This is a genomic window from Streptomyces sp. NPDC127068 (assembly GCF_042724695.1).
Taxonomy (GTDB): Bacteria; Actinomycetota; Actinomycetes; order Streptomycetales; family Streptomycetaceae; genus Streptomyces.
Window position 1 is genome coordinate 57,672 of sequence record NZ_JBHXEN010000029.1, and the last position, 40,480, is coordinate 98,151.

Annotated in this window: 32 protein-coding genes and 1 riboswitch (1 of these 33 running past the window's edge); of the genes, 21 read left to right on the top strand and 11 right to left on the bottom strand. The window is 72.7% G+C overall.

Annotated elements, in window-relative coordinates; translation table 11 throughout:
• The 6 genes from ACFWIA_RS19590 to ACFWIA_RS19615 form a co-directional block, all read left to right on the top strand.
• Positions 1-238, top strand: partial view of a DUF4192 domain-containing protein gene (locus ACFWIA_RS19590; protein WP_387006633.1) — the final stretch only. The gene continues 1,424 nt to the left of window position 1, outside the view; only the last 238 of its 1,662 coding nucleotides appear in the window; the start codon falls outside the window, past its left edge; it ends in the stop codon at positions 236-238.
• Between the two features lie 141 nt (positions 239-379).
• Complete coding sequence (locus tag ACFWIA_RS19595) at positions 380-1,141, top strand: NUDIX domain-containing protein (protein WP_387006636.1); 762 nt, start codon at positions 380-382, stop codon at positions 1,139-1,141.
• A 190-nt stretch (positions 1,142-1,331) separates the two neighbouring features.
• A complete protein-coding gene (locus ACFWIA_RS19600) occupies positions 1,332-3,260 on the top strand; it encodes an ATP-binding cassette domain-containing protein (protein ID WP_387006639.1) in 1,929 nt (642 codons plus the stop codon).
• A gap of 162 nt (positions 3,261-3,422) precedes the next feature.
• A complete protein-coding gene (locus tag ACFWIA_RS19605) occupies positions 3,423-4,307 on the top strand; it encodes a FadR/GntR family transcriptional regulator (protein WP_387006642.1) in 885 nt (294 codons plus the stop codon).
• A 755-nt stretch (positions 4,308-5,062) separates the two neighbouring features.
• A complete protein-coding gene (locus ACFWIA_RS19610; protein WP_387006645.1) occupies positions 5,063-6,607 on the top strand; it encodes an RNA polymerase sigma factor in 1,545 nt (514 codons plus the stop codon).
• Positions 6,608-6,778: 171 nt separating this feature from the next.
• Positions 6,779-7,618, top strand: coding sequence for a serine protease (locus ACFWIA_RS19615; protein WP_387006648.1), 840 nt, complete (start codon positions 6,779-6,781; stop codon positions 7,616-7,618).
• Between the two features lie 194 nt (positions 7,619-7,812).
• Here ACFWIA_RS19615 and ACFWIA_RS19620 read toward each other — a convergent pair whose 3' ends face one another.
• Entirely contained in the window at positions 7,813-8,043 is a 231-nt protein-coding gene (locus ACFWIA_RS19620; RefSeq protein ID WP_385488540.1) for a hypothetical protein, read from the bottom strand.
• A 448-nt stretch (positions 8,044-8,491) separates the two neighbouring features.
• Between ACFWIA_RS19620 and ACFWIA_RS19625 the strand changes: the two genes are divergently transcribed.
• Complete coding sequence (locus tag ACFWIA_RS19625) at positions 8,492-10,615, top strand: type IIA DNA topoisomerase subunit B (protein WP_387006651.1); 2,124 nt, start codon at positions 8,492-8,494, stop codon at positions 10,613-10,615.
• 82 nt (positions 10,616-10,697) lie between these two features.
• Here the strand turns inward: ACFWIA_RS19625 and ACFWIA_RS19630 are convergent, their stop codons facing one another.
• Positions 10,698-11,405, bottom strand: coding sequence for a response regulator (locus tag ACFWIA_RS19630; protein WP_387006653.1), 708 nt, complete (start codon positions 11,403-11,405; stop codon positions 10,698-10,700).
• 428 nt (positions 11,406-11,833) lie between these two features.
• Here ACFWIA_RS19630 and ACFWIA_RS19635 point away from each other — a divergent pair, with 428 nt between their 5' ends.
• Entirely contained in the window at positions 11,834-12,088 is a 255-nt protein-coding gene (locus tag ACFWIA_RS19635) for a hypothetical protein (RefSeq protein WP_387006656.1), read from the top strand.
• Positions 12,089-12,256: 168 nt separating this feature from the next.
• On the opposite strand, the gene ACFWIA_RS19640 is transcribed toward ACFWIA_RS19635, so the two are convergent.
• From ACFWIA_RS19640 to ACFWIA_RS19650, 3 genes are all read right to left on the bottom strand, one after another.
• Entirely contained in the window at positions 12,257-12,934 is a 678-nt protein-coding gene (locus tag ACFWIA_RS19640; RefSeq protein WP_387006658.1) for a response regulator, read from the bottom strand.
• Positions 12,931-14,571, bottom strand: coding sequence for an ATP-binding protein (locus tag ACFWIA_RS19645; RefSeq protein ID WP_387006661.1), 1,641 nt, complete (start codon positions 14,569-14,571; stop codon positions 12,931-12,933). Before ACFWIA_RS19645 ends, ACFWIA_RS19640 begins: the two co-directional genes overlap by 4 nt.
• A gap of 96 nt (positions 14,572-14,667) precedes the next feature.
• On the bottom strand, positions 14,668-15,603 hold the full coding sequence (locus ACFWIA_RS19650) for a sucrase ferredoxin (RefSeq protein ID WP_387006663.1): 936 nt from the start codon (positions 15,601-15,603) through the stop codon (positions 14,668-14,670).
• Between the two features lie 229 nt (positions 15,604-15,832).
• Between ACFWIA_RS19650 and ACFWIA_RS19655 the strand changes: the two genes are divergently transcribed.
• A complete protein-coding gene (locus ACFWIA_RS19655) occupies positions 15,833-16,945 on the top strand; it encodes a CobW family GTP-binding protein (RefSeq protein WP_387006665.1) in 1,113 nt (370 codons plus the stop codon).
• A 24-nt stretch (positions 16,946-16,969) separates the two neighbouring features.
• Here the strand turns inward: ACFWIA_RS19655 and ACFWIA_RS19660 are convergent, their stop codons facing one another.
• Complete coding sequence (locus ACFWIA_RS19660) at positions 16,970-19,423, bottom strand: DNA topoisomerase (ATP-hydrolyzing) subunit A (RefSeq protein ID WP_387006668.1); 2,454 nt, start codon at positions 19,421-19,423, stop codon at positions 16,970-16,972.
• Positions 19,424-19,671: 248 nt separating this feature from the next.
• On the opposite strand from ACFWIA_RS19660, the gene ACFWIA_RS19665 reads away from it, so the two are divergent.
• The 4 genes from ACFWIA_RS19665 (at position 19,672) to ACFWIA_RS19680 (ending at position 24,585) form a co-directional block, all read left to right on the top strand.
• Positions 19,672-21,045, top strand: coding sequence for a M16 family metallopeptidase (locus tag ACFWIA_RS19665; protein WP_387006671.1), 1,374 nt, complete (start codon positions 19,672-19,674; stop codon positions 21,043-21,045).
• A 23-nt stretch (positions 21,046-21,068) separates the two neighbouring features.
• A complete protein-coding gene (locus tag ACFWIA_RS19670; protein ID WP_387006727.1) occupies positions 21,069-22,436 on the top strand; it encodes a M16 family metallopeptidase in 1,368 nt (455 codons plus the stop codon).
• 246 nt (positions 22,437-22,682) lie between these two features.
• A riboswitch (cyclic di-AMP (ydaO/yuaA leader) is annotated at positions 22,683-22,845 on the top strand.
• 12 nt (positions 22,846-22,857) lie between these two features.
• On the top strand, positions 22,858-23,649 hold the full coding sequence (locus tag ACFWIA_RS19675; protein WP_387006674.1) for a M23 family metallopeptidase: 792 nt from the start codon (positions 22,858-22,860) through the stop codon (positions 23,647-23,649).
• 240 nt (positions 23,650-23,889) lie between these two features.
• Positions 23,890-24,585 carry a GntR family transcriptional regulator gene (locus ACFWIA_RS19680; protein WP_387006677.1) on the top strand — a complete coding sequence of 232 codons (696 nt, stop codon included), beginning with the start codon at positions 23,890-23,892 and terminating at the stop codon, positions 24,583-24,585.
• 208 nt (positions 24,586-24,793) lie between these two features.
• On the opposite strand, the gene ACFWIA_RS19685 is transcribed toward ACFWIA_RS19680, so the two are convergent.
• Complete coding sequence (locus ACFWIA_RS19685; RefSeq protein WP_385488514.1) at positions 24,794-25,075, bottom strand: HPr family phosphocarrier protein; 282 nt, start codon at positions 25,073-25,075, stop codon at positions 24,794-24,796.
• A gap of 292 nt (positions 25,076-25,367) precedes the next feature.
• Here ACFWIA_RS19685 and ACFWIA_RS19690 point away from each other — a divergent pair, with 292 nt between their 5' ends.
• The 4 genes from ACFWIA_RS19690 to ACFWIA_RS19705 all read left to right on the top strand — a co-directional run bounded on the left by ACFWIA_RS19690 (position 25,368) and on the right by ACFWIA_RS19705 (position 30,940).
• Positions 25,368-28,277, top strand: a complete 2,910-nt coding sequence (locus tag ACFWIA_RS19690; protein WP_387006680.1) for a GNAT family N-acetyltransferase — start codon at positions 25,368-25,370, stop codon at positions 28,275-28,277.
• 149 nt (positions 28,278-28,426) lie between these two features.
• A complete protein-coding gene (locus tag ACFWIA_RS19695; RefSeq protein ID WP_387006682.1) occupies positions 28,427-29,014 on the top strand; it encodes a DUF5998 family protein in 588 nt (195 codons plus the stop codon).
• Positions 29,014-30,201, top strand: a complete 1,188-nt coding sequence (locus tag ACFWIA_RS19700) for an alkaline phosphatase family protein (RefSeq protein ID WP_387006685.1) — start codon at positions 29,014-29,016, stop codon at positions 30,199-30,201. The genes ACFWIA_RS19695 and ACFWIA_RS19700 overlap by 1 nt, the downstream gene beginning before the upstream one ends.
• Positions 30,202-30,289: 88 nt before the next feature.
• Complete coding sequence (locus tag ACFWIA_RS19705; protein ID WP_387006688.1) at positions 30,290-30,940, top strand: thymidine kinase; 651 nt, start codon at positions 30,290-30,292, stop codon at positions 30,938-30,940.
• 61 nt (positions 30,941-31,001) lie between these two features.
• On the opposite strand, the gene ACFWIA_RS19710 is transcribed toward ACFWIA_RS19705, so the two are convergent.
• Entirely contained in the window at positions 31,002-31,823 is an 822-nt protein-coding gene (locus ACFWIA_RS19710) for a VOC family protein (protein WP_387006691.1), read from the bottom strand.
• A gap of 202 nt (positions 31,824-32,025) precedes the next feature.
• Here ACFWIA_RS19710 and ACFWIA_RS19715 point away from each other — a divergent pair, with 202 nt between their 5' ends.
• A complete protein-coding gene (locus tag ACFWIA_RS19715) occupies positions 32,026-32,853 on the top strand; it encodes a sulfurtransferase (RefSeq protein ID WP_387006693.1) in 828 nt (275 codons plus the stop codon).
• Between the two features lie 204 nt (positions 32,854-33,057).
• On the opposite strand, the gene sepH is transcribed toward ACFWIA_RS19715, so the two are convergent.
• Positions 33,058-34,134, bottom strand: a complete 1,077-nt coding sequence (gene sepH, locus ACFWIA_RS19720; protein WP_387006696.1) for a septation protein SepH — start codon at positions 34,132-34,134, stop codon at positions 33,058-33,060.
• A 453-nt stretch (positions 34,135-34,587) separates the two neighbouring features.
• Between sepH and ACFWIA_RS19725 the strand changes: the two genes are divergently transcribed.
• The gene (locus ACFWIA_RS19725; RefSeq protein ID WP_387006699.1) at positions 34,588-35,637 is read left to right on the top strand and encodes a hypothetical protein; all 1,050 of its coding nucleotides are present in this window, start codon (positions 34,588-34,590) and stop codon (positions 35,635-35,637) included.
• A 52-nt stretch (positions 35,638-35,689) separates the two neighbouring features.
• On the opposite strand, the gene ACFWIA_RS19730 is transcribed toward ACFWIA_RS19725, so the two are convergent.
• Together ACFWIA_RS19730 and ACFWIA_RS19735 are read right to left on the bottom strand one after the other, a co-directional pair.
• Entirely contained in the window at positions 35,690-37,000 is a 1,311-nt protein-coding gene (locus ACFWIA_RS19730) for a D-arabinono-1,4-lactone oxidase (protein WP_387006701.1), read from the bottom strand.
• A complete protein-coding gene (locus ACFWIA_RS19735; RefSeq protein WP_387006704.1) occupies positions 36,969-38,204 on the bottom strand; it encodes an MFS transporter in 1,236 nt (411 codons plus the stop codon). The genes ACFWIA_RS19730 and ACFWIA_RS19735 overlap by 32 nt, the downstream gene beginning before the upstream one ends.
• Positions 38,205-38,405: 201 nt before the next feature.
• On the opposite strand from ACFWIA_RS19735, the gene ACFWIA_RS19740 reads away from it, so the two are divergent.
• Complete coding sequence (locus tag ACFWIA_RS19740) at positions 38,406-39,602, top strand: ferrochelatase (RefSeq protein ID WP_387006707.1); 1,197 nt, start codon at positions 38,406-38,408, stop codon at positions 39,600-39,602.
• Positions 39,599-40,426 carry an inositol monophosphatase family protein gene (locus ACFWIA_RS19745; RefSeq protein WP_387006710.1) on the top strand — a complete coding sequence of 276 codons (828 nt, stop codon included), beginning with the start codon at positions 39,599-39,601 and terminating at the stop codon, positions 40,424-40,426. Before ACFWIA_RS19740 ends, ACFWIA_RS19745 begins: the two co-directional genes overlap by 4 nt.
• Positions 40,427-40,480: the final 54 nt, after the last annotated feature.

Here is a 40,480-nt window from a genome sequence, read left to right on the forward strand (position 1 = left end):
GCAGCCGGTTCGGGCCGCCCCCACCCCGAGGTCCGCGCGGACCGCCGCCACGCTCCGCCGCGGCAAGGCCCGACAGCGGGCGGCCGGAGGAGCCCGCGGCCCGCTGCCGAGCGGCCCGCTGCCGAGCGGCCCGCCGACCCGCCCGGGGTCCCGCCCGCGCCCCGCCGCCCGGACCCGTCCCGTCGCCTCCCCGCGCCCGGTGACCCGCCCCGGATCGGACCGCCCCACCGAACACTGACGAGGGCGACGAGGGCGACGAGGGCGCGGCCGGCGATCGCCGGGGCGGGAGAAGGGACGTGAGGTGACGGAGACCGAACGAGGATCTGCGAGGAGGACGGAATGGACTGTTTATCGTCAGGGAGACGACTATGATCGCGGCATGCCGCCCTACGACCCGTCAGCCTTCCCGCCCTTCGCCGTCACCGTCGACCTGGTGGTGCTGACCGTCCGGCGCCATGCGCTGTGCGCACTGGCGGTCAGGCGAGGTGAGGCGCCGTTCCAGGGGTGCTGGGCGCTTCCCGGCGGCTTCGTGCGGGAGGACGAGGACCTGTCGGTGGCGGCGGCCCGTGAACTCGTGGAGGAGACCGGGTTGTCCGTCCACGACCCGGCAGCCCCGGCCCAACCCCACGGTGCGCACCTGGAACAGCTGGCCACCTACGGCGACCCCGAGCGGGACCCCCGCATGCGCGTCGTCAGCGTCGCGCACCTGGCGCTCGCACCGGACCTCCCCGCGCCCCGGGCGGGCGGTGACGCCAGCAACGCCCGATGGGCACCGGTGGAGGAACTGCTCGAACGAGGAGGGCCCGACCGCGGGGGCGAACAGCCGGCGCCGCTCGCGTTCGACCACGGGCGCATCCTCGCCGACGGGGTGGAGCGTGCCAGATCGAAGATCGAGTACTCGTCGCTCGCCACGGCCTTCTGCCCGCCGGAGTTCACGGTCGGTGAACTGCGCAGGGTCTACGAGGCGGTGTGGGGGGTCACGCTGGATCCGCGCAACTTCCACCGCAAGGTGACCGGGACGCCCGGGTTCCTGGTCCCGACCGGTGGGACCACCACCCGCCAGGGCGGACGGCCGGCGCAGCTGTTCCGCGCGGGCGGCGCCACGCTCCTCAATCCGCCCATGCTGCGGCCGGAGGTCTGACGTACGGCGAGTCGAACAGGGGCGACGGGGGCGGGCGCCCTCTTCCCCGGGGCAACACCCCTGCCCACCAATGACCGAAAAGTCTAGTTTGTCGCGCTATCTTGCTCGGGTACCCATGGCGTCGCCCGTCCCCCGCCTCGGTGGGCGGGACTCCGGCCGCCGAGCGGTCGCACCGCCCGCGAGAGAAGCGATGATCCAGGCCATCGGACTGACCAGCACGTCCCGCAAGGAGACCTTGCCGACCGTCGCCGACGTCTCCTTCGATGCGCCCACCGGACGGATCACGGCCCTGCTCGGACCGCGGGGAGCGGGGAAGTCGACGCTCCTGCGGCTGATGCTCGAACTCCAGCCGGGCCGGGGAACCGCCCACTTCCGAGGACGTCCACTGCACCGCATCCCGCACCCCGCGCGCGAGGTGGGGGTCGTCCTCGGTGAGGTGCCGGGTCACCCCGCCCGCACGGTCCGGGGGCATCTGCGCATGCTGTGCGCCGCGGCGGGGGTGCCCGGCGGTCGGGTCGACGACGTCTTGGAGGCCACCGACCTCGACCGGGTGGGCGACACCCGGCTCGGCTGCCTCTCGCGCGGCATGGACCGTCGCCTCGCGCTCGCCTGCGCCCTGCTCGCCGATCCGCACACGCTCGTGCTCGACGCCCCCACGGACGGCCTGTCGACCCCTGAACGGAGCTGGCTGCACCACCTGTTGCGGTCCCACGCCAGGCTCGGGGGCACCGTGTTGTTGAGTACCGACGACGCGAAGGAAGCCGCCCGTACCGCCGACCGCGTCGTCACCCTCGAAGCCGGGCGGGTCATCGCCGATCAGGAGGCGGTCGACTTCGCCCGCACCCGGCTGCGGCCCCGGGTCGCCGTGCGCAGCCCGCACGCCGTCCGGCTCGCACGGTTCATCACCCAGGAGGCGCGCGCCGCCCGACAGTCGGTCGAGGTCGTGAACGAGGCCGGCAACCGGCTGTCCGTGTACGGGAGCAGCTGCGCGGAGATCGGTGAGCTCGCGTACCGGCACGGCATCCTGGTCCACCAACTCGCCGATGAGACCGGGGACACGGGGCCGCCGGCCGGTGGCGACGGAGACCGGGCGGCTGCCGAGGGCGCCCCGCCCGGCCGGAAACCCCCGCCAGCCCCCCGAAGCTCCGCGCCCCCGACCGCAGCCCCCCGGAGCCCCGCCCGCCTCGGCGCCCCCACCCCACCGACGGGCCCCGAGGAAGCGGCGCTCGGCCGTACGGGGCCGGCCACCGCACCCACCGCCGCGCTCGACGACACCGCGAACCGACCCCGCACCGCCGCGCCGCCCACGGGAACGGAGCCCCGCGCCCGACCGCCCGCCATCACGGTGCGCCCCGTGGGATCGCCGCTGCGCCCGGTCCGTTACGAACTGCGTCGCGCCACCGGCATCGCCACCGGGTACGTCACCTGTGCGGCGGCGCTCGTGGTCTCCGCGGTCCTCGCCGTGTTCCTGGCGAGGACCGGTCATGAGCCGCCGGCCCGCCTCCTCGCCGCCTGGCCCGAGCAACTTCCGCTGCCCCCAGCGGCCTTGGCGGCCGGACTGCTCGGCGCACTCGCCTTCGGTGACGAGTTCCGACACCCTGCGCTCGCCGCCGACCGGGGCACGGTGCCCCGCCGGCTGGGACTCCTGGGAGCCAAACTCACCGTCGCGGCGGCCACGGCCCTCCTGCTCGCCGTCGTGACCGTCGGGTGCGACGCCCTGCTGCTCGGCCTGGTGTACGGAGGGGAGGTCGGAGCGCTCCCGCCATCCTGGCCGGCGCTCGCCGCGAGTTGGATCGGGCTCGTGACCGGCTGCTCCTGGGCGGGGGTGCTCGCGGCCGGGACCTTCAAGTCGACGGCTGCGGGGCTCGCCGCCGTGCTGGCGGTGCCCGTCCTCGTGGTGCCGGGCGTACAGAAGGTCTTGTCCGGTCCATCCGTTCGAACGGCGGCGGGACTCCCGGCACGCCTCCAGGAGTTCACGATGTGGCCGTTCGGGGCGGAGAAGTTCCTGGTCGCCGGCCTACGGATGATCACCCAACCGGTCGGCAGTGCGCTGGCGCTCTCGCTCGCGGCACTGTTGTGCGCGTATCTGCTCACAGTGAGCCGTAGCAGGGTGCGTTGAAGACCGAGGTTGACCGATTGGTCGACCTGCGGACACAACTTCCCGAGTGGCGTTCACTTCTTTCCGATAAGGCGTCAATTGCGAAGGGGTGAGCGATCACCCTTTCGTGTGCTTTTCACCAAAGACCTCAAGGCCCCTGAGGGCAAGGCCGACAAAGGTTCCGTGAGTACCCTTGCGCACACCATGATGACCACCGCCCGCACCGCAGACTCCGGCCTCGCCGGACCGGGCGGACTCGACCGCTACACCTACCCGGAGGCCCCCGCGACGGACCGCGGCGTACCGGCCTGGGACGGGGCCGATCAGGAGCTGGGCCGCGTCGGCAGGCGGGCCGCGGGCAGCCGTGGCCGAGGTCTGCACGGCCAACTCGTCCAGCAACTCGGCCAGATGATCGTTTCCGGTGACCTGGGCGCCGACCGCCCGCTCGTGCCCGAGGAGATCGGTCAGAGGTTCGAGGTCTCCCGCACCGTCGTCCGGGAGTCCCTGCGCGTACTCGAAGCGAAGGGCCTGGTCAGCGCCCGCCCCAACGTCGGGACCCGGGTGCGCCCGGTCAGCGACTGGAACCTGCTCGACCCCGACATCATCGAGTGGCGCGCCTTCGGCCCCCAGCGCGACGACCAGCGCCGCGAACTGAACGACCTGAAGTGGACGATCGAACCGCTGGCGGCCCGGCTCGCCGCCGGGCACGGCCGGGAGGACGTGCAGCAGCGCCTCACCGACATGGTCGAGATCATGGGGCACGCGCTCGGCCAGGGCGACGCCGTCACCTTCGTCCGCGCGGACGCCGAGTTCCACGCCTTGCTGATCCAGGCCGCGGGCAACCGCATGCTGGAGCACCTGTCGGGAATCGTTTCGGCCGCACTCCAGGTCTCCGGCGGACCGGTGACCGGTTGTGACCGTCCGCACGAGGGGGCCCTCGTCCACCACGCCCGCATCGTCGACGCGCTCGCCCAGGGGGACGGGGCGGCCGCCGAGGCCGCGATGCGTCAGCTGCTGACCTCCCACCCCGAGGTGGAGCGCGTGGTTCCGGCTCCCCGGGAACACTGAAAGACCCTTCCGTCCGGCCCGGTGCGCCCCGCTGACGCGGGGCGGGCCGCCGGCGTGCGCGTCGGCGCGATCCGCGGGTGCCCCCGCGGATCGCCGACCCGGGTCGGTGCCCCCTGGGTGGGCGAGCGTTCCGCCGGGTTCCCGTCGAGCGTCGCCCGCGCCGTCGCCCCACCCCGTCGCTGTTCCGCCCGCCCGGCATCCCCGCGACGCGTGACGCACCCCGCCCCGCGGCGGACCCGGCAGGAGCGGGGACCCGGACGGCCGTCCCCGCGGTCGGTTCCGCTCTCGACACAGCCGATCCCGTCGACACGGTCACTCGGGTCGACATGTTCACTCGGGTCGACGCTGTCGACCCGGCGGAGCCGTCGAGCCCTCCCCGCCCCCGAAGCGGGCGGGTCCGCAGCACCTCGCGGAGTCCGCGGCCCCCGTTCCAGCCGGTCAAGAACACGACGCAATACGGCGACGTCGGATCGACCTGGGGCAGACAGTCGCAAATCCTGACCGCTTCTGGTCGGGTCTAGAATCTTTTGTGCGCTTACGGGGTGTGACTCGGGCCACGTAGATTGACCGTAACGCTCCCGGGCACTGCGCGATGACCTAAGAGGTGACAGGCCGAGGAGGGAATACGGCAGCCGTTGACGGCGCTGTGAATCTCCTAGGCCACGCCCGCGCCGTCGACACATCCCCAGTCGGCGGTCGTCGGCTCCCGTCCGCAGTGGACGGAGTCGGAAGCCGTTTTCCAACGTTCCGAGAGGTTGTTCGTGTCGGCCAGCACATCCCGTACGCTCCCGCCGGAGATCGCCGAGTCCGTCTCTGTCATGGCGCTCATCGAGCGGGGAAAGGCTGAGGGGCAGATCGCCGGCGATGACGTGCGTCGGGCCTTCGAAGCTGACCAGATTCCGGCCACTCAGTGGAAGAACGTACTGCGCAGCCTCAACCAGATCCTCGAGGAAGAGGGTGTGACGCTGATGGTCAGTGCCGCGGAGCCCAAGCGCACCCGAAAGAGCAGCGTCGCAGCGAAGAGTCCGGCCAAGCGGACCGCGACCAGGACCGTCGCCTCCAAGACGGTCACCACCAAGAAGGCCGCAGCAGCGCCGGCCGCCGGTTCGGCGTCCGACGAGGACGCGACGACGCCCGCCAAGAAGGCGGCGGCGAAGAAGACCACCGCCAAGAAGACCGTGGCGAAGAAGACCACGGCGAAGAAGACCACGGCCAAGAAGGCGACCAGCAAGAAGGGCGCCGACGAGGTCCTCGACGACGAGTCGGCCGAGGAGACCCCGGGTACGCCCGGGAAGCCCGGCGACGAGCCCGCCGAGGAGGGTGCGCAGGGCTTCGTCCTGTCCGACGAGGACGAGGACGACGCGCCCGCGCAGCAGGTCGCCGCGGCCGGTGCCACCGCCGACCCGGTCAAGGACTACCTGAAGCAGATCGGCAAGGTCCCCCTCCTCAACGCCGAGCAGGAGGTGGAGCTGGCCAAGCGCATCGAGGCCGGACTCTTCGCCGAGGACAAGCTGGCCAACGCGGACAAGCTCGCACCCAAGCTCAAGCGCGAGCTGGAGATCATCGCCGAGGACGGCCGCCGGGCCAAGAACCACCTGCTGGAGGCGAACCTCCGGCTCGTCGTCTCGCTGGCCAAGCGGTACACCGGCCGCGGCATGCTCTTCCTCGACCTGATCCAGGAGGGCAACCTCGGTCTGATCCGTGCGGTCGAGAAGTTCGACTACACCAAGGGCTACAAGTTCTCCACGTACGCCACCTGGTGGATCCGGCAGGCGATCACCCGCGCGATGGCCGACCAGGCCCGCACCATCCGCATCCCGGTGCACATGGTCGAGGTCATCAACAAGCTCGCCCGCGTGCAGCGGCAGATGCTCCAGGACCTGGGCCGCGAGCCCACCCCGGAGGAGCTGGCCAAGGAACTCGACATGACCCCCGAGAAGGTCATCGAGGTCCAGAAGTACGGTCGTGAGCCGATCTCGTTGCACACCCCGCTCGGCGAGGACGGCGACAGCGAGTTCGGTGACCTGATCGAGGACTCCGAGGCCGTCGTCCCGGCCGACGCGGTCAGCTTCACGCTCCTCCAGGAGCAGCTGCACTCCGTGCTCGACACGCTCTCCGAGCGCGAGGCGGGCGTCGTCTCCATGCGGTTCGGCCTCACCGACGGTCAGCCGAAGACCCTCGACGAGATCGGCAAGGTGTACGGGGTCACCCGTGAGCGCATCCGGCAGATCGAGTCGAAGACGATGTCGAAGCTGCGCCACCCGTCCCGCTCGCAGGTCCTCCGCGACTACCTGGACTGATCTGCCCGATCCCGCCCGTCGCTGATCCCGGGCGGGCACGGCAGTGGGCGTTACGCCAGTGAGGGCCCGGTTCCCGGTGGGGACCGGGCCCTCCGGCGTGTGTGCGGGTGCGGCGGGGACCCCCTTGGTCGACGCTGGGTGGGTCATCGCCACCCTGTGTGAGGAGAGCGCATGCCCCGTCCCCTCGTCCGTGCCCTGACCGGAGCGCTGCTGCTGGCGGCGGCCACCACCGTGCTGCCCGTGGCGGGCCCGCCCTCCGCGTCCGCCGACGGTCTGGTCGTGGGCGGCCGTCCGGTGGACATCGTGGACAGTCCCTGGGTGGTCGCCCTCGCCAGCCGTGACCGGTTCGGCGGTACCCGGGCGGGACAGTTCTGCGGCGGTGTCGTGGTGGACCGCACCAGGGTGCTGACCGCCGCCCACTGCCTGGGTCCCGAGGCGCTCGGGTCGGTGAGGGCGGCGGACCTCGCCGTGATCGCGGGGCGCGCCGACCTGCGGGACGGAACCGGTGTGGAGGTGCCCGTCCGGGAGACCTGGGTGAGTCCGGCCTACGACCGTACGACGAACGCGTGGGACGTGGGGGTGGTGACCCTCGCCGAGCCGTTGCCGGAGCACTACGTCATTGCGGTGGCCGGTCCCGGTGACCCGGCGTACGAGGCGGGTACGCCCGCGGCCGTCTACGGCTGGGGGGACGTCAGCGGGCGCGGTGACTACGCGGTCGCCCTGCGCTCCAGCCAGGTCGAGGTGCTCCCGGACGACGTGTGCCGCCGGGCGTACCCGGGTGGCCCCGAAGGGCGCTACCTCGCCGACTCGATGCTGTGTGCGGGGACGGGGGAAGGGGGCCGGGACGCTTGCCAGGGGGACAGCGGTGGTCCGCTGGTGGCGAACGGACGGTTGATCGGACTGGTGTCCTGGGGGAGCGGCTGCGGCCAACCGGACCGTCCGGGGGTCTACACCCGGCTGTCAGCCCTCGTCCGGCAGCCCCAGCAGCCGGACACCGATGACGACTCCTGACCCGACTCCGCCCCGGCGGGCAGCAAGGGAACGGGCAGCAGGACGGACGACGGCGGGACGCCCGCCGCCACCCACCGCTACCGTCCGCCTGCACACGGCCAGGGCGCGCAACGCAAGCGGGCGGGCCCCGTCACACGGGGACCGCCCGATTCGCCGGCCTGACGCCGGTGCTGGCTCGTCGTGGATGCGAAGTGTCAGCGTTCCTCGGCCTCGGTCGAGGCCGGAGCGGCGTTCAGGCGCTCCGTCTCGTCCTGTATCTCCGCGGCGATCTTCTTGAGTTCCGGCTCGAACTTGCGACCATGGTGGGCGCAGAAGAGCAGTTCACCGCCGCTCAACAGGACCACGCGGAGGTAAGCCTGGGCGCCGCAACGGTCGCAGCGGTCAGCGGCCGTCAGCGGGCTCGCGGGGGTCAGAACAGTAGTCACGTCGCCTCTTCTCTAGCTCGACGAGCTGTCGTACCAGGGTCAACATCCAACCAGGCCGAAAACGTTCCCGCTCGTGGCTTCTCCTCGAAAAAATCTTTCCGATCTCGCCGAGGTGGCTGTCTGCTGCCGGTTGGCGGCGAATGGGCCGTAGTGCGTGTCTTCGTGTCGTACGGGTTCGCGCGGTTTGCCGGTTCGGTCCTCCCGGCTGGATGCCGGTTGTTCATGAGGACGTGCCCGGAGCCTAAATGGTTCATGCCTGGAAGGGAACGTGATGTGTACTTCACTCCAACGAGCGATCGAACAGACATGCGATCCTCGACTAGGCTTGGTGCGGGTTGAGGGTGGCGTGACAACGGCTCTACCAGGGCTCGGTACCCTCTGAGCGGCGACCGAAGCCTGGGCCCTACCCCACGGGGCCCCATCTGAAATTCAGCGAGGAGCGAACCGCGTGACCGCCGATACGTCCGTGCCGTCCACTGCGCTGCTGACCGGAGCAGACCGGGACGGTTCCAACTACACCGCGCGGCACCTGCTCGTCCTGGAGGGGCTGGAAGCCGTTCGCAAGCGGCCCGGGATGTACATCGGGTCCACGGACAGCCGTGGCCTGATGCACTGCCTCTGGGAGATCATCGACAACTCCGTCGACGAGGCCCTGGGCGGCTACTGCGACCACATCGACGTGGTCCTCCACGACGACGGTTCGGTCGAGGTCCGCGACAACGGTCGTGGCATCCCGGTCGACGTCGAGCCCAAGACGGGGATGTCCGGTGTCGAGGTCGTCCTGACCAAGCTGCACGCGGGCGGGAAGTTCGGCGGCGGCTCGTACGCCGCCTCCGGCGGCCTGCACGGCGTCGGCGCCTCGGTGGTGAACGCCCTGTCGGCCCGCCTCGACGTCGAGGTGGACCGGGGGGGCAACACCCACGCGATCAGCTTCCGCCGGGGCGTCCCCGGAGCCTTCGCCAAGCCGGGAGCGGAGGCGGCCTTCGAGCCGGGTACCGGTCTGCGCAAGACCAAGCGGGTCCCCAAGACGCGCACCGGCACGCGGGTGCGCTACTGGGCGGACCGGCAGATCTTCCTCAAGGACGCCAAGCTCAACCTGGAGACGCTCCACCAGCGCGCCCGGCAGACCGCCTTCCTGGTGCCCGGCCTCACGATCGTCGTCCGGGACGAGCTCGGCCTCGGCGAGGGCGGCAGCAAGGGCGAGGAGTCCTTCCGCTTCGACGGGGGCATCAGCGAGTTCTGCGAGTACCTCGCCAGCGACAAGGCGGTCTGCGACGTCCTGCGCTTCTCCGGCCAGGGCACCTTCAAGGAGACCGTCCCGGTCCTCGACGACCGGGGGCAGATGACCCCGACCGAGGTCACCCGCGAGCTGGGCGTGGACGTCGCCATGCGCTGGGGCACCGGGTACGACACCACGGTCAAGTCGTTCGTCAACATCATCGCGACGCCCAAGGGCGGCACGCACGTCACCGGGTTCGAACGTTCCGTGACCAAGACGGTGAACGAGGTGCTCCGCGCCCAGAAGCTGCTGCGGGTCGCCGAGGACGACGTCGTCAAGGACGACGCCCTGGAGGGGCTGACCGCGGTCGTCACCGTCCGGCTCGCCGAGCCCCAGTTCGAGGGGCAGACCAAGGAGGTCCTGGGCACCTCCGCGGCCAACCGGATCGTCGCCGCGGTGGTCGCCAAGGAACTCAAGACCTTCCTCACGGCCACGAAGCGCGACGCGAAGGCCCAGGCCCGTGCGGTGATGGACAAGATGGTCGCCGCCGCCCGCACCCGCATCGCCGCCCGTCAGCACAAGGAGGCCCAGCGTCGCAAGACGGCCCTGGAGTCCTCCTCGCTGCCCGCCAAGCTCGCCGACTGCCGCAGCGACGACGTGGAGCGCAGCGAGTTGTTCATCGTGGAGGGGGACTCCGCGCTCGGCACGGCGAAGCTCGCCCGGAACTCCGAGTTCCAGGCGTTGCTGCCGATCCGCGGCAAGATCCTCAACGTCCAGAAGTCGTCCGTCTCGGACATGCTCAAGAACGCCGAGTGCGGGGCGATCATCCAGGTCATAGGAGCCGGCTCCGGCCGCACCTTCGACCTCGACGCGGCCCGCTACGGGAAGATCATCCTGCTGGTCGACGCCGATGTGGACGGCGCGCACATCCGCTGTCTGCTGTTGACGCTGTTCCAGCGGTACATGCGGCCCATGGTCGCGGCCGGTCGCGTCTTCGCGGCCGTCCCGCCGCTGCACCGGATCGAGCTGGTCCAGCCCAAGAAGGGCCAGGACAAGTACGTGTACACGTACTCGGACCGCGAACTGCGGGAAACCCTGCTGGAGTTCCAGCGCAAGAACGTCCGCTACAAGGACGGCATCCAGCGCTACAAGGGGCTCGGCGAGATGGACGCCGACCAGTTGGCCGAGACGACGATGGACCCGAGGTTCCGCACGTTGCGCAGGATCAACATCGCCGATCTCGACGCGGCGGAGCAGGTGTTCGACCTGCTCATGGGCAACGAGGTGGCGCCGCGCAAGGAGTTCATCACCAGCTCCGCCGCAACGCTCGACCGTTCGCGCATCGACGCCTGACCCGTCGTCGGGTCCGATGTCCGGTTCGGCGCCCGCCCGGGCGCCGAACCTCACGCGCGCCCACGCCGGGGCGCGCGGGCTGCTAGCGGTCCGAGCCGCGCGGCGACACCCAGGCGTACCGGTGCTCCGGCCGGCCCGTGTCCCCGTACCGCAGGGTGAGTTGGAGGCGGCCGGCCTGTTCCAGATGGCGCAGGTAGCGCTGTGCGGTGGAGCGGCTCAGCCCCGTCCGTTCCGCCACCTCGTGCGCGGACAGCGGCTGTCCGGCCCGGTGGAGGACTCCGCAGATCAGGTCCGTCGTGGGCACCGAGTGCCCGCTGGGCAACCCCTGGGTCGCGGTCGGCGTGGTGGTGCGCAACGCGCCGAAGATCCGGTCGACCTGTTCCTGGGCGGCCATCCCGCTGCCCCCGACGCGGTCCACCGTGCGGCGTAGGGCCGCGTACGCCTCCAGTCGGCTCCGCAGGGCGTCGAAGGTGAACGGTTTCACCAGGTAGTGCAGGGCGCCGAGGCGCATGGCGTCCTGCACGGTGGTGACGTCACTCGCCGCTGTGATCATGATCACATCGGTGCGGTGTCCCAGTTGGCGCATGTGTTGCACCAGGGACAGTCCGGTCCGGTCGGGCAGGTAGTGGTCGAGCAGCACCAGGTCTATCTCCTCGCGCTCCACGGTGGCGAGGGCCTGGGCGGCGTCGTGGGCGCGACCGGCCACGCGGAAGCCGGGGACCTTGGCCACGTAGCGGGCGTTGATCTCGGCGACGCGGAAGTCGTCGTCCACGACCAGGACGTCAATCATCGACCGGGCCTTTCTGGTTAAGCCCTCGGTGAGGCTTCGTTGTTCTAGCGCGCACAAAACGAGCACAACAGGGTTTTGCAATCAGAAGATGGGCCAGCGCGCACAAGGATCGCACTGTGACGCACCCGCCACCTACGGTGCCGGGCCATGACCACAGATACCAGCAGGGCGACCGGACGGTGCTCCGGTCGCCGGGAACGGAGGCGGTCCCGCGCGACGGCCCGGTGATCCGGTGCCGCGTGCAGACTCCCACTCGGGCCGTCAAGGCCGGGATCGACGTCGACCCCGGCCTCCGCACTACCGCCCCGGGCCCCTGTACGCCCCGCTGAAGGCCCGGCGGCCCCTCCCGCTCCCCCGGGAAGGGCCGCCGCACCTCCGGCTCCTGACGCGGCCGTCAGGCTGATCCACCTCACGAGGACGTGATGCGCATGCCGGACACCAGGAGATGGCGGTCGGCCGCCGGCGCGGGGCTGATGGCGTTGGGCGCCCTCGTGGGACTGTCCCTGGTGAGCGGAGGGTCCGTGGGCGACGGCTCCGGGGTGCCCGCGCCGCGTCAGGAGCAGACGACCGTCGACGAGGCGGAACACGGCAGTCCCTCGCCGGTGGGCCGGTCGGCCAGGACCGTGCCCGACGCGTACGGCGGCACCGGAGGGATCCGGCCCGCGAAGACCACCCGGCGCTGATCCCGACCAGGACCCCGGCCGCCCGACCAGGACCCCCGGACCCGGACCGCCCGACGAGGGCGGCGGGCCCGGGGAGACCGGGGAGAACCGAACACGGAGCACAGACCACGGGCTCGACGAGCCCCCTCATGTGAGCCCCCGCGCTACTTCCCCCGCGCGCGCGGGGGCTCACCCGCGCGCGGCCCACGCGTAGCGGTGCTCCGGGCGTCCCGTCTCCCCGTACTTCAGGCTGAGGCGCACCCGGCCCGCCCGCTCCAGCAGCTTCAGGTAGCGCGCCGCGGTCTGTCGGCTGAGCTGGGTGCGGTCCGCCAACTCCTGGGCGGAGACCGGGCCGTCGGCGGACACCAGTACCTTGCGCACCAGCTCCGCGGTGGTGGGGGAGTGCCCCTTCGGCAGGTCCGGCTCCCCGGTCACGGCCAGCGCGCCGAAGATCCGGTCGACCTCCGCCTGCTCGGCCTCGCCACCGCCGCGCAGGGTGCGCTGGAGGGCCGCGTACGCCTCCAACTTGGTCCGCAGCCCGGAGAACGCGAACGGCTTCACCAGGTACTGGAGGGCACCCAGCCGCATCGCCGCCTGCACGGTGCCCACGTCGCGCGCGGCCGTCACCATGATCACGTCGGTCTGGTGGCCCCGCTCGCGCAGCCTGCGCACCACGTCCAGGCCCGTCTCGTCGGGCAGGTAGTGGTCGAGGAGGACCAGGTCGACCTCGCCGCCCTCCACGCAGTCCAGGGCCTCGGCCGCGTTGTACGCCTTCGCCACCACCCGGAACCCGGCGATCTTCTCCACGTAGGCCGCGTTCACGTCCGCCACCCGGATGTCGTCGTCGACGACCAGGACCTCGATCACCGCGACTCCTCCGCATGCGTCAGTTCCGCCTCGGACAGGGCCTCCGGCAGCCGCACGGTGAACTGCGCACCGCCGCCCGGAGCCTCGGTGACCTCCGCGTCACCGCCCTGGCGCTCGGCCAGTCTGCGCACCAGCGCCAGACCGATGCCCCGCTTGCCGCGCGCGGGGGCCTTCTTGGTCGTCCACCCCTCCAGGAAGATGGTCTCCCGTTGGTCGGGCGGCACCCCCGGGCCGGTGTCCTGCACCCGCAGCACCGCCGCCCTGCCCTCCGCCCGCAGCACCACCTCGACCCAGGCGTCCGAGGAGCCGGAGGCGGCGTCCAGCGCGTTGTCCACGAGGTTGCCGACGATGGTGACCAGCCCGCGCGGATCGATCAGCCGGTCCGGCAGCCAGGTGTCGGGCGACACTGCGAGCGAGACGCCTCGCTCGGCCGCGACCGTCGCCTTGCCGACCAGCAGGGCGGCGAGCAGCGGGTCGTGGATCTTCTCGGTGATCTGCTCGGCGGTGACCCGGTGCGCCCCCGCGACCTCGCCGACGAACTCGACGGCCTCCTCGTACATCTCCAACTCCAACAGACCGAGCAGCGTGTGCATGCGGTTCGCGTGTTCGTGGTCCTGGGCCCGCAGCGCGTCGATCAGACCGCGCGTCGAGTCCAGCTCCCGGCCCAGCTGCTCCAGTTCGGTGCGGTCCCGCAGGGTGGCCACGGCGCCGCCGTCGTCGGTGGGCATCCGGTTGGCGATCAGCACCCGGGTGCCGCGGACGGTCACCAGGTCCGTACCGGTCACCCGGCCGGCCAGGACGTCGGTGGTGCGGCCCGGGCCCAGCGCCGAGTCCAACGAGCGGCCGACCGCTTCGGTGCCGAGGTTCAGCAGCCGGTGCGCCTCGTCGTTGAGCAGGCGGATGCGGCCGTGGCGGTCGAGGGCCACCACGCCCTCGCGGATGCCGTGCAGCATCGCCTCGCGCTCGGCCAGCAGCGCGGAGATGTCCGAGAACGCGAGGTCCCGGGTCTGCTTCTGGACCCGCCGGGAGATCAGGTACGCGGCGATCGCGCCCACCGCCAGCGCCCCGCCCGCGTAGGCGAGCAGGCTGGGGATGGTGTGGATGAGCCGGGCGCGCACGCTGTCGTACTCGATGCCGACCGACACCGCCCCGATGATCTCGCCCCGTGCGTCCTGCAACGGCACCTTCCCCCGTGCCGACCGCCCGAGGGTGCCGTTGTCTATCTCCATCACCTCGTGGCCCGCCAGGGCGGCACTGGGGTCCGTGGAGACGAGCTTCCCGATCTGGTGGACGTCCGTGTGCGACCAGCGCACCCCGTCCGTGTTCATGATCACGATGTACTCGGCGCCGCTCGCCCGCCGGATGCGCTCCGCGACGTCCTGGACGGGCCCGCCGGGCGTCGGCAGGGACTCCTTCACGTCCCGGGCGATCTGCGGCTGCGCGGCCGTCGTCTGCGCGATGGCCAGGGCGCGGCGCATCGCCTGGTCGTCGAGCTGGTCGCTGAGCGGCGCCAGGAACAGGCCCGTGGCCAGCACGGCGACGCCCGCGGCGATCGCGAGCTGCATCAGGAGCACCTGGGAGAACATCCGCCGGGGCAGACCGAGGCGCAGGCGTCGCGTGGGGGGAGACGAGCTCATGTGTACGAACGGTACGGGGCCGGGGCCGCTTCGCCGTAGTCCCTGTGGCGGGTATCTCGTGGCGTTGGCGTGCGGATACGTTCCGTGGCCGCCGGGTCACCCACCCGGTGTCGGGGTCACCTCACGGACCGCGACCACGTCCATCCGGGCCGGGGTGGCCAGGGCGGCGCCGCAGCTCTCCGGCCGCGCCGGCAACGAGGCCCCCTGGGCGACCGTGACGCGCCACCCGCGGCCGTCCGCATGGGCCACGGTCACCTCCCAGCGGGGTGCCGCCCCCTCGGTCCGTACGACGCTCAGCACGCCCGCCGTGAACTCCCGCGCGGCCGTGCGCACCGCCAGTTCGGCGGCCTGGCCCGGTCGTTCCCACGCCGAGCCGCCCCGACAGCGCTCCGTGACGATCCGGTCGTCCGCGACCGCCGACAGGATCTCCTTCACCAACGGCGCCTCGACCCTGCCGTACGCGTAGCCGTAGGGGAGCACCAGCACCGTGGGGGAGAAGCGGTGGCCCCCGATGTGGGTGACCTCCCAGGCGCCGTCCACCCCGGAGGCGGCCAGCTCCTGCGCCAGCGGACGCCCCAGCAGCGCACAGCAGCGGTCCCGCTTGCCGTTCGTGCACACCAGCGTCAACGGCGCGCCGCGGTGCGCCGACGCGCCCGTCACCCGGTCGAAGCCGCTGTGGTCGCCCGCACCGAGCGCCCGGAAGTCCAGGTCGAGCAGGCGGGCGGGGTCGCCCTCGACCGACTCCCGCAGCCAGCTGGCGCCGGGCACGGTGTGGGCCGCGTACACCCGGCGCCGACCCGGCACCTGCCGGTCGGCGGGCCGTCCCGGTCGGCGGATCAGGGCCACCCGCACCCCGGTGTCCGTCGCCGCGGCCTCCAGGGCCCGACCGAGCGCCGGGTCCAGCCGGCTCGACGTGAGGGCCTTGGCGCCCCAGGGGCCCGGCTGTTCGACGAGCAGCCAGGTCCGGGCGGTGGCCGCGGTCCCGGCGAGCGGCTCGTCGAGGTCCCGCGAAGCACTCGTGCACGTACTCACAGAGGTGAGCCTAACCTGGCTCCGGCCGCGGGGACTTCCCGCCCGGCCGGGCCGCCCCGGACCGCCGCCCGGCCCACCTCGACCGCCGGCGTACCGCCCCGGACCGGACGGCCGCCGGACCGCGGCCCCGCGCGGCCCTCGTATCCTGGTCGCCCGGCGCCCCGCGGGGGCGGTTCCAGACGCCCGGACGTCCCGCCGGACCCGCCGGGCGCAGGCGAGAGGGCACGTGTTGAGCCAGCAGCAGATCCCGGTCATCGTGCTCGCGGGGTTCCTGGGCGCGGGCAAGACCACGCTGCTCAACCATCTGCTGCACAGCAGCCGGGGCAGCCGCATCGGGGCCGTCGTCAACGACTTCGGGTCCATCGAGATCGACGCCATGGCGGTCGCCGGCCAGCTCGGCGACTCCACCGTCTCGCTGGGCAACGGCTGTCTGTGCTGTGCCGTCGACGTCAGCGAACTCGACACCTACCTGGAGCGGCTGACCCGGCCCTCGGCCCGCATCGACATCGTCGTCATCGAGGCCAGCGGCCTGGCGGAGCCCCAGGAACTGGTGCGGATGGTGCTGGCGAGCGAGAACCCGCGCATCGTGTACGGGGGGCTCGTGGAGGTCGTCGACGCCGTCGAGTTCGACGCGACACGGCTGCGCCACCCGGAACTCGACCGGCATCTGCGCATCGCCGACCTGGTGGTCGTCAACAAGGCCGACCGGGTGCCCGGCGAGGAGCTGCGGCGGGTGCTGGACACGGTCGGCTCCCTGGTGGACCGGGCCGCCGTGGTGACCGCGGACTTCGGCCGGATCGACCCCGAGCTGCTCTTCGACCGCAAGGCCGTCGAGGAGCGGGTGGGCCAGCTCTCCTTCGATGACCTGGCCCTGTCGGAGAGTTCCCCCGGGCACCCGCCCGCCCGGGAACACCTGCACACCGCGTACGAGACGGTGTCCTTCCGGGCCGCCGAGGGGCTGCACCCGCGCCGGCTGATGGACTTTTTCGACAGCAGGCCCGAGGGGCTCTACCGGATCAAGGGCCACGTCGACTTCGGCGCGGCCGACCCGGACCACCGCTACACGGTCCACTCGGTGGGACGGTTCCTGCGCTTCTCGCCCGAGCCGTGGCCCGCGGGGGGCGCCCGCGGCACCCGACTCGTGCTCATCGGATCGGGCATCGACACCACGGCCCTGGCGGCCCGGCTCGACCGCTGCCGCACCCTCTCCGACGAGGGGACGCCCGAGGAGCACACCATGTGGGGCGTCCTGCGCTACGTCCCCCGGCAGGACGATCCCGACGACGGGCCCGCCGACCACCCCCACCCGGCCGAGGACCCCGAGGTCCCCGACCGGGTGTGAGCGCCGTACCCGCCGGCCCGTGGATCACACCGGGCCGGCGACGACCCCGACCGTCTTGTCCAGCGGCAGCCCCGAGCCGTCGCGCCGCGGGTCGACCTCCGGCAGGTCCACCGGGGCGCCGCTCCGCTGCGCCGCGCGCGGCGGCGCCGCACCGGCCCAGGCGAGGCTCAGGCAGTCCTCGCCCTTGAGGAACCGCTGGCACCGCACCCCGCCGGTGGCCCGGCCCTTGCGCGGGTACTGGTCGAAGGGGGTGAGCTTCGCCGTCGTCTGCACCGAGTCGTCGAGCGTGCCGCGGGACCCCGCGACCGTGAACACCATCGCGTCGACCGCCGGGTCGACCGCGGAGAACGAGATCACCTTCGCCCCGTCCGCGAGCTTGATGCCCGCCATGCCGCCCGCCGGACGCCCCTGCGGACGCACCTGGGACGCCTGGAAGCGCAGCAACTGGGCGTCGTCCGTGATGAAGACCAGGTCCTCGTCGCCCGTCCGTAGCTCCGCCGCGCCCACGATCCGGTCGCCCTCGCGCAGCGCGATGACCTCCAACTCGTCCTTGTGGGACGGGTAGTCCGGCACCACCCGCTTGACGACCCCCTGTGCCGTACCGAGCGCGAGGCCCGGCGAGGACTCGTCGAGGGTGGTCAGGCAGACGAGGTCCTCGTCTGCCTCCAGGGTCAGGAACTCGGCGATCGGCGCACCGCCCGACAGGACCGGGGCCGACGCCGTGTCCGGGAGCTGGGGCAGGTCGACCACCGCGATCCGCAGCAGCCGGCCGGTCGACGTCACCGCACCCACCTCGCCGCGCGCGGTCGCAGGCACCGCCGACACGATCACGTCGTGCTTGGTGCGGCGGCCCTCGCCCTCCGTGAACGGTTCGGCGGTGGCGGTGCGCGCCAGGAGACCGGTGGAGGACAGCAGGACCCGGCACGGGTCGTCGGCGACCTGGAGCGGCACCGCGGTGGCCGGGGCGGTGCCCGAGGACTCCAGCAGCACGGTGCGCCGCGGGGTGCCGAACTTCTTGGCGACCGCCGCCAACTCGCCCGAGACGAGCTTGCGCAGCTCGCCGTCGGACTCCAGGATCCGGGTGAGTTCGGCGATCTCGGCGGTCAGCCGGTCGCGCTCCGACTCCAGCTCGATCCGGTCGAACCTGGTCAGCCGGCGCAGCGGGGTGTCCAGGATGTACTGGGTCTGGATCTCGCTCAGCGAGAAGCGGTCGATCAGCCGCTCCTTGGCCTGGGCGCTGTTGTCGCTGGACCGGATCACCCGGATGACCTCGTCGATGTCGACGAGCGCCACCAACAGGCCCTCCACCAGGTGCAGCCGGTCGCGCCGCTTGGTGCGCCGGAACTCGCTGCGGCGGCGCACCACGGTGAACCGGTGGTCCAGGTACACCTCCAGGAGTTCCTTGAGGCCCAGCGTGAGGGGCTGGCCGTCGACCAGGGCGACGTTGTTGATGCCGAAGGACTCCTCCATCGGCGTCAGCTTGTACAGGTGCTCCAGGACGGCCTCCGGGACGAAGCCGTTCTTGATCTCGATCACCAGCCGCAGCCCGTGCGCGCGGTCCGTGAGGTCCTTGACGTCCGCGATGCCCTGGAGCCGCTTGGAGCCCACCAGGTCCTTGATCTTCGCGATGACCTTCTCGGGGCCCACCGTGAACGGCAGCTCCGTGACGACCAGGCCCTTGCGGCGGGCCGTCACCGGCTCCACGGAGACGGTCGCGCGGATCTTGAAGGTGCCGCGGCCGGTCTCGTAGGCGTCCCGGATGCCGGACAGGCCGACGACCCGGCCGCCGGTGGGCAGGTCGGGACCCGGCACGTGCTTCATCAGGGTCTCCAGGTCGGCGCCCGGGTACCTGATGAGGTGGCGGGCCGCCGCGATGACCTCGCCCAGGTTGTGCGGCGGCATGTTCGTCGCCATGCCGACGGCGATCCCCGACGAGCCGTTCACCAGCAGGTTCGGATAGGCGGCCGGCAGCGCCACCGGCTCCCGCTCCTGGCCGTCGTAGTTGGGCGCGAAGTCGACGGTGTCCTCGTCGATCGACTCCGTCATCAGCGAAGTGGCGTCCGCCATCCGGCACTCGGTGTACCGCATCGCGGCCGGCGGGTCGTCGTTGCCGAGGGAACCGAAGTTCCCGTGCCCGTCGACGAGGGGCAGCCGCATGGAGAAGGGCTGAGCCATCCGCACCAGGGCGTCGTAGATCGACGCGTCGCCGTGCGGGTGCAGCTTGCCCATCACCTCGCCGACGACCCGGGCGCACTTCACGTAGCCGCGGTCGGGGCGCAGGCCCATCTCGTTCATCTGGTAGACGATGCGGCGCTGTACCGGCTTCATGCCGTCACGGGCGTCGGGCAGCGCACGCGAGTAGATGACCGAGTAGGCGTATTCGAGGAAGGAGCCCTGCATCTCGTCGACGACGTCGATGTCGAGGATCCTCTCCTCGAACTCGTCGGGCGGCGGGGTCTTGGTGCTGCGGCGGGCCATCGCTGCTGCGGCTCCTTCACATGTGTGCCAGGACAGGGAACGGGTACGGATGCCGACCATTGTGGACCGCCGCGCTGACAACGCGGACCGCGACCCGTCCGTTCGACCCGCCACGCATCTCGCTGTCGGCGTAGCCCGGCCGGGAACTTCGCCACCCGTCGCTGCGCTTGCATACAGTGGCAGGACCGGTAGAACGGCTTTGTCTTCCCGCGGTGCTCTCCGCGGTTTCCGCGATCGAAGGGACGTACATGCCCATGGGTCACACGGCCACGCAGGCCGGCTCCGGCGGCCTGACAGCAACAGAACACCGCCTGGCCAACGGCCTGCGCGTGGTGCTCTCCGAGGACCACCTGACCCCGGTCGCCGCGGTCTGCCTCTGGTACGACGTCGGTTCGCGGCACGAGGTCAAGGGCCGCACCGGTCTGGCTCACCTCTTCGAGCACCTGATGTTCCAGGGGTCGAAGCAGGTGCAGGGCAACGGTCACTTCGAGTTGGTGCAGGGCGCGGGCGGCTCGCTGAACGGCACCACCAGCTTCGAGCGCACCAACTACTTCGAGACCATGCCCGCGCACCAGCTGGAGCTGGCGCTGTGGCTGGAGGCCGACCGGATGGGCTCGCTGCTCGCCGCGCTCGACCTCGAATCGCTCGACAACCAGCGCGACGTCGTCAAGAACGAGCGCCGTCAGCGCTACGACAACGTCCCCTACGGCACCGCGTTCGAGAAGCTGACCGCGCTCTCGTACCCGGACGGGCACCCGTACCACCACACCCCGATCGGTTCGATGGCCGACCTGGACGCGGCGACCCTGGAGGACGCGCGGGAGTTCTTCCGCACCTACTACGCGCCCAACAACGCCGTGCTGTCCGTGGTCGGCGACATCGACCCGGAGCGGACGCTCGCCTGGGTCGAGAAGTACTTCGGCTCCATCCCGGGACACGACGGCAAGCCCGCTCCGCGCGACGGCGCCCTGCCCGACGTCATCGGCGAGGAACTGCGCGAGGTCGTCGAGGAGGAGGTCCCCTCGCGTGCGCTGATGGCCGCCTACCGGCTCCCTCAGGACGGCACCCGCGCCAGTGACGCGGCCGACCTGGCGCTCACCGTGCTGGGCGGCGGCGAGTCGTCCCGGATCTACAACCGGCTGGTCCGCCGCGACCGCACGGCCGTGGGCGCCGGCTTCGGGCTGCTGCGCCTGGCCGGCGCGCCCTCGCTGGGCTGGCTGGACGTGAAGACCTCGCACGGCGTGGAGGTCCCGACCATCGAGGCGGCCGTCGACGAGGAGCTGGCCCGCTTCGCCGCCGAGGGGCCGACCCCGGAGGAGATGGAGCGCGCCCAGGCACAGCTGGAGCGCGAGTGGCTGGACCGGCTGGGCACGGTCGCCGGCCGCGCCGACGAACTGTGTCGGTACGCGGTCCTGTTCGGTGACCCCCAGCTCGCCCTGACCGCCGTCCAGCGGGTCCTGGACGTCACCGCGGAGGAGGTCCGGGAGGTCGCCGCGGCGCGACTGCGGCCCGACAACCGCGCGGTGCTCGTCTACGAGCCGCTGGACCACCCGGAGCCCGACGCGGACGGTGCCGCCGACGCCGGGGCCGACGAGAACGCAGACGAGGAGGCGGCCAAGTGACCGAGGCCCAGCCAGTCGTGACCATGGACTTCCACCCCCAGCCGCAGCCCGGTGACGCCCGCCCCTGGGCCTTCCCCGAGCCCACCCGCCAGACGCTGGGCAACGGCCTGACCGTGCTGCGCTGCGACCGCCCCGGACAGCAGGTCGTCGCCGTGGAGGTGCTGCTGGACAGCCCGCTGGACGTCGAGCCGGCCGGCCTCGACGGAGTCGCCACCATCATGGCGCGGGCGTTCTCCGAGGGCACCGACAAGCACACGGCCGAGGAGTTCGCCGCCGAGCTGGAGCGCTGCGGCGCCACCCTCGACGCGCACGCCGACCACCCCTGTGTCCGGATCTCCCTCGAAGTGCCCGCCTCCCGGCTGCCGAAGGCCCTCGGGCTGCTCGCCGACGCCCTGCGCGCGCCGGCCTTCGCCGACAGCGAGATCGAGCGCCTGGTCCGCAACCGGTTGGACGAGATCCCGCACGAGACGGCCAACCCCGGCCGGCGCGCGGCCAAGGAGCTGTACAAGCAGCTGTTCCCCGCGGACGTCCGGATGTCCCGCCCGCGCCAGGGCTCCGAGGAGACCGTCGCGGCGATCGACTCGGCCGCCGTGCGCGCCCTCTACGAGAAGAACGTGCGGCCCGCCACGGCGACCGCCGTCATCGTGGGGGACTTCACCGGCGTCGACGTCGACGCGGTCCTCGCGGACACCCTCGGGGCCTGGACGGGCGGTCCGGCGACCCCGCGCCTGGTGCCCCCGGTGACCGCCGACGACAGCGGCCGGGTCTTCATCGTGGACCGGCCGGGTGCGGTCCAGACCCAGGTGCTGATCGGCCGTCTCGGGGCCGACCGGCACGACCGGGTGTGGCCGGCCCAGGTCCTCGGCACCTACTGCCTGGGCGGCACGCTCACCTCGCGACTGGACCGCGTGCTGCGCGAGGAGAAGGGCTACACGTACGGCGTGCGGGCCTTCGCCCAGGTGCTGCGGTCGACGGCGAACGGCACGGGCGCGGCGCTGCTCGGCATCTCCGGTTCCGTCGACACGGCGTCGACCGGGCCCGCGCTGGAGGACCTGTGGAAGGTCCTGCGGACGCTCGCCGGCGAGGGCCTGACGGACGCCGAACGGGACGTCGCGGTGCAGAACCTGGTGGGCGTCGCCCCGCTGAAGTACGAGACGGCCGGGGCTGTCGCGGGCACCCTCGCCGACCAGGTCGAGCAGGAACTCCCGGACGACTACCAGGGGCTGCTGTACCAGCGGCTCGCGGCCACCGGCACCGTGGAGGCCACGGCGGCCGTCGTGAACGCCTTCCCGGTGGAGCGTCTGGTGACGGTGCTGGTCGGCGACGCGACGCAGATCGAGGAGCCGGTGAAGGCGCTCGGCATCGGCGAGGTCACGGTCGTCTCCGGCTAGGAGCGACCGCGGTGGGTGCCGTTCCGTCGTCCGACGGGACGGCACCTCCGTGCGTCCGGCCGGCGTTTCACGCACCGTCAGCGCGGCGCCCCCGGGCGCCGGGCCCGGATGTCCCGAAAGCGCCGGACGTTGCGGTCCGCGGTGTGGCGTGCGCAACAAAACCGCCGATCCGTTTGTCGTAGGAAAGATCTCCGGCTTAGCGTCAGGTCGACTGCCCGTCGTGCGGTACGCCGCAGCCGCGGCACCGGACAGTCATCGCCGAATCCCCCTACGGCGCGAGCCTGGGGAGCCGGGGACCCAACCGTCCCTGGGGTGAATCGGACGCCCGTCGCCACGCGGAGGGGGTCCGTAGGAGACCTTCCTGCTCCGAACCCGTCAGCTAACCCGGTAGGCGAGAAGGAAGGAAAGGACCACCCACTTCATGGCGTTCACCCGCGCCACCGGGAAGCACCGTCGTCCGACGCGCATGTCGCGCACCACCGCGAACGTCGCGGGCGTCGCCACGCTGACCACCACCGGTGTCATCGGCACCCTCGCCTCCCCCGCCCTGGCCGTCGACGAGCCCTCCGCCCTGGAGGACACGGGTCTCACCAAGACGATCTCCATCGGGGACGCCGTCGCCGACGAGATCGACACCCAGGCCGCGGTGCAGCAGATCGCCGCCGACGAGGCCGCCGCCCTGAAGCTCGTCGAGGCGGAGACCAAGCAGCGCCTCGCCGAGCAGAAGCGCCGGGCCGAGGCCGAGGCCGCGAAGGAGCGCGAGGCCGAGGAGCGGGCGGCCCGCGAGGCCGAGCGCAAGCGCCTGACGACCTACGTCAGCCCCGTCGCCGGTGGCCACGTCTCCACCTCCTACGGCGCGGGCGGCAGCATCTGGTCCTCCGGTACCCACACCGGCATCGACTTCCACGCCGGCACCGGCACCCCGATCCAGTCCGTCGGCTACGGCACCGTGGTCGAGGCCGGCTGGGGCGGCGCCTACGGCTACAACGTCGTCATCAAGATGCACGACGGCACCTACACCCAGTACGCGCACCTGTCGTCCGTGGCCGTCACCGCGGGCCAGTCGGTCACCGCGGGCCAGCAGATCGGCCTCGCGGGTGCCACCGGCAACGTGACCGGGGCGCACCTGCACTTCGAGGCGCGGGCGAGCGCCGAGTACGGCTCCGACCTCGACCCCGTCGCCTACCTGCGCGCGCACGGCGTGTCCCTCTGAGCCTCCCCCCAAGGACGGCACCACCGAAAGCCCCGGCTCCGGCCGGGGCTTTCGTCGTTCCCGGACCGCGGGCGCCCTACCGGCCGAGCGCCCCGTGACCCGGTCGCCGGCGGGTAATCCATCGTCCGGAAATTCCAGGGAACGGTGAAGAGCGGTCGGAAATTCCGGCGAGCTGCAATAGAGTCACCGAATCAATGTCGATCGACCGCGTTTCGCGGGCACGGAAGCGGAGGTCCCCCCATGCGCATTCCCGCCCATTCGGTATGCACGGCCATTCGGGACGACATCGTCAGCGGTGCACTGGAGCGGGGGAGCCGACTCACCGAAGACGTGCTCGCCCGCCGCTACGGAGTCTCCCGCGTCCCGGTGCGCGAGGCGTTGCGCACGCTGGAGGCCGAGGGGTTCGTGGTCACCCGTAGACATGCGGGGGCCTGTGTCGCCGAGCCGACCGACCGGGAGGCGGCCGACCTGCTCGACGTGCGACGGCTGCTGGAGCCCCTGGGGGCGTCCCGCGCGGCCGAACGGCGCACGGACGCCCATCTGAAGGTGCTGCGCGGACTGGTGCGCCTGGGGCAGGAGCGGGCGGGGAACGGGACCGGGGACGAGCTGCGTGCCCTGGGCAGCTGGTTCCACGAGACGCTGATCCAGGCCTGCGCCAGCCACGGGCTGATCGCCATGCTCACCCAGGTGCGGCACAAGACCGCCTGGATGTACACGGTCGAGCCCGCTCAGCGGCCCGCCGAGGAGTGGACGGAGCGCGGGGCGATCATCGACGCGGTGGCCCGGCGCGACGCGGAGCGGGCCGGCGTGCTGATGGCCGCGCACACGGAGCGCGGGATCGCGGCCCACCGCCGCAAGGCCGCGCGTCGCCCGGAGCCGCTCCGGCGCTCGGGGACGTCGAAACATCCCGTCAACACGGGAAGCGCCGTCCCGTAACAAAGGGCCGCCACGATGTGACCGTCGATCACTGGCGCCGCGCTTGGCGAAGGAATTCGCTGGAATGCGTCGTGCCGTGGTGTCGTTTACTTCGAGCGGGGATCGCGCGGGGAATTTCGGGAATGCATCCCCGAATGTGCGGCGCGGACATTCACTGGTTTCGCGGGTGTCCCTCGAATTCGACGGAACACCCGCGCGCGGACCGCGGTCAGACCGTTTCGGGAAGCTGCTCCAGGCCCTCGGCCACCAGCTTGGCCAGTCGGTCCAGGGCCGCGTCCGCGCCCTCCGCCTCGGAGGCGAGGACGACTTCCTCGCCACCGTGCGCACCGAGCCCGAGGACCGCCAGCATCGAGGCGGCGTTGACCGGGGCGGCGTCGCCCTTGGCGATCGTCACGGGGACGCCGGTGGCCGAGGCCGCCCGGACGAAGATGGAGGCGGGGCGGGCGTGGAGACCCTCGGCCCAACCGACGTTGACGCGGCGCTCAGCCATGTGATGCTGCCCTTCGGGTACGCAAGGTTGCAAGGCTCTGTTCGGTTGTCTAGACCAGTCTCCCACAGCAGCGGCCCTCACCCCCAGGGCCGGCGGAACGCGTGTCCACACCGCCCGGTCGGTCGCCCCGCCGATTCCGTACCTCCCGCCCGGTACCGCCGCTCCCCGCCGCCCCTCGGACGCCGGACCGCCCACCGACCCGCCGCCGCCCGGTCGGAGCACCGCCCTGCCGTGCGCGGTGACCTCAGCCTGCCCCGCCCCCGCCCGGACCGCGACCCGTACGCTGGGCCCCATGCAGAACCCGCCGGACCAGCACGAGTACCCCTCCCACTGGGAAGCCGACGTGGTGCTGCGCGACGGCGGCACCGCGCGCATCAGGCCCATCACGGTCGAGGACGCCGACCGGCTGGTCAGCTTCTACGAGCACGTCTCGGACGAGTCGAAGTACTACCGGTTCTTCGCCCCGTACCCGAAGCTCTCCGACAAGGACGTGCACCGCTTCACCCACCACGACTTCGTGGACCGGGTCGGCCTCGCCGCGACGGTGGGCGGCGAGTTCATCGCCACCGTCCGCTACGACCGCATCGACGCCCACGGCAGGTCCGCGTCCGCACCCGCCGACGAGGCGGAGGTCGCCTTCCTGGTGCAGGACGCCCACCAGGGGCGGGGGGTCGCCTCCGCCATGCTCGAACACATCGCCGCCGTCGCCCGGGAGCGCGACATCCGCCGCTTCGCCGCCGAGGTGCTCCCCGCCAACACCAAGATGATCAAGGTGTTCACGGACGCCGGCTACCAACAGAAGCGCAGCTTCGAGGACGGCGTCGTCCGGCTGGAGTTCGCCATCGAGCCCACCGAGGCGTCCGTCGCCGTGCAGCGGGCCCGCGAACAGCGCGCCGAGGCCCGCTCGGTGCAGCGGTTGCTGCGCCCCGGTTCGGTCGCGGTCGTCGGGGTGGGGCGCGCCCCGGGCGGTGCCGGCCGGGCCGTCCTGGACAACCTGGTGTCGGCGGGCTTCACCGGCGACCTGTACGCGGTGAACAAGGCGTTCCCCGAGGGCCTCGCCGAAATCGACTCCGTGCCCGCCCACCGGTCCCTGTCGGACATCGGGGCGGGCGTCGACCTCGTCGTGGTCGCCGTCCCCGCCGAGCGGGTGCCCGAGGTGGTGGACGAGTGCGGGGCGCACGGGGTGCAGGGCCTCGTCGTGGTCTCGGCCGGGTACGCCGACCTCGGCGAGGAGGGCCGGGAGCGCCAGCGGGACCTGGTCCGCCAGGTCCGCTCGTACGGCATGCGCCTCATCGGGCCGAACGCCTTCGGCATCGTCAACACCTCCGCGGCGACCCGTCTCAACGCCTCCCTCGCCCCCGGGCTGCCGAGGCCCGGCCGGGTCGGCCTGTTCGCCCAGTCCGGCGCGATCGGCATCGCCCTGCTGTCCCGGCTGCACCGGCGCGGCGGCGGGGTGACCGGTGCCACCGGGGTGTCCACCTTCGTCTCGGCGGGCAACCGCGCGGACGTCTCCGGCAACGACGTCCTCCAGTACTGGTACGACGACCCGGACACCGACGTCGCCCTCATGTACCTGGAGTCCATCGGCAATCCCCGCAAGTTCGCCCGGCTCGCCCGGCGCACCGCCGCCACCAAGCCGCTGGTCGTCGTCCAGGGCGCCCGGCACCGGGGCGTCTCCCCGCTGGGGCACGCGGTCCCGGCGACCCGGCTGCCGCACGCCACCGTGGCGGACCTGCTGCGGCAGGCCGGGGTGCTCAGGGTCGACACCATCACCGAACTCGTCGACGTCGGTCTGATGCTCGCGGGCCAGCCCCTCCCCGACGGGCCCCGGGTCGCGATCCTCGGCAACTCCGAGTCGCTGGGCCTGCTCACCTATGACGCCTGCCTCTCCGAAGGGCTCCGGCCGCTGGGCCCGCTGGACCTCGGGACCGCCGCCACGCCCGCGGAGTTCCAGGACGCCCTGGGCCGGGCCTTCGCCGACCAGGCCTGCGACGCGGTGATCGTCACCGCCATCCCCCGGGTGGGCGAGGGCGGCGGCAGCGACGAGGAGCTGGCCGGGGCGCTGCGGGCCGCCGCGGCGGCGCACCCCGGCAAGCCGGTGGCGGTCGCCCACGTCGAACTGGGCGGGCTGGCGGAAGCGCTCGCGGAGGCCAGCGCGACGGTGCGCCGGCCCGCCGCCGTTCCGCTTCCTGCCGTCCCTGCCGTCCCTGCCGTCCCTGCCGTCCCTGCCGTCCCTGCCGTCCCTGCCGTCCCAGCCACCCCGCCCACCGGGCATCCGGCCCCCGCACCCGGGGCAACCGACGCCCCGCCGGCTCCGGCCGCCGTGGGCATCCCCGCGTACCCGGCGACCGAGCGGGCCGTGCGGGCGCTCGGCGAGGCCGTCAAGTACGCCCAGTGGCGCCGCGAGGCCGCCGACCCCGGCCGGGTGCCCGAGTTCGACGGCATCGGCACCACCGCCGCCGCCGAACTGATCACCACCCAGCTCGACGCCTCCGCCACCGCCGACGACCCGCGCGGCTTCGCCCTCCCCGACGACCCGGCCCGCGCCCTGCTCGCCCACTACGGCATCGCCGTCCACGCCACGCTCCCCGCCGACCACCCGGACGAGGCCGTCGCGGCGGCCCAACTGCTCGGCTACCCGGTCGCCCTCAAGGCCACCGCCCCGCACCTGCGCCACCGCGCCGACCTGGGCGGCGTCCGCCTCGACCTCGCCGACGAGGACCAGTTGCGCCGGGCCTACGCCGAGCTGGCCGAGTCCTTCGGCACCCCGCGCGAACTGCGACCCGTCGTCCAGGCGATGGCCCCGCGCGGTGTCGACACCGTCGTGCGGACCGTGATCGACCCGATCGTCGGCGCGGTCCTCTCCTTCGGGCTGGCCGGAGCCGCCTCCGAACTGCTCGGCGACACCGCGCACCGACTGATCCCCGTCACCGACCGCGACGCCCGTTCGGTGGTGCGGGCCATCCGCACCGCCCCCGTGCTCTTCGGCTGGCGCGGTTCGGCCCCCGCCGACACCGCCGCCCTCGAAGACCTCCTGCTCCGGGTGTCCCTCCTCGTGGACGAGCACCCGGAGGTCGTCGGCATCACCCTGGAACCCGTCGTCGTCGCCGAGTACGGGCTCTCCGTGCTGGGCGCCTCGGTCCGTCTCGCCCGGCCGCCCGCCCGGGACGACCTGGGCCCGCGCACCCTGCCCGCCTACTGACAGGGCCCGGTCACGGGTGCCCCACCGGCCACGACGACGGCCGTCGACACTGGCTCGAACCTTTCCCGTCCGTGACGCCGCACACTCCCGCCCACCAGGTAACCTCCTGAGTCACCTCGGGCACGCGCGAGGGCCGTAGGATGGGCGCCATGGCCAAGACCAGTACGACGACCCAGGGGCTGCGCACGGCGATCGAGCGCAGCGGCTACTACCCGGCTCTGGTGGCCGAGGCGGTGGAGGCCGCGGTCGGCGGCGAGCCGATCGGCTCGTACCTGGTCCACCAGGAGACCACCTTCGACGCCAACGAGGTCCGCAGGCACGTCACCGTGCTCGTCCTCACGGGTACCCGCTTCATCGTGAGCCACACCGATGAGCAGGCGGCCGACGGCACCTCGCCGACGCCGTTCGCGACCACCTCCACGGAGTCCGTGAAGGTGGACCGGATCTCGTCCGTCGTGGTCAGCCGGGTCGTCGCCAACCCGGAGGCGTACACCCCCGGAACACTGCCCCGTGAGGTGGTGCTGACCATCGGCTGGGGCGCCGTCTCCCGGATCGACCTCGAACCCGCCGCCTGCGGGGACCCCAACTGCGAGGCCGACCACGGCTACACCGGCAGCACCACCGCCGACGACCTGAGCCTGCGGGTGAGCGAGGCCGGTGACGGTCTCGACGCCGTCCGGCAGACCCTCGCCTTCGCCCAGGCCCTCTCCGAGGCGACTGCGGAGACCACCCACTGATGGTGCAGTCCGCCTGGGACCCCGTGGAGCCGCTGCCCGTCGGCTCCGCGCCCGTGCCCGCGTACGGTTCGGGCTCGTTGGCCGATCTGCTGCCCACGCTCGCCGCGGGCATGGCGGTCCCCGGGACGGTGAGCGCGATACCGGAGCTGACCCCCGCCGACCGCAACTGCGTCTTCCTCATCGACGGCCTCGGTTGGGAACAGCTGCGGGCGCACCCCGACGAGGCGCCGTTCATGAGTGCCCTGATCGAGAGTTCCCTCGGCGGCACCGGGCGCCCCCTCACCACCGGCTACCCGGCCACCACCGCCACCTCGCTGGCCTCCGTGGGCACCGGCCTGCCACCCGGTGAGCACGGTCTCCCCGGGTACGCGGTGCGCAATCCCGGCACCGGCGAGCTGATGAACCAGCTCCGTTGGTACCCCTGGACGGCGCCGCACACCTGGCAGCCCCACCCGACGGTCTTCCAGCGGGCCCACGAGGCGGGCGTGCACACCGCGCAGGTGTCCGCCCCGCACTTCCAGAACACTCCGCTCACCCAGGTCGCGCTCAGCGGGGGCACCTTCCACGGGCGCCTGTCGGGCGAGGACCGGATGGACTTGGCCGCCGAACAACTCGCCGCCGGTGACCGCTCGCTGGTCTACACCTACTACGCCGAGGTCGACGGCAACGGGCACCGGTACGGCGTCGACTCCGACGCCTGGCGGGGCCAGCTGATGTACGTCGACCGGCTGGTCCAGCGGCTCGCCGAACAGCTCCCGCCGCGCAGTGCGCTCTACGTGACCGCCGACCACGGCATGGTGGACATCCCCCTCGACCCCGAGCACCGCTTCGACGTCGACGAGGACTGGGAGCTGCGGGCCGGGGTGGCCCTCCTGGGCGGGGAGGGGCGGGCCCGGCACGTCTACGCCGTGCCCGGTGCCGAGGCCGACGTCCTCGCCGTGTGGCGGGAGGTCCTGGGCGAGCAGTTCTGGGTCGCCGGGCGGGAGGAGGCCATCGCCGCCGGCTGGTTCGGCCCGCGCGTCGACCCCCGGGTCCACGGGCGCATCGGCGACGTGGTGGCCGCCGCCCGGGACGACGTCCTGATCATCGCCAGTGAGCGGGAGCCCAAGGAGTCGGTCCTCATCGGCAACCACGGCTCCCTGACCCCTGCCGAACAACTCGTCCCCCTCCTCGAAGTACGCTCCTGACGGCCCACGCCCCACCCACCGTCCCCCACCCCGGCAACGCCTTCGGCCCGTCCGGGGTTCCCGCCCCTCGAAAGGTGCTCGTCTCCCCATGCCCGAGCTGGTGTTCTTCAGCGGAACCATGGACTGCGGAAAGAGCACCCTGGCGCTCCAGATCGGCCACAACCGGTCGGCCCGCGGACTCCAGGGCGTGATCTTCACCCGGGACGACCGGGCGGGCGAGGGCAAGCTGTCCTCCCGGCTCGGCCTGGTGACGGAGGCGGTCGAGGCGGCCCCGGACGTGGACCTGTACGCGTACCTGGTGAACCAGCTCTCCCAGGGCGGCAAGGCCGACTACGTGATCGTCGACGAGGCCCAGTTCCTCGCCCCGGAGCAGATCGACCAGTTGGCCCGGATCGTGGACGACCTGGGCCTGGACGTGTTCGCCTTCGGGATCACCACCGACTTCCGCACCCGGCTCTTCCCCGGTTCGCAGCGACTGATGGAGCTGGCGGACCGGATCGAGCAGCTCCAGGTCGAGGCCCTGTGCTGGTGCGGGGCCAGAGCCACCCACAACGCCCGCACGATCGGCGGGGAGATGGTCGTCGAGGGCGCCCAGGTGGTGGTGGGCGATGTGAACCGCCCGGCGGAGATGGTCGGTTACGAGGTCCTGTGCCGTCGTCACCACCGCCGCCGCATGACCTCGGCGGCGGCCCGGGCGGGCGCCCTGTCCCCGGACGTGCTCCCGGTCAACCAGCCCTGAGACGGCGCCCCTCCCGGCCCGTCAAGGTGCCGGGAGGCGCGCGTGCGCTGCCGGGCGGCGCTCAGTCCCGGTGGAGGAGCGCGAACACCGCGCCCTCGGGGTCGGCGACGGTCGCCGAGCGCCCCAGCGGGCCGTCAGCGGGCGGGGTGAGCAGCCGCCCGCCCAGGTCGACGGTCCGCCGCACCGACTCGTCCGGGTCGGCGACGGCGAAGTACGTGAGCCAATGGGCGCCCCGCTCGGCCGGCAACGCGGCGCCGACGCCGCTCACCCCGGCCACCGGACGGTCGTCGAGGAGCAGGGTCAGCCGGTCCGCGCCCCCGTCGGTCGCGGTGCCCGCCGGGTCCGCCGGCCGGGTCGTGAAGCCGAAGACGTACTGGTAGAAGGTCGTCACGCTCGCGGTGTCGCGGGTGATCAACTCGTGCCACACGGGCGCTCCGGGCACACCGGTGACGGCGTAACCCTTCAACGCGGCGCCCTGCCAGATCCCGAACACGGCGCCGCCCGGGTCGGAGGCGAGGGCCATCCGTCCGGCGTCCGCCGCGTCCAGCGGGCCCACGGCCACGGTGCCGCCGCACTGGCGCACGGTGGCGGCGGTGGTGTCCGCCGAGTCCGACGCCAGATAGGGCGTCCACGCCACCGGGAGCCGTCGGCCGGCCGGCACCTGGCCGACGCCGGCGACCTCCCGCCCGTCGAGCAGGGCCCGTGCGTAGGGCCCGAGTTGTTGTGGTCCGGGCTGGAACTCCCAGCCGAAGAGCCTTCGGTAGAACTCCTGGGTCGCGGTCATCCCGTGCGTCATCAGGCTCACCCAGGAAGGGGTGCCCGGAACGCGCCGGTTCTGCTCCGCGCCGTCCCGTCGGCCGGCTGCCTGCCGTGCCTCGGTCATGGTCGCTTTCTCCTCCGTCTGCTGGTGGCCAACCAGCGATCATTGAGAGACGTTTCTCGGTCATTTTCGCGCCACGCGCAATCAATGCCGATCTTTTGTACCCCGCGTACCTGAGGGAGTACAGCGTGTGCTCGGCCAAGCCCGGGCCTGGACGTTATCCGGGACGGGCCGCCGTGGCCAGCCCGTACGCCAGGATGGGGACATGAATGCCATCATCTCCGCATCCGCACTTGAGGGTGACCTCACCGGGCCCACCCCGCCGGTGGTGCTCGACGTCCGTTGGCAGCTCGGTGGCCCCCATCTGGGGGGAGCCTACGAGGAGGCGCACCTGCCGGGGGCGGTCTTCGTCGATCTTGACTCCGAACTCGCCGGCCCCGCGGGCCCCGCCGGTCGGCACCCCCTGCCGGACGTCGAGGGCTTCGGCTCCGTGATGCGCGCGGCCGGGGTCTCGGTCGACCGGGACGTCGTTGTCTACGACGGGGGACAGGGCTGGGCGGCGGCCCGGGCCTGGTGGTTGCTGCGCTGGACGGGACACCCCTCGGTGCGGGTGTTGGACGGCGGGCTCGCGCACTGGACGGGCCCGCTGGAGTCGGGGCGCCCGAGCCCCGCGCCCGGCGACTTCGTGCCGGCCCCGGGCGCGGTGCCGCTGTTGGACGCGGACGGGGCCGCGGAGCTCGCCCGGTCGGGACTGCTGCTCGACGCGCGGGCGGGTGAGCGGTACCGCGGCGAGGTGGAGCCGATCGACCCGGTGGGCGGCCACATCCCGGGGGCCGTCTCCGCGCCGACCACCGAGAACGTCGTCGAGGGCGGCCGACTGCGCCCGGCCGGGGAGCTGACCGACCGGTTCGCCGCGCTCGGCGCCGACGGGGCGTCCCGGGTGGGGGTGTACTGCGGTTCCGGGGTCTCCGGGGCGCACCAGGTACTGGCCCTCGCGGTCGCGGGCATCCCGGCGGCCCTGTACATCGGGTCCTGGTCGGAGTGGTCCGCGGACACCTCCCGACCGGTGGCGAAGGGCGCCGAACCTCAGTGACCCGGCCACCGGCTGAGGTACCCCGCCGGTAGGGGACGGGTGCCGCACGACGGTCGTACGGCCGTCGTGCGGTGCGTCCAGCCGCGGGTGGACGCACCGGGGGCGGCGGACGAGCCGGGCCCGGTGGGCGTTTCGGGTGCGCGGGCGCAGGGCGGGCCGCTCCGGTGGGTCAGTCCACCTCGACGGGTGGTCCGGAGCGGCCGGTCAGTCCTGCTTCTTGCGGCGGGTGCCGAAGACGATCTCGTCCCAGCTGGGCACGGCGGCCCGGCGGCCCGGTCGTACGCCGTCGGCCTCGGCCTGGCGGTCGGTCGCGCCGACCAACCGGTCGCGGTGACTGGTGACGGCGCGCGGCATCAGCACGTCGGCGTAGGCCGATCCGGCACCGGCCGAGGCGGCGGGCGCCGGCGGCTCGGCCGCTGCGGGGTCGGCCTCCGTCTCCGGTTCGTCGTCCGGGCCGTCGGCCGCGCCCGGACGTTCGGGCACCACCATGTCCCCGCGGAAGCTCGGCACCGCCTCCAACAGGCTGGTCAGGGAGTCCCTGCCCTCGCCGGTGGCGGTGGTGTCGTCCGCTTCGGCGGGCGGCAGGGCGCGGTCCAGCGCGCGGTCCATGGAACGGTCGCGGGGCAGCCGGGCAATCCGGGGCACGAACGGGAAGCTCGGCTCGGGCGCGGCCATGTCCTCGGACTCGCCGATCAGCGACCGGGCTTCCTCGTCCACGGCCTGCACCAGACGGCGCGGCGGGTCGTAGGTCCAGCTCGCCGAGTGCGGTTCACCGGCGACCAGGTAGACGAGCAGGACCTCCCAGGTCCCGTCGTCGCGGCGCCACGAGTCCCACTGCACGCTGTCCTTCTCGACGCCGCGCAGCACCAGGCGCTCCTGGACGGCCTCGCCGAGCTGGGGTCCCGCGTTCTCGCCGGGGCGGCGCACCGGGGTCTTCCGGGCCCGCTCGGCCATGAAGGCGCGTTCCGCGAGCACGGGGCCCTCGAACCGGCGCACCCGGTCGACGGGGATGCCCGCGAGTTGGGCGACTTCTTCGGCGCTGGCACCGGCCCTTATGCGGGCCTGGATGTCACGGGGCCTGAGGTGGCTCTCCACCTCGATCTCGATCTGGCCGAGACGGGGTCGGTCACCGCGCACTGCGGCACGCAGACGCTCGTCGATGGCAAGCGTGTACTCCGTGCTGTCCGCAGCCTTGAGCACCAGTCGTGTGCCGTCATTGGAGACGGCCACGACACGCAGTTCGGGCATGGGGACCTCCCGGGTGGTGCCTGCCGACGTCACGTGCGTCGCTGCTTCCGCTAGTCGAGTGTGGCCTGCCCGGGTGCAGCCTGCCACAACCTTGCCGAGTTGCCCGGCGTGTCGGGCAATCGCCCGGGGGTGCCGTCATGGCACGGTTACCTGTTCGCCACGTTAAGTGACCAACCTGGTCGCCCTGTGCAACGAGTCCCCTCCCGGATGGTCTGGACGGCTCCGGGCACCCCTCAGGGAGACCGGTACCCAGGGCTCGCAACAGTACTCCATTCGGGCCACCCGGGAAGACTGGCGCGCCGTCCAAGTTCACGTGGCGGCCGGCAGTTGACGCGTGACCGCGCGACGGTTCCCGGGCGGATCGCGGTCCCTGGGTGGGCGTCAGACGTGTCGTGTTTCACGCAATCACCCCAAACGGAACTATTCACTTCGTACGTACGTCCCTTTCTCGTGCAGTAAGTCGAGAAGGGTAGGCAAGGTACGGAGATGGGCGAGAAGCCGGACAACGGCAGGCGACCGCAGCCGAACGGGGGTACGCCGGACGAGGCGCACGACGACCGGTGGGTGACCGGCCGGTTGGACGCCGGACCCCGGACGGGGATCGGTGCGGGGGACACGGAGGGTGACGGCAAGCGGAAGTGGGACCTGAACGTCCCGCAGGTCGCGGGGAGCGCGGTCGCCGCGGTCGTGGCCGCCAAACTCGCCTCCAACGCGGGCGTCTACGGCACGATCCTCGGCGCCGGTCTCGTGAGCGTCGTCGTCACCTGCGGCGGTGCCGTCCTCCAGCACTTCTTCACCCGGACCGGCGAGCAGATCCGCGGCGCCGCCGGGCAGGCGAAGCCGAGGGTCCGTCAGGTACCGGCCGGGGAGGGCGCCCCGGGCGTCCGGGGCGAGCACCCCCCGTTCGGTGGGTATCCGGACCCGGAGCGCACCCGTGCGCCGGGAGCGTACGGGGAGGGCACCGTGCACCGGGTCCGGGTGCGCTGGTGGAAGCGTCCGCTGCTCGCCGCCGCGCTGGTCTTCGGCGTGACGATGGGCGGCATCACCGCGTACGAACTCGTCGCCGGCGAGTCGTTCGGCGGTGGCGGGGGCACCACCATCGGCGAGGCCGTGACCGGTGGCGGCGGCAAGCCCGGTGCGCCGGGCCCCGACCGCAGGGACCCCTCGCCGGGAGTGCCGGACGAGCAGCCGCCCGCGACCCCCGGCGACGGCGGTGCGACCGGGGACGGGAACGGCGACGGGAACGCCGAGCGCGAGGGCGGCGGTTCGGACACCGGTGACACCCCGTCCGCCCCGGATTCCGAAAGCGACGAGCAGCAGGGGGACGCGTCCCCGACCGCCCCGGAGCCGGGCACCGGCCAGGACGGCGACCCCGCTCCCGAGCCGAGCGACGGTGCGGACACCGACCAGGAGGGCGAGGTCGGCGAGCAGACCCCGGGCGGCGGTTCGTCCCCCGCGCCGACCCCTTCGCCGCCCTCGTCGGGCACCGCTGGGGCACCGGGTGCCGGGAAGCAGGGCGGCACGCCCTCGCCGTGAGCGACCCGGAGCGACGGCGGGCCGCCGTGGGCCGGGACGTGCCGAAGCGGACTCAGTCGCCGAGCACCCGCCGCAGGTGGTCGTTGCCGAAGCGGCGGTCCGGGTCGAGCCGGTCGCGCAGCGCGGTGAACTCCCCGAAACGCGGGTAGGCCTCGGCGAGGTACCCGGCGTCCCGGGTGTGCACCTTGCCCCAGTGGGGGCGTCCCGCATGGGCGGTGAAGACGCGTTCGGCGGCGGTGAAGTACTCCCGGTACGGGGTGCCCCGGAACAGGTGCACCGCCAGGTAGACGCTCTCCCGTCCGGACGCCGTGGAGAGGGTGATGTCGTCGGCGGGTGCGGTGCGCACCTCCACGGGGAAGCTGATGCGCAGCCCCGACCGCTCGATCGTGGCCCGCAGTTCGCGCAGTGCGGCCATCGCGGCCTCGCGCGGGAGGGCGTACTCCATCTCCATGAAGCGCACCCGGCGCGGGCTGGTGAAGACCCGGTACGGGATGTCCGTGTAGGCGCGTGCCGACAGGGCACGGCTGGTGACCTTCGCCAGGGCCGGGACGGTGGCGGGCGCCGCCCGGCCCAGCACGTTCACGGCCTGGAAGAGGCCGTTGGCGAACAGTTCGTCCTCGATCCAGCCGGGTATCCGCCCCACGGGCCGGGCCGGACCCGCGCTGCGGTTGTTCCGCTTGGTGCTGCAGTTCTCCGTGTGGGGGAACCAGTAGAACTCGAAGTGCTCGTTCTCCGTCACCAGCTCGTCGAACTCCGCGGTGACCCGGTCGAATGCCATCGGTTCCTCGCGCGCGGCGAGCAGGAACAGGGGCTCCACCGCGAAGGTGACCGCCGTGATCACCCCGAGGGCGCCCAGTCCGATCCGGGCGGCGGCGAAGACCTCCGGGTTCTCCGCCGCCGAGCAGGCCAGCACCGAACCGTCGGCGATGACCAGCTCCAGGCCCCGGACCTGCGCGGCGATCGATGCGGAGGCCCGCCCGGTGCCGTGGGTGCCGGTGCTGATCGCCCCGGAGACGGTCTGCTCCATGATGTCGCCCATGTTGGTGAGCGAGAGGCCCTCGCGCGCCAGGGCTAGGTTGAGCCGCTTGAGCGGGGTGCCCGCCTCCACCGTGACGGTCATCGCCGCCCGGTCGATCCGACGGATGCCGGTGAGCAGGTCCGGCCGGAGCAGCACCCCGTCGGTGGCGGCGACCGAGGTGAACGAGTGGCCCGAGCCGACCGCCTTCACCCGTACGCCGTCCTCGGCGGCCCGGCGCACCGCGGACGCGACCTCCTCCACCGAAGCGGGCGTGACCTCCCGCGCCGGGCGGGCCCGGACGTTCCCGGCCCAGTTACGCCATGTGCCGGTCTTGCCGTTCGTCATCTTCGAGGGCCCCTCCCCGCTGTGGCACCGGCTTGCCCAGCCGGCGGTACCCCAGGAGCCCGACGGCCACCGCGACGGCACCGGAAACACCCGACACCCCGTACCCCGCCCGGGCGCCGGCCGCGTCGATGACCCAGCCCGCCGCCGAGGAACCCAGCGCGATCCCGACCGCGAGACCCGTGCTCACCCAGGTCATGCCCTCGGTCAGTTTCGCGCGTGGCACGTGCTGTTCGACGAGGGCCATCGTCGTGATCATCGTGGGTGCGATGGCCAGCCCCGCGACGAACAACGCCGCGGCCAGGAGCGTCAGGTTCCCGACCAGTTGCAGCGGGATCATACTCAGGCCCATCGCGAGGACGCCCAGCAGCCACCTGCGCGGGGGCTCGCCGGTGAACCGCACCAGTCCGAACAGGACACCCGCCAGACAGGAACCGGCCGCGTACAGCGCCAGCACCACGCTCGCCAGGGTCTTGTGCCCCTCCTCGTCGGCGAAGGCCACGGTCACCACGTCCACGGAGCCGAAGATCGCCCCGGTCGCCACGAACGTGGCCACGAGCACCTGGAGGCCCCGCGAGCGCAGCGCCGATTCCTTGGTGTGGTGCTCCCGCGGGTGCGGAACCGGTTCGGTGGCCCGCAGGGCGGTCAGCCAGAAGACGCCGACGGCGAGGAAGACGGCCGCCAGCAGCGGGCCGGCCGCCGGGAACCAGACCGTCGACAGACCGATCGAGATGATCGGGCCGAAGATGAAGCAGACCTCGTCGATCACCGATTCCAGGGAGTACGCGGTGTGCAGGTGCGGGGTGTCCCGGTAGAGGACCGCCCATCGTGCGCGGGTCATCGAGCCGACGCTCGGGGTGAAGCCGATGAACGCCGAGAACACGAACAGGGTCCAGTCCGGTGCCGACAGCGAGGCGGTGAGCAGCAGCCCGGTCGCGGCGAACAGCGACATCAGGGCGGCCGGGCGCAACACCCGCCGCTGGCCGTGCCGGTCCACCAGCCGGGAGACCTGCGGGCCGATCACCGCAGCGGACAGGGCGATGGTCGCCGACAGCGCGCCGGCGAGGCCGTAGCGGCCGGTCAGCTGCGACACCATGGTCACCACGCCGATGCCCATCATCGACAGCGGCAGTCGACCGATGAACCCCGCGGCGGAGAACGCCCGGGTGCCCGGTGCGGAGAAGATCAGGCGGTAGGGGCTGGGCACGGCACGCTCCGTTGCGGGCCCACGACGGAGCCGGTCGAGCAAGTCACATTGATGGCCAATACAGCTTATTGGTCGATTCAGCTTACTTGTCAGGGAATAGGGATCATCCGACGGGTGGTGCGGCGACAGCCGGGGGCGCGCTCCCCGGGCGCGCGCGGGCTCCTGTCGGTGGCATGGGTACCAAGTGGCAGGATCACAGACATGCCCGACGCGTTCGATGCCCCCCGGTCCCCAGCCCCGTACGACGCCCTGCTGCTGTTGTCCTTCGGCGGCCCCGAGGGGCCCGAGGACGTGGTCCCGTTCCTGGAGAACGTCACCCGGGGCAGAGGCATCCCCCGCGAGCGGCTGAAGGAGGTGGGGCAGCACTACTTCCTGTTCGGCGGCGTCAGTCCGATCAACGACCAGAACCGTGCCCTGCTGCGCGCCCTGCGCACGGACTTCGCCGACCACGGGCTCGACCTGCCGGTGTACTGGGGCAACCGCAACTGGGCCCCCTACCTCACCGACACCCTCCGCGAACTGGTCGCGGACGGCCACCGTCGGGTGCTGACCCTGGTCACCAGCGCCTACGCCTCGTACTCCGGGTGCCGCCAGTACCGCGAGAACCTCGCCGACGCCCTCGCCGCGCTGGACGCCGAGGGACTGCCGGTGCCCCGCGTCGACAAGCTGCGGCACTACTTCAACCACCCGGGGTTCGTGGAGCCCATGGTCGACGGGGTGCTCGCCGCCCTCGCCGACCTGCCCGCCGCGGTGCGCGCCGGCGCCCACCTGGCATTCACCACCCACTCCATCCCCGACGCCGCGGCCGACACCTCGGGCCCCGTCGAGGACCACGGCGACGGCGGCGCCTACGTCGCCCAGCACCTGGAAGCGGCCGGACTGATCGCCGACGCCGTCCGGGAGCGCACCGGCCGGGACCACCCCTGGCAACTCGTCTACCAGTCACGTTCGGGCGCCCCCCACGTCCCCTGGCTGGAGCCGGACATCTGCGACCACCTGGAGGAGGCGCAGGCGGCCGGGGCACCCGCGGTGGTGATGGTCCCCATCGGGTTCGTCTCGGACCACATGGAGGTCAAGTACGACCTCGACACCGAAGCCACCGCCAAGGCCGCCGAGCTGGGGCTCCCGGTCCGACGCTCGGCCACCGTCGGAGCCGACCCCCGGTTCGCGGCGGCGGTCCGCGCACTGGTGCGGGAACGGGCCGCCACCGAGAGCGGGCGGACCGTGGAGCGCTGTGCGCTGGGCGCCCTCGGCCCCAGCCACGACCTCTGCCCCGTCGGTTGCTGCCCGGCGCGCACGCCGAAGCCGACCGTCGCCGGTGCGGACGGCAGCACGTACGGCGCCGCCCCTGGCGCGGACGCCGCCCCTGGCGCGGACGACAAGGAGAGCACGCGATGACAGGAACGACGGGCCGAACGGCGGGCGAGGACGCGACCACCGCCGAACTGCTGGAGGTGGCCAGGGAGGCCGCCCGGCGCGCGGGGGACCTGTTGCGCGACTCCCGCCCCGCGGACCTGGGGGTGGCGGCGACCAAGAGCAGCGCCGTGGACGTGGTCACCGAGATGGACATCGCCTCCGAGAAGCTGATCACGGGACTGCTCGCCGAGCGCCGGCCGGACGACGGCGTCCTCGGCGAGGAGGGCGCCGACCGCACCGGCACCTCCGGCGTCGAGTGGGTGATCGATCCCCTCGACGGCACCGTGAACTACCTCTACGGCCTGCCGAGTTGGTCCGTGTCCATCGCCGTGCGCAAGGCCGGTGAGACCGTCGTCGGGGTGGTGTACGCCCCCCTGCGCGGCGAGACCTACCACGCGGTCCTCGGCGGCGGGGCCTTCGTCAACGACGCTCCCGCCCGTACGCGCCCCGCACCTCCGTTCGAGCAGGCACTGGTCGGCACGGGCTTCGGTTACCTCGCCGAGCGCCGCGCCCGGCAGGCCGAGGTGGTCGCCCACCTCATTCCGCGGGTCCGCGACATCCGCCGGGCCGGTTCGGCGGCGATCGACCTCTGCGACGTGGCGACCGGCCGGCTGGACGCCTACTACGAGCGCGGACTGCGCCCGTGGGACCTGGCCGCGGGTGACCTGGTCGCCCGCGAGGCGGGCGCGCGCACCGGGAGCCGCCCGGGGGAGCCCGCCTCCGGCGAGTTGGTCGTGGCCGCCCCGCCGGGCCTCTTCGAGCCGCTCCAGACGCTCCTGGACGAGCTGGGCGCCTGGCACGACTGACGTCCCGACGCACGGCCCCGGGAGGCCGGCAGGGCGCCCCACAGGGCCCTGCCG

Bases quoted from the DNA above. Each gene is read 5' to 3' on its own strand.
- ACFWIA_RS19680 (WP_387006677.1), top strand. From the start codon at position 23,890: ATGCGCATTCCCGCCCATTCGGTATGCACGGCCATTCGGGACGACATC.
- ACFWIA_RS19700 (WP_387006685.1), top strand. From the start codon at position 29,014: ATGGTGCAGTCCGCCTGGGACCCCGTGGAGCCGCTGCCCGTCGGCTCC.
- ACFWIA_RS19670 (WP_387006727.1), top strand. From the start codon at position 21,069: ATGGACTTCCACCCCCAGCCGCAGCCCGGTGACGCCCGCCCCTGGGCC.
- ACFWIA_RS19725 (WP_387006699.1), top strand. From the start codon at position 34,588: ATGGGCGAGAAGCCGGACAACGGCAGGCGACCGCAGCCGAACGGGGGT.
- ACFWIA_RS19690 (WP_387006680.1), top strand. From the start codon at position 25,368: ATGCAGAACCCGCCGGACCAGCACGAGTACCCCTCCCACTGGGAAGCC.
- ACFWIA_RS19715 (WP_387006693.1), top strand. From the start codon at position 32,026: ATGAATGCCATCATCTCCGCATCCGCACTTGAGGGTGACCTCACCGGG.
- ACFWIA_RS19745 (WP_387006710.1), top strand. From the start codon at position 39,599: ATGACAGGAACGACGGGCCGAACGGCGGGCGAGGACGCGACCACCGCC.
- ACFWIA_RS19730 (WP_387006701.1), bottom strand. From the start codon at position 37,000: ATGACGAACGGCAAGACCGGCACATGGCGTAACTGGGCCGGGAACGTC.
- ACFWIA_RS19660 (WP_387006668.1), bottom strand. From the start codon at position 19,423: ATGGCCCGCCGCAGCACCAAGACCCCGCCGCCCGACGAGTTCGAGGAG.
- ACFWIA_RS19645 (WP_387006661.1), bottom strand. From the start codon at position 14,571: ATGAGCTCGTCTCCCCCCACGCGACGCCTGCGCCTCGGTCTGCCCCGG.
- ACFWIA_RS19600 (WP_387006639.1), top strand. From the start codon at position 1,332: ATGATCCAGGCCATCGGACTGACCAGCACGTCCCGCAAGGAGACCTTG.
- ACFWIA_RS19685 (WP_385488514.1), bottom strand. From the start codon at position 25,075: ATGGCTGAGCGCCGCGTCAACGTCGGTTGGGCCGAGGGTCTCCACGCC.
- ACFWIA_RS19615 (WP_387006648.1), top strand. From the start codon at position 6,779: ATGCCCCGTCCCCTCGTCCGTGCCCTGACCGGAGCGCTGCTGCTGGCG.
- ACFWIA_RS19740 (WP_387006707.1), top strand. From the start codon at position 38,406: ATGCCCGACGCGTTCGATGCCCCCCGGTCCCCAGCCCCGTACGACGCC.
- ACFWIA_RS19635 (WP_387006656.1), top strand. From the start codon at position 11,834: ATGCCGGACACCAGGAGATGGCGGTCGGCCGCCGGCGCGGGGCTGATG.
- ACFWIA_RS19630 (WP_387006653.1), bottom strand. From the start codon at position 11,405: ATGATTGACGTCCTGGTCGTGGACGACGACTTCCGCGTCGCCGAGATC.
- ACFWIA_RS19665 (WP_387006671.1), top strand. From the start codon at position 19,672: ATGCCCATGGGTCACACGGCCACGCAGGCCGGCTCCGGCGGCCTGACA.
- ACFWIA_RS19595 (WP_387006636.1), top strand. From the start codon at position 380: ATGCCGCCCTACGACCCGTCAGCCTTCCCGCCCTTCGCCGTCACCGTC.
- ACFWIA_RS19710 (WP_387006691.1), bottom strand. From the start codon at position 31,823: ATGACCGAGGCACGGCAGGCAGCCGGCCGACGGGACGGCGCGGAGCAG.
- ACFWIA_RS19675 (WP_387006674.1), top strand. From the start codon at position 22,858: ATGGCGTTCACCCGCGCCACCGGGAAGCACCGTCGTCCGACGCGCATG.
- ACFWIA_RS19695 (WP_387006682.1), top strand. From the start codon at position 28,427: ATGGCCAAGACCAGTACGACGACCCAGGGGCTGCGCACGGCGATCGAG.
- ACFWIA_RS19705 (WP_387006688.1), top strand. From the start codon at position 30,290: ATGCCCGAGCTGGTGTTCTTCAGCGGAACCATGGACTGCGGAAAGAGC.